The organism is Adhaeribacter arboris (assembly GCF_003023845.1).
In the GTDB taxonomy this organism is placed as follows: domain Bacteria; phylum Bacteroidota; class Bacteroidia; order Cytophagales; family Hymenobacteraceae; genus Adhaeribacter; species Adhaeribacter arboris.
In genome coordinates, this window is record NZ_PYFT01000001.1 from 6,738,258 (window position 1) to 6,795,928 (window position 57,671).

Annotated in this window: 41 protein-coding genes and 1 pseudogene (1 of these 42 only partly in view); 21 read left to right on the forward strand and 21 right to left on the reverse strand. The window is 42.5% G+C overall.

Going from position 1 to position 57,671, the window contains the following annotated elements:
- The 4 genes from trpB to AHMF7605_RS27325 all read left to right on the forward strand — a co-directional run.
- Positions 1-958: the 3' portion of a tryptophan synthase subunit beta gene (gene trpB, locus AHMF7605_RS27310; RefSeq protein WP_106933100.1), read on the forward strand. Its footprint begins 236 nt before the window's first position; the window shows 958 of its 1,194 coding nt (coding positions 237-1,194); its start codon lies off the left edge, out of view; its stop codon occupies positions 956-958.
- Complete coding sequence (trpA, locus tag AHMF7605_RS27315; protein WP_317046570.1) at positions 945-1,742, forward strand: tryptophan synthase subunit alpha; 798 nt, start codon at positions 945-947, stop codon at positions 1,740-1,742. Before trpB ends, trpA begins: the two co-directional genes overlap by 14 nt.
- 143 nt (positions 1,743-1,885) lie before the next feature.
- Positions 1,886-2,179 carry a GIY-YIG nuclease family protein gene (locus AHMF7605_RS27320; protein WP_106933102.1) on the forward strand — a complete coding sequence of 98 codons (294 nt, stop codon included), beginning with the start codon at positions 1,886-1,888 and terminating at the stop codon, positions 2,177-2,179.
- Between the two features lie 192 nt (positions 2,180-2,371).
- On the forward strand, positions 2,372-3,385 hold the full coding sequence (locus tag AHMF7605_RS27325; RefSeq protein WP_106933103.1) for a bifunctional 3-deoxy-7-phosphoheptulonate synthase/chorismate mutase: 1,014 nt from the start codon (positions 2,372-2,374) through the stop codon (positions 3,383-3,385).
- A 235-nt stretch (positions 3,386-3,620) separates the two neighbouring features.
- Here AHMF7605_RS27325 and AHMF7605_RS27330 read toward each other — a convergent pair whose 3' ends face one another.
- The gene (locus AHMF7605_RS27330) at positions 3,621-4,148 is read right to left on the reverse strand and encodes a DUF4136 domain-containing protein (protein ID WP_106933104.1); all 528 of its coding nucleotides are present in this window, start codon (positions 4,146-4,148) and stop codon (positions 3,621-3,623) included.
- A 324-nt stretch (positions 4,149-4,472) separates the two neighbouring features.
- Positions 4,473-7,397: an aminomethyl-transferring glycine dehydrogenase gene (gcvP, locus tag AHMF7605_RS27335; protein ID WP_106933105.1), complete on the reverse strand. Its 2,925-nt coding sequence runs from the start codon at positions 7,395-7,397 to the stop codon at positions 4,473-4,475.
- A gap of 209 nt (positions 7,398-7,606) precedes the next feature.
- On the opposite strand from gcvP, the gene AHMF7605_RS27340 reads away from it, so the two are divergent.
- Positions 7,607-8,851 carry an NAD(P)-dependent oxidoreductase gene (locus tag AHMF7605_RS27340; protein WP_106933106.1) on the forward strand — a complete coding sequence of 415 codons (1,245 nt, stop codon included), beginning with the start codon at positions 7,607-7,609 and terminating at the stop codon, positions 8,849-8,851.
- Between the two features lie 229 nt (positions 8,852-9,080).
- On the opposite strand, the gene AHMF7605_RS27345 is transcribed toward AHMF7605_RS27340, so the two are convergent.
- The 4 genes from AHMF7605_RS27345 to AHMF7605_RS27360 form a co-directional block, all read right to left on the reverse strand.
- Entirely contained in the window at positions 9,081-9,431 is a 351-nt protein-coding gene (locus tag AHMF7605_RS27345; protein ID WP_106933107.1) for a chaperone modulator CbpM, read from the reverse strand.
- A 127-nt stretch (positions 9,432-9,558) separates the two neighbouring features.
- Positions 9,559-10,479 (reverse strand): DnaJ C-terminal domain-containing protein, encoded by a 921-nt coding sequence (locus tag AHMF7605_RS27350; protein WP_106933108.1) that lies wholly within the window; start codon positions 10,477-10,479, stop codon positions 9,559-9,561.
- Between the two features lie 228 nt (positions 10,480-10,707).
- Positions 10,708-11,826, reverse strand: a complete 1,119-nt coding sequence (locus AHMF7605_RS27355) for an AI-2E family transporter (RefSeq protein WP_106933109.1) — start codon at positions 11,824-11,826, stop codon at positions 10,708-10,710.
- A 332-nt stretch (positions 11,827-12,158) separates the two neighbouring features.
- Positions 12,159-13,223: a DUF3500 domain-containing protein gene (locus AHMF7605_RS27360; protein WP_233219274.1), complete on the reverse strand. Its 1,065-nt coding sequence runs from the start codon at positions 13,221-13,223 to the stop codon at positions 12,159-12,161.
- Positions 13,224-13,368: 145 nt separating this feature from the next.
- On the opposite strand from AHMF7605_RS27360, the gene AHMF7605_RS27365 reads away from it, so the two are divergent.
- From AHMF7605_RS27365 to AHMF7605_RS27400, 9 genes are all read left to right on the forward strand, one after another.
- A complete protein-coding gene (locus tag AHMF7605_RS27365) occupies positions 13,369-13,665 on the forward strand; it encodes a hypothetical protein (protein WP_146153687.1) in 297 nt (98 codons plus the stop codon).
- Positions 13,666-13,878: 213 nt separating this feature from the next.
- Positions 13,879-14,079: a PAS domain-containing protein gene (locus AHMF7605_RS27370; RefSeq protein WP_158267633.1), complete on the forward strand. Its 201-nt coding sequence runs from the start codon at positions 13,879-13,881 to the stop codon at positions 14,077-14,079.
- On the forward strand, positions 14,070-16,001 hold the full coding sequence (locus AHMF7605_RS27375; RefSeq protein WP_106933112.1) for a PAS domain-containing sensor histidine kinase: 1,932 nt from the start codon (positions 14,070-14,072) through the stop codon (positions 15,999-16,001). The genes AHMF7605_RS27370 and AHMF7605_RS27375 overlap by 10 nt, the downstream gene beginning before the upstream one ends.
- Before the next feature lie 259 nt (positions 16,002-16,260).
- Positions 16,261-16,566 carry a hypothetical protein gene (locus AHMF7605_RS27380; RefSeq protein WP_106933113.1) on the forward strand — a complete coding sequence of 102 codons (306 nt, stop codon included), beginning with the start codon at positions 16,261-16,263 and terminating at the stop codon, positions 16,564-16,566.
- Positions 16,567-16,575: 9 nt separating this feature from the next.
- Positions 16,576-16,731: a hypothetical protein gene (locus AHMF7605_RS30005; protein WP_158267634.1), complete on the forward strand. Its 156-nt coding sequence runs from the start codon at positions 16,576-16,578 to the stop codon at positions 16,729-16,731.
- 478 nt (positions 16,732-17,209) lie between these two features.
- Positions 17,210-17,746 (forward strand): nuclear transport factor 2 family protein, encoded by a 537-nt coding sequence (locus AHMF7605_RS27385; protein WP_106933114.1) that lies wholly within the window; start codon positions 17,210-17,212, stop codon positions 17,744-17,746.
- Positions 17,747-17,757: 11 nt separating this feature from the next.
- Entirely contained in the window at positions 17,758-17,970 is a 213-nt protein-coding gene (locus tag AHMF7605_RS27390; RefSeq protein ID WP_106933115.1) for a hypothetical protein, read from the forward strand.
- A gap of 420 nt (positions 17,971-18,390) precedes the next feature.
- Positions 18,391-18,939: a nuclear transport factor 2 family protein gene (locus AHMF7605_RS27395; protein ID WP_106933116.1), complete on the forward strand. Its 549-nt coding sequence runs from the start codon at positions 18,391-18,393 to the stop codon at positions 18,937-18,939.
- 221 nt (positions 18,940-19,160) lie between these two features.
- On the forward strand, positions 19,161-20,006 hold the full coding sequence (locus AHMF7605_RS27400) for a TonB-dependent siderophore receptor (protein WP_106933117.1): 846 nt from the start codon (positions 19,161-19,163) through the stop codon (positions 20,004-20,006).
- 446 nt (positions 20,007-20,452) lie between these two features.
- Here AHMF7605_RS27400 and AHMF7605_RS27405 read toward each other — a convergent pair whose 3' ends face one another.
- A complete protein-coding gene (locus AHMF7605_RS27405; protein WP_106933118.1) occupies positions 20,453-22,633 on the reverse strand; it encodes a TonB-dependent receptor family protein in 2,181 nt (726 codons plus the stop codon).
- Between the two features lie 386 nt (positions 22,634-23,019).
- On the opposite strand from AHMF7605_RS27405, the gene AHMF7605_RS27410 reads away from it, so the two are divergent.
- Positions 23,020-24,399 carry an alkaline phosphatase family protein gene (locus AHMF7605_RS27410; RefSeq protein ID WP_233219275.1) on the forward strand — a complete coding sequence of 460 codons (1,380 nt, stop codon included), beginning with the start codon at positions 23,020-23,022 and terminating at the stop codon, positions 24,397-24,399.
- A gap of 212 nt (positions 24,400-24,611) precedes the next feature.
- Here AHMF7605_RS27410 and AHMF7605_RS27415 read toward each other — a convergent pair whose 3' ends face one another.
- Entirely contained in the window at positions 24,612-25,211 is a 600-nt protein-coding gene (locus AHMF7605_RS27415) for a c-type cytochrome (protein WP_106933119.1), read from the reverse strand.
- Between the two features lie 892 nt (positions 25,212-26,103).
- On the opposite strand from AHMF7605_RS27415, the gene AHMF7605_RS27420 reads away from it, so the two are divergent.
- A complete protein-coding gene (locus AHMF7605_RS27420) occupies positions 26,104-28,335 on the forward strand; it encodes a tetratricopeptide repeat protein (RefSeq protein ID WP_106933120.1) in 2,232 nt (743 codons plus the stop codon).
- Between the two features lie 512 nt (positions 28,336-28,847).
- Here AHMF7605_RS27420 and AHMF7605_RS27425 read toward each other — a convergent pair.
- From AHMF7605_RS27425 to AHMF7605_RS27435, 3 genes are all read right to left on the reverse strand, one after another.
- Complete coding sequence (locus AHMF7605_RS27425; RefSeq protein WP_106933121.1) at positions 28,848-29,399, reverse strand: pyridoxamine 5'-phosphate oxidase family protein; 552 nt, start codon at positions 29,397-29,399, stop codon at positions 28,848-28,850.
- A 316-nt stretch (positions 29,400-29,715) separates the two neighbouring features.
- Entirely contained in the window at positions 29,716-30,603 is an 888-nt protein-coding gene (locus tag AHMF7605_RS27430) for a hypothetical protein (protein WP_106933122.1), read from the reverse strand.
- Positions 30,604-30,645: 42 nt separating this feature from the next.
- Positions 30,646-31,197 (reverse strand): hypothetical protein, encoded by a 552-nt coding sequence (locus AHMF7605_RS27435; protein WP_106933123.1) that lies wholly within the window; start codon positions 31,195-31,197, stop codon positions 30,646-30,648.
- A 199-nt stretch (positions 31,198-31,396) separates the two neighbouring features.
- On the opposite strand from AHMF7605_RS27435, the gene AHMF7605_RS27440 reads away from it, so the two are divergent.
- The 3 genes from AHMF7605_RS27440 (at position 31,397) to AHMF7605_RS27450 (ending at position 33,361) form a co-directional block, all read left to right on the forward strand.
- Positions 31,397-32,401 carry a helix-turn-helix transcriptional regulator gene (locus tag AHMF7605_RS27440; RefSeq protein ID WP_106933124.1) on the forward strand — a complete coding sequence of 335 codons (1,005 nt, stop codon included), beginning with the start codon at positions 31,397-31,399 and terminating at the stop codon, positions 32,399-32,401.
- A gap of 301 nt (positions 32,402-32,702) precedes the next feature.
- A complete protein-coding gene (locus AHMF7605_RS27445) occupies positions 32,703-33,164 on the forward strand; it encodes a hypothetical protein (RefSeq protein WP_233219276.1) in 462 nt (153 codons plus the stop codon).
- Positions 33,161-33,361 carry a helix-turn-helix transcriptional regulator gene (locus AHMF7605_RS27450; RefSeq protein WP_106933125.1) on the forward strand — a complete coding sequence of 67 codons (201 nt, stop codon included), beginning with the start codon at positions 33,161-33,163 and terminating at the stop codon, positions 33,359-33,361. The genes AHMF7605_RS27445 and AHMF7605_RS27450 overlap by 4 nt, the downstream gene beginning before the upstream one ends.
- A 392-nt stretch (positions 33,362-33,753) precedes the next feature.
- Here AHMF7605_RS27450 and AHMF7605_RS27455 read toward each other — a convergent pair whose 3' ends face one another.
- The 3 genes from AHMF7605_RS27455 to AHMF7605_RS27465 form a co-directional block, all read right to left on the reverse strand.
- Entirely contained in the window at positions 33,754-34,734 is a 981-nt protein-coding gene (locus AHMF7605_RS27455; protein WP_106933126.1) for a glycerophosphodiester phosphodiesterase family protein, read from the reverse strand.
- A gap of 468 nt (positions 34,735-35,202) precedes the next feature.
- Positions 35,203-35,403, reverse strand: a complete 201-nt coding sequence (locus tag AHMF7605_RS27460; RefSeq protein WP_106933127.1) for a hypothetical protein — start codon at positions 35,401-35,403, stop codon at positions 35,203-35,205.
- A gap of 152 nt (positions 35,404-35,555) precedes the next feature.
- Positions 35,556-37,628: a T9SS type A sorting domain-containing protein gene (locus AHMF7605_RS27465; protein WP_106933128.1), complete on the reverse strand. Its 2,073-nt coding sequence runs from the start codon at positions 37,626-37,628 to the stop codon at positions 35,556-35,558.
- Positions 37,629-38,332: 704 nt separating this feature from the next.
- On the opposite strand from AHMF7605_RS27465, the gene AHMF7605_RS27470 reads away from it, so the two are divergent.
- The gene (locus AHMF7605_RS27470) at positions 38,333-43,765 is read left to right on the forward strand and encodes an alpha-2-macroglobulin family protein (RefSeq protein ID WP_106933129.1); all 5,433 of its coding nucleotides are present in this window, start codon (positions 38,333-38,335) and stop codon (positions 43,763-43,765) included.
- Between the two features lie 35 nt (positions 43,766-43,800).
- Here AHMF7605_RS27470 and AHMF7605_RS27475 read toward each other — a convergent pair whose 3' ends face one another.
- The 6 genes and pseudogenes from AHMF7605_RS27475 to AHMF7605_RS27500 form a co-directional block, all read right to left on the reverse strand.
- On the reverse strand, positions 43,801-44,043 hold the full coding sequence (locus AHMF7605_RS27475; RefSeq protein ID WP_106933130.1) for a DUF3820 family protein: 243 nt from the start codon (positions 44,041-44,043) through the stop codon (positions 43,801-43,803).
- Positions 44,044-44,150: 107 nt separating this feature from the next.
- The gene (locus tag AHMF7605_RS27480) at positions 44,151-44,612 is read right to left on the reverse strand and encodes a GNAT family N-acetyltransferase (RefSeq protein WP_106933131.1); all 462 of its coding nucleotides are present in this window, start codon (positions 44,610-44,612) and stop codon (positions 44,151-44,153) included.
- Positions 44,613-44,687: 75 nt separating this feature from the next.
- Positions 44,688-45,087: pseudogene (yiaA, locus tag AHMF7605_RS27485) on the reverse strand (inner membrane protein YiaA).
- A gap of 782 nt (positions 45,088-45,869) precedes the next feature.
- Positions 45,870-46,868, reverse strand: coding sequence for a PorP/SprF family type IX secretion system membrane protein (locus AHMF7605_RS27490; RefSeq protein ID WP_106933132.1), 999 nt, complete (start codon positions 46,866-46,868; stop codon positions 45,870-45,872).
- A 7-nt stretch (positions 46,869-46,875) separates the two neighbouring features.
- The gene (locus AHMF7605_RS27495; protein ID WP_158267635.1) at positions 46,876-53,286 is read right to left on the reverse strand and encodes a gliding motility-associated C-terminal domain-containing protein; all 6,411 of its coding nucleotides are present in this window, start codon (positions 53,284-53,286) and stop codon (positions 46,876-46,878) included.
- 670 nt (positions 53,287-53,956) lie between these two features.
- Positions 53,957-55,246: an aspartyl protease family protein gene (locus AHMF7605_RS27500; protein WP_106933134.1), complete on the reverse strand. Its 1,290-nt coding sequence runs from the start codon at positions 55,244-55,246 to the stop codon at positions 53,957-53,959.
- Between the two features lie 324 nt (positions 55,247-55,570).
- Between AHMF7605_RS27500 and AHMF7605_RS27505 the strand changes: the two genes are divergently transcribed.
- Complete coding sequence (locus AHMF7605_RS27505; protein ID WP_106933135.1) at positions 55,571-56,782, forward strand: RtcB family protein; 1,212 nt, start codon at positions 55,571-55,573, stop codon at positions 56,780-56,782.
- A 173-nt stretch (positions 56,783-56,955) separates the two neighbouring features.
- Here AHMF7605_RS27505 and AHMF7605_RS27510 read toward each other — a convergent pair whose 3' ends face one another.
- Positions 56,956-57,561, reverse strand: a complete 606-nt coding sequence (locus AHMF7605_RS27510) for a DUF4136 domain-containing protein (protein ID WP_106933136.1) — start codon at positions 57,559-57,561, stop codon at positions 56,956-56,958.
- Positions 57,562-57,671 lie beyond the last annotated feature (110 nt).

Below are 57,671 nucleotides of genomic sequence, written 5' to 3' on the forward strand. Positions count from 1 at the left end.
CGAAGACTTAGCCCATACCGGCGCGCACAAAATAAACAATACTGTTGGACAAATTTTACTGGCCAAACGGCTGGGCAAAAAACGTATTATTGCTGAAACTGGAGCCGGTCAGCACGGCGTTGCTACGGCTACGGTTTGCGCGTTGGCTGGTCTGGAGTGTATTGTATACATGGGGCAGATTGATACCGAACGCCAAAAGCCCAACGTAGCCCGCATGAAATTGCTCGGCGCCAAGGTAATACCGGTAACTTCCGGTAGTCAAACCTTAAAAGATGCCACCAACGAGGCTATCCGCGACTGGATCAGCAACCCCGAAGACACGCATTACATTATAGGTTCCGTTGTAGGTCCACACCCGTACCCCGACATGGTAGCCCGTTTTCAGGCGGTAATCAGTGCCGAAGTACGGCAACAGTTGTTGTATAAAGAAGGTACCGAGTTTCCGAATTACGTAGTGGCCTGCGTGGGCGGCGGTAGCAATGCGGCGGGCGCTTTTTACCATTATTTAAACGAACCAGCCGTAAACTTAGTGGCAGTGGAAGCCGCAGGTCACGGTGTAAATTCTGGTTTATCTGCCGCAACTTCCGTTTTAGGTTCTTTGGGTATTATTCACGGGAGCAAAACCTTACTCATGCAAACCGAAGACGGCCAGATTGTAGAACCACATTCTATTTCGGCGGGTCTGGATTACCCGGGTATCGGGCCCATGCACGCGCACTTGTACGACAGCGGCCGGGCTAAATTCTACGCCATCACCGACGAAGAAGCCATGCAGGGCGTGGTATTGTGCAGCCGGATGGAAGGGATTATTCCGGCCATTGAATCGGCGCACGCCATTGCCGCTTTACATTACATGCAGTTAAAACCCGATGATGTAGTGGTATTAAACCTATCGGGACGCGGCGATAAAGATTTGCAAACCATTATTAATTACCTCGACGAGCATGATGTACAATAAAATAGCCCAACTTTTTAAAAATCAACCCGGTCGCAGCCTGAACGTGTACTTTACCGCGGGCTTTCCGGAGTTAGAATCCACTACCACTATTTTGCAAACCCTGCAGGAGGCCGGTGCCGATTTAGTAGAAATTGGCATGCCGTACTCCGATCCTTTAGCCGATGGCCCAACCATTCAGCAGAGTAACACGGTGGCTCTGAATAATGGTATGTCTATTAAAAAGTTGTTTGAGCAACTGAATAACGTGCGGGATACCGTAACGCTTCCCATTATTCTGATGGGTTATTTAAATCCGGTGCTGCAATTTGGTTTTGAGAATTTTTGCCGCGAAGCTGCCCGGGTAGGGGTAGATGGTCTGATTATTCCGGATATGCCTTTGGTAGAGTACGAAGAAGAATACCAGGCCATTTTCGAAAAATATAACCTGAGCGCCATTTTCCTGATTACGCCGCAAACCTCCGAAGACCGCATCCGCAAAATTGATGACCTCACCAATGCCTTTATTTACATGGTTTCCACGGCCAGCACCACCGGTAACACCGTAGCCGGCACTGATAACCAGTTGGCTTATTTTGAGCGGATCAAACAGATGAATTTAAAAAATCCGAAGCTGATCGGCTTTGGGATTTCCGATAAAAAATCTTTCGACTTGGCTTGCCGCTACGCTGAAGGTGCCATTATTGGTAGTGCCTTTATTAAAGTTATTCAGCAACCCACCGGCTTACAAGAAAACATCCGCGACTTTATTTATCTGATTAAATCGGGCGAGGAGATATTTAGTTAGTCTGTAGTCACTATTTGTTGGTCCACGGTCGACGGTCCACGGAAAAAGTGACTAAGGCTTTAGAACAATGTAACAAGTATATTACCTCAACCAGTCATTCAGGAGGAAACTAATTAGCTACGCAGCAATAAGGGTCCAGGCAGATGCAAGGGAATTACTTTGTGTATAATACTACTAATCCCCGGAAAACGGTGCTTTATACAGGCGTAACTAACAACTTAACCGTGCGCTTACAACAGCATTACCAAAACCGAGGAAAATCGGAAACTTTTGCTGGTAAATATTACTGCTATAAATTGGTGTATTACGAACGATATTCTAATGCTACTATGGCCATTGAAAGAGAAAAAGAAATCAAGGATTTAAGCCGCGAGGCAAAAGAAGTGCTCATCCGGAAATCTAATCCGGATTGGGCTTTTCTGATAGTAACGGATTAGCTGCGTAGCCAAATAGGTTCCTCCTGAATGACAACTCTAAGTTTTTAGAGAAAATATAACGTGTTCCATCTTTAATTTTTACTCCTCATCTTTCTTCAAAAATATAAAAATTTAAAAAATACTTCAGATTACATTTTTTAATTAACCCTGCATAGCTTACCATCGGTCGACTATAAAATACCAACTAAACCCATGATCATCCAATTACAAAACCAAGTTGCTGAAGCGGATAGAAAAGCCATTATCGAAAAAATAAAAAGCTTTCGCTACAAAGTTACACCCGTAACCACCCAGCGCGGCGATTACCTGATTGGCATCGGAAAGGCCGAATTTGATATCCGGAGCCTGGGGCACATGCCCGGCATTAAAGACTTGCACATTGTATCGGATGATTATAAGCTGGTGTCGCGAAAGTGGAAAGTAAACCCTTCGGTGGTAGATTTAGGCGATGGCGTAGAGATAAAACAAGGTAATTTTACTCTAATGGCCGGCCCGTGTTCCATCGAAACCGAAGAACAAGTGGAAAAAACCATTGCGCATCTGGTAGCCAATAACGTGCGGATAATGCGGGGCGGTGTGTTTAAACCGCGCAGTTCGCCGTATTCGTTCCGGGGTTTGGGCATTGATGGATTAAAAATGTTCTACGCCAAATGCCAGGAACACGGCATCAAAATTATTACGGAGGTAATGCAGGTTTCGCAAATCGCGCCCATGTACGATTATACCGATATTTACCAGGTGGGTGCCCGCAATACCCAAAATTTTAATTTACTCGATGAACTAGGCAAAGTAGATAAACCCGTAATGATTAAACGCGGTATTTCCGGCACCATTGATGAATTATTGTATTCGGCGGAGTACGTGTTCTCGGGAGGTAACGAAAAACTCATGCTCTGCGAACGCGGCATCCGGACGTACGAAACGGCCAGTCGCAATACTTTGGATTTAAACGCCGTACCCATTTTGAAAGATAAAACGCATTTACCCGTTATCGTAGATCCGTCGCACGGCATGGGCATCCGGGATTACATTGAGCCCATGGCTTTGGCCGCGGTGATGGCCGGCGCCGACGGCATTATTTACGAAACCCACGAAAAGCCGGAAGAAGCCGCTTCGGATGGCGCCCAAACCTTAAACTTCGCGGAGTCCGAGCAACTGGTGAAAAAGCTGCGAGCTACTTACGAACTGCGTCAGAAATTAGGGTAAAAATTAAAATTAGTGAGATTAATGGGCTTGCTGCGGCTTGTAAGAAAGATTATTCCTGCGGATAAGGAAAGCTTCTATTTACTATTGGCAATAAAAATAAACTGTTTTAGCTGAAAAGAAGAAACTCCTCTTCCTGGTACTTATTTATCTGTCAAGCAAACTCAAAAAATTCTAGTAAATAAAAAGCCCGGCCAATTTGGTCGGGCTTTCTTTCGTTAAAGAAACAGCGTACCCCTTAATTTTTGGGTGGAAACTTACTTAAAATACTATTTACTATTTCAATTACTTTGTCTTCCGGAATGTTACGGCTACGTACTTCCGATTCACCCACACCACGCCAGATTAATTGGTTATTCCGGGCATCAATTAAATCCACAATAATAGTACCCTCTTTATATTGGCTCGTGTTGTTAAAACGGCTGTAACCTCCATAGTAACCGTACGGATAAAATGGACCGGAATTAGCAGTTGTTTGGTTAGCAAAGCTAACATTATAGTTTACGTAGAATTCTGGTTTTTCGGAGAATTCTATTCCTCTTTGTGATAAGTTCGCTTTAAGGGCATTCTGCATCCGCTTATCAAAGAAAGTATCGTATTGTAAAGAATCATGCTTCACCCCAGCTTTATTACTGTACCAGTTAAAAGAACGGTATTGCTGAAAGTTAATCGAATGATCGTAATCGGTACTTACATTAACGTAGGGAGCACAAGCGGTAGCTAAACTTAATAAAACTACAAAACTTATATACTTTATTATTCTCATCTTTATTAATATAATTATTTCTTGTAAGTGGTAGAACTATGGCAATTTTAATACCAGTTTTAGCTGTATAATGTAACTTTTCGAAGTATTAATCTTGCTAAGCTTTTAACGGTTTTTACTTCTATATCTTATATATTTTATAAGAAATTATACTGTTTCGGCCGATTATACTAATTATTCAACAACTTCGTTGTGTTCTCTTATGATTTAAGTAAATGTACTAAAAAGAGGATTTGACAGTATGTCATAAGGCTGACAAAAAGAACTTGAATAAAACAAAAATCCCGCGAATCAAGCGCGGGATTTTTGTTTTGGATATTATGTTTAGTCTATGCCCGTTGCTGTTTGCGCAAGCTCAGGTTGGGAATAGGCCTCCAGCGGAGTACAGGAACAAATTAAGTTCCGATCTCCGTAGGCCGAGTCGATGCGGCTAACGGTTGGCCAAATTTTATGCGTGCGGGCGAATGGATACGGGAACACTGCTTTTTCCCGGCTATATGGTAAAGTCCAGTTATCGGATAATCCTACTGCCATGGTATGGGGAGCATTTTTAAGGACATTGTTTTTCTGGTCGGCGGTACCTTCTTCTACTTCCTGAATTTCGGCGCGAATAGAAATCATGGCCTCACAGAAACGATCAATTTCTTCTTTCGATTCGCTTTCGGTGGGTTCTATCATTAAAGTACCAGCCACCGGAAACGACACCGTCGGCGCATGGAAACAATAATCCATTAAACGTTTGGCAATATCTTCTACTTCAATGCTCACCTTTTTAAAAGCCCGGCAATCCAGAATCATTTCGTGCGCGCAACGCCCGTTAACACCCGTGTATAAAACCGGATAATAATCCTTTAGCCTGGCTTTAATATAATTAGCGTTTAAAATAGCCATTTTAGTAGCTTCGGTTAACCCTTCTCCGCCCATCATGGCAATGTAAGCGTAGGAAATGGGTAATATACTAGCCGATCCCCAAGGTGCCGCCGATACCGCGGAAATAGCTTGCTCTCCACCAGTTTTTACTAAAGCATGACCCGGTAAATAAGGTACTAAATCGGCTACCACGCCAATTGGACCTACCCCCGGCCCACCGCCGCCGTGCGGAATACAAAAAGTTTTATGCAGATTTAAATGGCATACATCCGCCCCAATGGTAGCCGGACTAGTCAGGCCTACCTGCGCGTTCATGTTGGCCCCATCCATGTACACCCGGCCGCCATTTTCATGAATAATCTGGCAAATCTGGATAATACTTTCCTCGTAAACCCCGTGAGTAGAAGGGTAGGTTACCATGAGGCAGGAAAGATCATTTTGATGCTGAATGGCTTTCGCCCGTAAATCTTCCACATCGATATTGCCGCGATCATCGCATTTTACAATAATAACTTTCATTCCGGCCATTACCGCCGAAGCCGGGTTAGTACCGTGCGCCGAAGAGGGTATTAACGCAATATTCCTATGTTGATGACCATTCGCTTCGTGGTAAGCACGAATAACCATTAAACCTGCATACTCTCCTTGCGCACCGGAATTAGGTTGTAAGGAAATGCCGGCAAACCCGGTTATTTCACAAAGCCAATTTTCAAGATCCGTAAATATTTGTTTATAACCTTCGGTCTGATCTGCCGGCACAAACGGGTGCAAACTGCCAATTTCCGGCCAGGTAACGGGTAACATTTCCGCCGTAGAATTTAATTTCATGGTACACGAACCCAACGGAATCATACCATGAACCAACGAAATATCTTTATTTTCGAGGTATTTCATGTACCGCAATATTTCGAGTTCCGAGTGGTGCTGGTTAAATGCTTCGTGCTGCAGGTACTCGCTGGTACGTAAAAGATTCTCCGGCCAGGTAATATCTGTTTCGTGCGGCAATTCCGTTAACTCATTTACCGAAGTTTGCTGATTCATCACTTTGGTAAATACTGCTAAAATTGCTTTTACATCATATAAGTCCGTATTTTCGTGCAGAGAAATGCCAATGAAATTATCCGCAAAGTACCGGAAGTTGATTGCAGAAGCTTCGGCTTCGCGCCGAATAGCATTTTTAAGCTCCGCGCTTTCTACTTTAATTTTTAAGGTATCGAAATAATTTTCGTTTACTTGTTCCAGGCCTAATTCTGTAATTCCCTGTTCTAATAACTGGGTAAGCAAATGAATATTCAAGGCAATATATTTCAGGCGGCGCGGCCCGTGGTAAACGGCGTACATGCCAGCCATAACGGCTAACAGAACTTGCGCAGTACAAATGTTAGAAGTTGCTTTTTCCCGCCGAATGTGCTGCTCACGGGTTTGCAAAGCCATTCGGTAGGCTTTATTGCCGTGCATATCTACGGATTGGCCAATAATCCGCCCTGGTAACGAACGTTTATAGGCATCGCGGGTAGCCAGAAAACCGGCGTGCGGACCGCCATAACCCATGGGTACCCCAAAACGCTGGCTGTTGCCCACTACTGCATCGGCTCCCATTTCCCCGGGAGGAGTGAGCAGGGTTAAGCTAAGTAAATCGGCGGCGACGGCAACTAAAATGTCTTGCTGGTGGGCCGTGGTAATAAAATCAGTATAATTAAATAACTCACCATCGGTAGCCGGGTATTGTACCAAAGCGCCAAATAAAGTAGTATCCGTTAAATCGGCGGTGCGATGATCGCCAATTACCAGCTCCCAACCCAGTGGAGTAGCCCGGGTTTTTAATACATCAATCGTTTGCGGTAATACCTGCTCCGACACAAAGAATCGGGTTGCATTTTTCCGGGTATTTTTCCGCAGACCATAAAACATGTTCATGGCTTCGGCGGCAGCGGTAGCTTCATCCAGTAACGAGGCATTAGCGATTTCCATGGCAGTTAGGTCCATTACCATGGTCTGGTAATTAATAAGAGCTTCTAAACGGCCTTGGGCTATTTCGGCTTGGTAAGGGGTATATGCGGTGTACCAGCCCGGATTCTCTAGAATGTTGCGCTGAATTACGGGTGGCGTAACCGTATCGTGGTAGCCTAAACCAATGTAGGATTTAAATACTTTATTTTTCTTAGCAATAGCGCTGAATTTTTTTAAAAAATCGCGTTCGGTTAAAGCGGCTGGTATAGCTAAAGGTTTCTTCAGGCGAATAGCCGCCGGAACGGTTTCTTCCATCAATTGATCCAGCGAATCTACCCCAATGGTTTTTAACATATCCTGCATGGATTGCTTTACCGGACCATTATGGCGTTCCTTAAAAATATCGGCGGGCTTGGTTTTTATCAACATAGTTGCTTTTTAGGAGTAATCAGATGCTTCTATTTAAACGATGAAGCTGGCTTAAAAAGTTCGGTTTAGATTGTGCCGCAAAGGTATTCTTATTCTGCCAACTAAGCTATAGTCCATTATCTTATTTCGCCTTACGAGCAGACCAAATAGTGATAGATTTGTTATCGAAAATAAATTACTATTTTAGATACCTAACCGGTTTCGCCTAAATGAAAAAACTAATTGTAGGAATACTTCGTGAAGGGAAAGTCCCCCCTGATAAACGCGTACCTTTAACCCCGCTAAAATGTCAGGAAGCTGTTACCGTTTATCCGGAGTTGGAAATAATTGTGCAGCCTAGCGCTATCCGGAGCTACTCCGACCAGGAATACCGTGATTTACATATTCGGGTACAGGAAGATTTATCGGAATGCGATGTGTTGATGGGAGTAAAAGAAGTGCCTATTAAGGATTTGTTACCCGATAAAACCTACTTTTTTTTCTCGCATACCATTAAAAAGCAACCTCATAACCAACCGCTGCTGCGGGCAATACTGCAAAAGAATATTACGCTAATTGATTACGAAACCCTCACCAATACGAAAGGGGAACGGACCGTAGCTTTTGGGCGCTACGCCGGAATAGTGGGCGCTTACAATGGGATAATGACGTACGGCAAAAAATGGAAGTTATTCGACCTGCACCCGGCCCACCAATGTTTGGATATTGAAGATATGGAGGAAGAATATTTCAAAGTTAAAGCCTTACCTCCCATTAAAATTGCGGTAACGGGGGGAGGCAGAGTAGCGCACGGGATTATGGAAGTTCTCGACAAAATGGGCATCCGGAAAGTTAGTGTTTATGATTATTTGTATCTAACCTTTACCGAACCGGTATACGCGCAACTGCATTCTTCCGATTATAACCGGCGCCGCGATGGCCGGGTTTGGGACAACGTAGATTTTTACCGGAACCCCCACGAATACGAATCTACCTTCGATAAATTTATACCGGTTACGGATGTGCTAATGGCGGGTGCTTACTGGAATCCGGCGGCCCCAAAGTTATTTACCATAGAAGATATGCAGCGACCAGATTTTAAAATCAATACCATTGCCGATGTTACCTGCGATGTAGATGGTTCCATACCTTGTACCAAACGAGCCAGTAGTATTCCGGAGCCCGTTTACGATTATAACTCGTTTACGCAAGAACTGGAACCGCCTTTTAGCCAACCAACGAATATTACAGTTATGGCGGTGGACAATCTGCCTTGCGAATTGCCCCGGAGTGCTTCCCGGGATTTTGGCCGCCAACTGATTGATGAAGTATTTCCGCACCTCTTAAACAATGACCCGGAAGGAATTCTGGCCCGCGCTACTATTACGAAAAATGGCAGACTCACGCACCGGTACGCGTATTTACAAGAATACGCCGCAGGATTTTTGGAAGAGAGTAAAAGTAGTTTGATATAGAATCAGATTAGCTTATGCAATCTTGCTATTTGTTCATTTGCTACTTAATTAAAAGAATTAACAAAAAGTTGAATAGTTTATTCAAGAGTAGTAAAAACCTGCTGGTCGAGTAGTAGAAATCTCTTTTTTTGATAAACTAATACTCAAACCAAAAAGCCAGCTAAAACATATTCAAGCTGGCTTTTTGGTTTAAGTTTTTAAAATTATAAGTGAAGTAAAATGCGTATCCTTATTCTCCTACATCCACAATAAATCCACGGCTTTGCGGGCCTTCCAATAAATTCCAGTGGCGTTCTTGTTCCAGGCGGCGGAGGCGGTTTTGCAGTCGTTGCGTTTTCCGGCGCAGTCGCTGCATTTCCTGCCGCATATTTAAAATGACATCAATGCCTTCCGGGTTAAGATCTAAATCCAGCGCTAAGCGGAGCATCCGTTCTAACTGCTTTACCTCCGAAGCAGGAATTACCTGGCGGTCTTGGTTCGTATGTAAGCGCACTAAACCGAAGTTGGCAAATTCCTGAATAAGACGTACCTCTACGCCGTAATGCTGACAAAATTCTTCGATGGCGATGTAGTTCATCATAAATTATTATTTACCAATTAGCAAGTACTAACGAAGTCTTTGTTTGTTCTGTTTTAAAATTTAGATTAAGGAGAAGTAATTCCCCCTTTTAAGGTAAAACGTAATGTCTATTTCTAAAATTAGATTGTTAGTCGTTCCGGAGTTGAGCGAGTTGTTTAAATAATTCTTTTTCTTTTTCACTGAGCCCTTCCGGTAATTGCAGCACAACTTTCACGAATAAGTCGCCAAATTGCCCCGGTTGATTGTATACCGGAAAACCTTTTCCTTTAAGCCGCAGCAAGGTGCCATTTTTAGTTTCGGGTTTTATTTTAAGCTTTAGCTGACCGCCTAAAGTATCCACTAAGATATCTCCGCCTAAAGCTGCGCGGTAAACGGGTACCTGTACTTCCAGATGAATGTCATTTCCCTGGCGCGTAAATCGCGGATCGGGTGGTACTCGTAAGGTAATGTATAAATCGCCGGGCTCACTGCCGTTACGTCCCGGTCCGCCATTGCCTTTTAAACGAATTACCTGGCCATCTTCTACGCCGGGTTTAACGTTAATGCGCAGATTTTTATCGTTTATAGTAAACGTTTTTTTCACCCCGTGGTAAGCTTCCTCCATAAATACCGTTAACTCGGCCGAGAAATCCTGACCTTTGGCACGCATGCTGCTTCGGCGGTTGCCGCTTCTCCTTTCACCGAAAATAGAACTGAAAAAATCAGAAAAATCGCCTCCTTCGCCTTCCTCCTGGAAAGAATAAAAACCACCGCCCGCATTACCGCCTTGCTGAGCATACTGCGACCAGTCGAAACCGCCCGTTCTACCTCCCGTTTGCTGGTAGCGCTGCCAATCTGCCCCTAAAGTGTCGTATTTTTGCCGTTTTTCATCGTCGGAGAGAACTTCGTGGGCTTCGTTGATAGCTTTAAATTTTTCTTCTGCTTCTTTGTTGCCCGGATTAACGTCCGGGTGGTATTTGCGCGCGAGTTTTTTGTATTGTTTTTTTATTTGTTCCTTCGAGGCTTTTTTATCTACCTCTAAAATCTTGTAATAATCTTTGTAGTCCACGGTTGTGCAGCGTTTTTTCTAGTACCACTTTCTGGAGAATACATACGTAATTAGTAGCCCAAAGTAAATTTAGTGAGTACTACTAATTACTACATTAAAATTAATGAGTTATTTTTAAACAGGAAATGTCTGCTCTTTACGCTGTTTTGAATTACTTATTACTTCAAAAACACCAATTTACCAGAAGTTAGAAGAAGTAAGTACGGTAACAAATTTCTGGAACGAGAATTAGTAAGATTTTTGCTCCTCTACATTTTGCGGCGTTTTTACCTGTCTTTGCTGCGTTTTTTCCTGCATTTTGCCATAATAATCCGGAATTTGGTCGCCGAGTAATTTACCCCAAGGCTGCAATGAATCGATGCGGTCGAAAATAATTTTTAGTACGGCTACAAACGGAATAGATAAAAACATACCGGCAAATCCCCACAAGGCTCCGCCTAATAAAACCGCCAGAATAGAAGCCAAAGCGTTAATTTTTACTTTGGAAGACACTATCCGGGGCACTAAAATATTGTTATCAATAAACTGAATAAGACCATAAGCGCCGATAATGAGGAGCTGAGTAGTGTAACCTTCTTTCGTTAAAGTGGCCATTAAAACCGGTAAAATAATAGCTATAATACCGCCAATGTACGGGATTAAATTCAGGATAGCTCCGATAACTCCCAGCAAAATACCGTATTTAACGCCCAAAATTGTAAGCGCAATGGAGTTTAGAGTCGCCACGATGGAAGCTTCAATTAATAAACCTACAATATAGCTTTGAATAGCCGACTTGGTTTCCTGCAAAATATCGGCGATAGGACCCGAGTTTTCTCTGGAAAAAGCTTCGAAAATAAAATTTAAAATTAAAGGCTTGTAAAACAGCAGCAAGAATATATAAACCGGAATTAAGAATAGGATGCCGAATATACCTAAAACTCCCGAAACCGTACGACCCGCCAGGGCTTTGCCACTGTTGGCAGTTTCTCGTAAAAGCTGTAATTGTTTTTGCAGGGTGATGCCAAACGTGCTTTCTACCCAGGTTTGTAAATTAGTAGAAATCTGGTTGAACTTTTGGGTCAGCAAAGGCGCCATATCCCCGAACTGAATAATCTGGGAAGATAAAAAATACAATAAACCGGCTAGTACAATAATCGCGATGAATAGAGTTAAAATAATGGCCAGCACTTTCGGAACGCGCCATTTAATAATGCGGGTATACAAAGGATTAAGCAAAATAGCTAAAAGCAGCGAAAATGCTATGGGCACTAAAATGTCGGAGAGCATGTACAGTACGTACACGAAAAGAATTATCCCGAGTAAAATAAGGGTACTTTTCTTATAAAAGGGTTCAGTTTGATCCATGATTTGAAATATAAGGAGGTCATTTACCGGCTGCTGTTACTCCGGACCGTTCTGACATACGTCGGATACCGAGATTAGTATGCTTTATGACTGAAAAACTTTCTTTTACTAAGTAATTCGGTAAGCGGAAATTTAAGTTCTGTATGAGAAAGTTTAAACGTAGGGATAATCAGGATTGGATTTTGGAAGGTAAATGGAGGTTTTATATTTTAATCGAAAAATAAAATGCTGTTATTGGATAGCATGGTTAGAAATAGGAAAATAGGATAAAAAGGAAAGCCCGGTTAAATAGCTTATTTAACCGGGCTTTCTGTAAATGAAATTATAAAACTTTATTCGTGGGGATGCTTCTGGTAATGCGCTTGCAGCGCATCTTCGCCAAAATCATTGGTTAAGTCGCGAACAACCGTATGTACGTGATTGGCATTATTTTGAGAATTATCATATTCGATTAGTAATACCGGGTTATGAATCCGGTAATAATGGGCTTTCCCAACTTCTGGGGTCTGGCTGCCCGCCCAGGCGAAATACGTTTTTGATAATCCCGCTTTTTCCACTTTAGCCCGTAAGTCGGTAGCTAGTTCGGAGTTGTACTTATTTAAGTAAACATTCAGCAAATCTTTTAAAAGCTGTTGTTGCTTCAACGTCATTTCCGAAAACAAAATTCCTTCGGGTTTCTCCAGCAGGGCTTTCCGACTATTGCTGGTTACTATTTCGTTAGGCGCCACTTCGTTTATCAAGGCTTTTTTCATTTGCTCCGGATTAAACGATTGTACCAGATTAAAACCCAGGGTAGCTTCTTCTTTTAAAATTTGTTTGCCTTTCTCGGGACCATCGGGAACAATAGCCGGGTTAGAACCCATAAAAGCCGGTGTTTCCGCTACTAAACTGCCGGTAGCCGACGAAAAGTTAAGTGATAAATGGTGCCCTTCTATGCGACAACCCCAAGGTTCTTGCTCCGAAGGCTGGCCAAAAACCGAAAAATAGTATTTTCCCGGATCCCGGTAAGTGTTTTCGGGTGGGTGTTTCTCTATGGCTTTTAGAATTACTTCCATTTCCATAATTGATTTTGCTTTCTGGTAACCTTGGTTGCTGAGAGCAGTTTGCAGAATAGCCATTGCCATTTTCTGTTGCGCGGGCGTCATTTCTTTTAGCGGTACCCCCTTGCGGTCGCGCGGCACAAAATGCCAGTTAAACCGTTCTTCATCGCCGAACGGGAAAGTTGCTTTTTTACGTTGTTCTTCGGTTAAAGAACTTAAAAAAGTAGTAACCACGCGCAGCATGGCTTTATTTTTGGGGGCCGAAAGGGTAGTTTTTTTGGTGCCAGCAGTGGTTTGACCGTAACTTAAAAAAGAGGCGGTACACAGCAAACAAACAATAAGATAAGTTCTAATCATAAAAGGAAGGTTTTTATTTACTAATAAATCCTTAAAACAATTAAGATCAGCTCCAAAACAGAAGCCTTGGAAGTAAACAGGTTTAAATATAGGTAATTAAAACGGAAGTAGTTGCAAGAATATCCCGGCCGGTCAAAATAGTTTCGTGTCTGTATTTATGTATTTTTATTCGGTATTTATTTTATCGAATGGCTTCGCTGTCTGTCGTAATTTTATTTATAAACATGTACTGTGGTTAGTTGGCAAGGATATTCTGGAAATTGTAAAGAGAGCAGCAATGGTAAAACGCCGGTTGCGGGTTCGCTTTTTTTCATTTCTTTATTCAACCGCCTTCTTTCGTTTGTATCTGCTCAATGGTAACAATGCGCCAATGGCGGTATTAACGGCTCCAAGGGGAGAACTCCCTCTCGGACGTATTCAGCCAGGAGCCATGCTGGGGTGAAGTGAAAGCATAAGTGAAAGCAAATTAGGCCGGCCAGGCTGATAAATTATGTCATAATCCGTTAACGGCGCCGTAAATTCAAATCATATTAATTCGCGTAACAGAGAAATAGATACTTGTTATTTCAAATAGTTTTCTTTATTATTTGCTTTCGTGTTGTAAAGTTCTGATTGTTGATTGCGTTCCGGAAATATCCCTTATATGATAAACCACATGGCCCATATGTACTACCTAGCAGTGGAAAGCACATCCGAGGCAATTACTTGGTGGGATAAAAACCTGAAATTACTTTTTGCTAACCCTGCTTTTGTCACTCAAGCGGGGGTTCCTTTGTCCCAATTAGTAGGTAAAACCATCCGGGAAATGGGCCATCCCGAACTCCTGGCTCCCCCGTGGATAAAAAAATGCAATTAGTATTTCGCGACGGGCAACCGCTGGAGTATCAGCACTCCCTAGTAACTCCAACCGGAACAGAATTTTATCAGTCTCAGTTTGTACCCGAATTGCAACCAGACGGGGCCGTGGAAAGAGTGCTGGTGATTACCCGCAATATTACTCCCTTACAGCAAGCCGAACAGAAACTGCAAGCCGTTACTAGCTCTTCGCTGATGGGTATGGCTATCGTTAAAAGTTTGCGGGATGCTACCGGACAAATCAGCGACTTTGAATACCAATGGCTGAACCCTTTGGCGCAGTCTTTTGCCGGCCCCCAGGTAGTAGGACGACGTATGTTAGAAACCTATCCGCATGTAAAAGAAACCGGGCTTTTCGAAGCTTATGTCCAGGCAGTAGAAAACCGGCAACCCGTCGATTTTGAAGAATATTATCCTCCCAACAATCATTGGTTTCGCTGGCAAGCCGTTAAAATGGAAGATGGTCTGTTTGTTACCTTTGAAGACATAAGTGAGCGCAAAAAAGCGGAACTGGAAATAAAACAAAGCAAGGATTTCCTGCAATCTGTCTTTGACACGACATTGCTGAGCCTTTCTATTCTCCAGGCAGTACGGGATGAAAGCGGGGCCATACTAGATTTTAAGATTATGCTGGTTAATAAAGAACTGGCCCGAGAAACGGGTCGAAACGACCTGATCGGCCGGTTATACTCGCTAGAATATCCGGGTATAAAAGAAGCCGGTTTATTCGATCTCATGCTCCAGGTAATGGAAACGGGGGAGCCGGGTCAGGTAGAATATTACTACCCGTACGAAGGGTTTAACAAGTGGTATGCGGCTACGTTTGTGAAAATGGAAGATGGTCTGATCGCCAGCAACCTGGATATTACCGAACGTAAATTAGCCGAAACCAAGCTGGTAAAAAGTTTTACTATTCTTAAACAAGCCGAAGAAGTAGCAGGGTTAGGCAGTTGGGAATACGATTATACCACCGGTGACTTTCATTGGTCGGAAGGCATGTATCATTTGTTTGGCTTACCCATAGGCAGTGCCAAAAGTCCGGAAACGTACTTGGAGTATGTTATAGACGAAGACCGACCGCTAGCTGAAAAACTGGTGCAAACCATTCGAAATAATCCGCAGCCAATAGAAGAAACCCTGCGGATCCAGGTGAGAGACAAGGTAATTACCTTAAAAATCAAAGGTGCGGTCTTGCGCGATGATTTAAACCAGCCTTATAAAATATTGTGCGTTGATTTGGATGTTTCGGAGTTAAAACGACTGGAACAGGAAAACTTAAAGATGCGCTTAGAGCAACAAAAAGCATTGCTGTTGGCTATTCTGGAAGCGCAGGAAGAAGAACGTCGGCGTATATCGGAAAGCTTGCACAACGGAGTAGGGCAGTTATTGTACGCCACCAAACTGAATCTGGACCAGGTAGCCCACCAAGTACCCCGGGAAGTGATGGCTCCCACCACTCAACTCTTAAGCGAAGCTATCCAGGAAACCCGGCGCGTGTCGCACGAACTGGTGCCCATGGTCTTGCAGGATTTTGGCCTTACCCGGGCCATTCAAGACTTATGTCAAAAATATCAACCAAGTGCGATACAGGTAAACTGTGAGGTTGATCTAGAAGGTTCTTTAGAATCTTATGTAGAGGTAGCTCTTTACCGCATCAGTCAGGAGTTACTGGCGAACGTGGTGAAGCACGCGCAAGCCACGGAAGTAGATTTGTTATTATCTCAGGAAGACGGAGAAATTACGTTAAAGGTACGGGATAATGGCCGAGGTATAAACCACCCTACCGGTAAATCGGGAGGAATGGGACTTCGGTCCATTCGGGATCGGGTAAAACTGTTGAATGGCACGTATGCACTCCTCACGTCTCCTGGCAGTAAAGGTACTCTGGTGATTATTCAAATTCCGGTTCCAAGTGAAGGCTGATAGTCCTAGATGGAACATTGTTTGAAGAATATCTGCCGCAACCCGTTTTCTTAAGAAAGCACGACAGTCAATTTACCTAACAGGTCTTCTAAGACTTGACTGACCGAGGAGGAGAAAAAAGATTTTATCGCTCGGTGCAGACGGAATATTTAACATCTTTAATTACTTAATTACCAGCTTGCTAAAGTTTATTTCAGGAATATATCGTACCTTCCTATTCTAAAAGTAAACCTATGAACATTCTGAACCTCGTTTTTTTGTGGAGCCGGTTTTTCTGGAACCTACCAGGCAGGACAATACCGGTCGCGGTAGGGCGTCCTGCTTGTCAGATATTACGCCATTATACGTGGGGTTGGTTACCTCCCGCATTAATTTATATTCCGGTGAAAACCAGATCATTAAAGGGTTTATGGCGTTTTTTAAGCCGGCAGGTTTTTCGGTCCTTCTCCGGCGCGACATGGCGGAACTAACCGGCCAGATACCAGATTTCTCCTGGCTGACTGGAGCAACGGAGGCAACTCTTTATGCCGAACAATTGCTAATGGCTCCTGATTATGCGGCGTAGATTAAAATAATGAACGCTTTTTTCCTGAAAAGAATTTCTGGTCACCAACTACAGGCGGCCCAAATAACGGAAGCCTGCCGGCGCTTAAATCTTTTCTACGGTTTGGAGCGCATGACCGATCTGGCGTATCATACCAACATGTCTTTGCGAAACTTAGAACGGTAATTCACGGAGCAGCTGGGTATAACGCCCAAAACGTTTGCCCGTTTTAAACGGTTGCACCGGGCGCTTTCCTTCCTGAGTCATCCCCCAACCTCCTTCTTGGGCAAACATTGCCCAAGAAGGAGGTTACTACGACCAAGCGCATTTCATTAAAGAATGTAAAGCCCTTACTCACCACCCCCGTCCGTTTTTTCACCGGCCGAATACGTGCTGCACAACCAATATAATTTGTTTCCCCAGTTTCCTACCTGCTAAAAATGGCGATTTTTTACAATACATTCTGAGTAGCAGACCTTAATTTTACTCAGAGTCAGAAGCATTTCTGCGCTTTAAGGGCTAGATTTTCCTTTAACGAAAAACTTATTAGCAGCGGAAATCAAGAGTTTTATTGCTCTAAACCAGTTAGCTCCCCAACCTGCTTTTTGACAGTAACAATTACCCTTGTCTAAGCATTATTTTACCTTTTACTAATTCTAAAACCATGAAAAAACTTTCTGACGTAATTACCGCCCCACTATTGTTAGCAGTATTTGGTTATGCTACCGCACAAACCAGCAGTACCGTATCAGTTAAAACAAAACAAACCACAACTACTAATTCTTCCACTCCGGCCAGTAGCAAAACACAAGAGGAGTTGATGAAAATTACCCAAGAATTAACCAATGCCGATTCACGTGATATTAAAAAAGTATTCGAAAAATATTTAGCCGATAATTATTTTCATACCGGTCCTGGAGGAAAAATAGTTAAGAAAGCCGAGGTCCTAAAAAGTATTGAAGAACCGGAAACGGCCACATACCTAGGTACCGATTTCGAGGACATTCAGGTACAGGATTACGGTAATACTGCCGGCCTGAGTTTAAAAGGTAATTACCACTCGGAAAGGAACGGGGAGAAAATTACCGAGTCCTATCGAGCCACTGATGTATTTATTAAACAGAAGGGGGAGGGGAAGATTCTTTCCGTCATCTCTCCACTAGACCCGTTGAGGGTGCGGAAAAAGAACTGCACCGGTTAGGCTATAAATTATTGGCCGAAAAGAAAATAAAGGAAGCCATTGAGGTATTTAAGCTAAACGTAAAATTTTATTCGGAATCGGCCAATACTTACAATAGTCTCGCAGAGGCGTATGCTGCTGCCGGCAATAATACCCTAGCCATCGAAAATTATGGGCACTCCTTAAAGCTTAGCCCGCAAAACGAAAACGGTAAAACGGAACGGGCCAAGTTAAAAGCAAAATAATTAAAAGCAGTTCATCAAGTAAAAACAGCTTTCAACTTTCCATTTAGATTGGCGCGGTAAAGGAAACGGAAATCTAAAGATACAAAAGCCCTCAAAATTCATATGTCAGGAAGAAAACTAATACCCAATCGCTTCAAGTAGCTGCCATAACGAAGGATATTAAACCCGCCGGGTTTGGGCAATTATTTTAATCAACCTTATGGAAGGCAACTAATACTATTGGGTATAAGCAGTGGAAAATGCCGGCCAAAAGCGTGGAGGTGATGGAAGCAATTAATAAATAGTTGATAGACCTTTTATTTTCACGCGGTGATTAGGAAGGGTAATTTAATCACGAAAGCTCAAATTGATCAATCGCTGCTAGCGTTAAAAGAACGGGCAGCCCCGTAGAAAAATGAAGATATTTCTAAAGTATCCAATATGGCACATTCTTCTAAAATAATGATGCTGGTGATCTTAAGTGTTAGGAGCCTGCTCCAAATTAGCAGTGCCCAAGCGTCTATCCGGAATGATTCTTTAGCGCAAATACTAACCGTTAAAGAAAAACAGATGTTCGATGCCATCACCCAGGGAAATAGAAAAAAAGCTCAACTTCTCATGGGCCAGGACTATTTTACCATTAATGCTGATGGAACAACCCAAGGAAAGGATGAAGTGTTAAAAAATATAGAAAAATTTAAAGGAGCGACGTATCAGCTATCGAACCAAAAAATAAGAATATATGGTACTACCGCTATTATCAACGGCAAAGCCAAGTTCTACTTAAAGTATATCTTAGTGGCCGAAATATTTTACACCCAAATATGGGCTTTTCGCCATAACAAATGGCAGTATGTGGGTTGGCAAGGAACAATGACCGGATGGCCTACTTATTATGCGAGTATTCTCACGGCTATAGCCCTTGTAACAATAATTTCCCTTATTCTACTATTCACCGGATACTTAAAGAAACAGGTTAAACGCATTTAGAAATGCTAGGGCAACTTTGCTAATACCGAACTGGATTGACTAGTTTACCTAGCGGGGTATGAAAGGAGAAGCAAACCCACTGGGTTTAGAAAATTATTGTCCGAAACCTAAGCTCTGGCTACGCCCATCAAACTTACTCTCTTCTCTTCCGTCCTCCTGCTGGAAGGATCTAAGCGGCAGAAACGAAGAATTCAAGCGAAGTAGTACCGGGCCAGCAAGCCGTGCTTGACTTTTTCCTGAAAGAAAATCCAGACCAACTGGAAGAAATAGTTATTTCGGGAAGCCGCAATAATTACAAAATCGATGCCCTTTCTTCCAGTTTAAGAATTAACACTCCTTTGCTGGAAACACCCCAGATTATTCAGGTAGTTATCAATGATGTTCTTCGCGATCAGCAGGTAATCAGCAGGAGGGATGGGGTTATCCGGAATGTAAGCGGAGCCTATCGCTTGGAACACTGGGCCGACCTGTATACCAATATTGTAGCCAGAGGTTTGCAGATGCAGGCTTTCCGGAATGGTTTTAATGCCGTTAATTCTTACTGGGGACCGTTCACCGAAGATATAAGTTTTGTGGATCACATTGAATTTGTGAAAGGTCCAGCCGGGTTTATGCTCTCCAATGGCGATCCCAGTAGCCTCTACAACGTTGTAACGAAGAAACCTACCGGCCGTTCGACGGGAGAAGTAGCTTTTACGGTTGGCAGCTTTGACCTGTATCGTACCTCGCTGGATCTGGATAACCGCTTATCGAAGGATGGAAGAATTTTGTACCGGCTTAATTTAGCCGCTCAAAATCGGAAATCGCACCGGCCACATGAGTACAACGACCGGTACGTAATTGCCCCCGTTATTTCGTACCAACTCGACGATAAAACGAAGTTAACGGCCGAGTATACGTACCAGCGGGCTAACATGAGTAACGTAGGTTCTTTCTACGTTTTCGATACTAAAGGTTTTGCCACTTTACCGGTAGATTTTACCATGATGCCAGTTGGGCTTCCCGGATCAATCATAAACGATCACAGTGCCTTAGTTACCCTAATCTTACGGCGGTTTGCCGCTTAATAGTATATGGGCCATTTTTGATCTGGTAACGATCATGGTGCTTATCTCCGGCCTCTATCTTTGGTTTGCCCGCCGGAAAGCAAAAGCCCAGCAAATAGCCCAATTAATTAATGTAAAATACGGAATCACTCACCCTCGCCACCGCTCAGGTAAATGGTATTAAGATATTAGCGTTTTATGAAATTGTGAGAAATGCCGACTGTATTAGGCTTCATCACAATGGTAGGATTGGTACTAGCTATAGTTGGAGTTAGTATCTGGCACTTTTTATCGTGGATTGTGTTAAGCGTACCAATCTATATAATACTAAAATACGGAAGACGGTTCTTTAAATAGATTTTCCGGAATACTCCGTTTAATGGGGTAGTAACTCGTTTTATTTTATAGTATTAGCAACGCAAGCGAAAAGCCGGGAAATTTCCCGGCTTTTCGCTTGCGTAATTTGCTTAAATATTAATCCCGAGGGAAGCGTTAAAACCGCGACCATCCGATGACCAGATACCCGGACCCGGGTAAAACGTGGGTCGTTTGGTAAAATAGTGCTTATCTAAAAGATTATTAACATTTACTCTCAAACGCACCTGCGGCGAAATCCGCCACGAGGCATTCACATCCACAATCCCGTAATCGGGTACTAAGCCCACGGCGCCCGTAGCCGAAGGGATACGGGTATTTAACGCATCCGCGTAGCTTTGGGCCGTATAGCTGTACAAGCCCGAAATACTCCAGTACTTATAGCTGTAAGTAACCCCATTGCGGCTAATCCAAGGCGGCGTGCTTTCGACGTGGTTGTTTTTGACGGAGATATTTTCGTTGCCTTGTCTTACTTGTGCTTCTAGGTAACGGGCATTCATGTAAGCGGTAGAAGTAAAAATAGATAACTGGCTATTAGCCGAAAAAGGGTACGTATATTCCACGAAAAGTTCGGCTCCGTTGGTTAAAGAATTACCAATATTGGTGCGGTATAGGTAGAAGTTACCGACTTCATCGGTTTGGTTTAAACTGCCTAACCGATTATTATAGCGCAACTGAAACCAGCTCACATCCCATTTCAAACCTGCCTTTTCTCCCCGGAAGCCGATTTCGGCATTGTAGCCACTGGCATCTTCCAGGTCTTTATCAATCCGTTCGTAGGTCGTAGCCGGAATGACATCCTTAAAGATGACCGGCCGGTACGCTTGGGAAAAACCCGCGTAAAAGTTTTGCTGAGTTCCTAACGGATAATCAGCATTAATACCTAATAAAGGAAAACGATGCTTAATAACGGTGGGTAACTGTTCGTCCTGGTAGTAGGTAATGTTACCACCCATGTCGGATTGGCCACTTTCTACCCGGATGCCCGGGCTAATCGAAAAAGAAGTTCCTATCTGGAACCGGTTTTCGGCAAAGAAGGCTAAGTTACGGGTTTTAAAGTGCATATCCCGGCCCCACTGCGGATTAGTTAAAGTTAAATCAAAATCGCTGCCCGTGGTACCTTTGCCTAATTGTTGCCGGTGCAAGTCATTACGCATGATTTGCAGACCCGTTACCAAAGTAGATAAAACGGAACCTACCTGGTAACTATGCGACACCCGGAGTTCGGAAGTATAACTGTTAAAATGATCAATATCTACTTGGCGCGGGGCGTAAGTCAGCGTAGCCAAATCAATGACGTCCTTCACGTTAGCGGGCTTATCAAACTGGACACTATTACGAGCTCCTAGTACGGCGGAAGTAACCCATTTGATGGTTGTGCGATTGGATAAACTGTAATCTATTGTAAAGGATGGCACGTAGATTTCGGGATTGAAGTAATTGCGACTACGGGTAGATTGGCGGGGATTAGCCTGAAACATACTATCGGTCAGCGGTCCCGGAATTTGGTAAACGTAATTGGAGCGACCTAATTCGGCCGTTAAGCGAAGGAGTTTGCTGGGTTGGTAGCGGAGTAAAAATCCTTGCGCATCGTAATCCGTGCGGCTGTGGTCGCGGTATCCATCCGACACGCGTTTATTGTAGTAAGCGTAATAACTAAACTTTCCTTTAGTACCGCTAATAGCATTATAAGTACTCACTAAACCGAAGGAACCAGCGGCATTAATGCTTTCTAAGCCAATGGTACGGGTAGAATCGGGTTGTTTGGTGACGTAATTGAGTAAGCCGCCAAACTGGGCACCGTATTGCAAAGCGCCGGTACCCCGGACCATTTCAATCCGCTCTACGGCTTCCATAGGAAGGCTATAATGCGAGGCGGGGTAGCCGTACATGTCGGAATTAGTGATAATGCCGTTCTTGCGAATGTTAAATTCCCAGCCCCGGTGCGGATCTAAGCCGCGCGTAGAAATATTCACCTGATTACCCGAACCATCCATGTCGTATACGAATACGCCGGGGACCTTAGCAAAAAGCTGGCGGGGTGTTTTCTCGGTGATATTGGCGTTTAAACCACTCAGATTTACTACCTCCGTTTTCTTGCCGGCAAAGAGAAAAGTTTCTTTTAAGCGGGGTAGCCGCTCGATGTTGGACTTACGGCCGGTAACGGTAATGGCTCGCAAGCGTTTGGTTTTGCTACTATCGGCCACTGATTGAGCCTGAAGCGAAAAAGTGAAGAAAAAAATAAAAACAAACAGGATAGATAAGTGCTTCATAATAGGCTGACTCTAAACCCGCAAGGTACTAAAATTGGGCGGGAAAAGCAGCCACTAACCACCGGAATTATTCTTTAAGTAACACGGAAGTTTGTTTGTGAAACGGCCATTTCTCTGGGTTTAAATTAGCCTTATGAAACATGAACTGCGCTTACAATCAAGGTTTTTAGATTATTATTTTAGTATAATCAGCGCAGTGCTCCCTCCACATCTTTTTAGAATGGGCCTTCCGAAGAGATAGTCTTGAGTTTAAACATTTTCCAGAGTAATTATTTGCAAGAATGAGTCAATTTTCCCCACTGGCAGTAGTTTGTTAATCTTCCCTTCACCTGGGCTTAATAATAGCTTAACATGGCTATTATAGCTTTGCGCCAAAAGCAAGATCCATGAAACAAACTTTATTATCTAAGAATTTTTGCGGGCGGATGAAATATTTTTTGCCCTTGATAATTTTTACTTTGTTTATTTCCCGGCATACTTTCGGCCAATCTGCCAAGCATGTTATTATTATCAGCATCGATGGTTTCCGGCCGGAGTTTTACCAGGATAACTCCTGGGCCGCTCCTAACCTGCAGCAGATGGCCGCCAATGGAGTACAGGCAAACGGGGTTAGAGGTGTTTTCCCGAGTGTAACCTACCCTTCGCATACCACTATTCTGACCGGCGTGATGCCCCTGCAGCACGGTATTTACTACAATGCGCCCTTTGAACCGAACGGGGCAACCGGACGCTGGTACTGGGAAGAAAACTTAATTAAAACCGAAACCTTATGGGATGCCGTCCGCAAAGCCGGTTTAAAATCGGCTTCTGTCTTCTGGCCGGTATCGGTGGGTGCTCCCGTGGACTATAACCTGCCGGAAGTGTGGTCGCTGGATAAGAATATGGACCGGGTAACTCCCATCCGGCAAGCAGCCCACCCCAAAGGACTTTTAGAAGAAATTGAACAAAATGCTACCGGCAAACTGCAGGAAAAAGATTTAAATAGTGATTACCTGATCGCCGACGAGAACGGCAGTCGGATGGCGGCCTATCTTCTGGAAACCTATAAGCCCAATTTACTAACCTTCCATGTTTTCGCGGTAGACCACGCGGCTCATCAGGAAGGCAGAGACGGCGAACACGTGCGAAAAGCAGTAGCTGCTGCCGATCGGGCAGTCGGTAATATCCTGGAAGCTATTGAAAAGGCGGGGATTAAAGAAAGTACCGCCGTTATTGTAACCGGCGATCATGGTTTTGTGGATATAAAACAAAGTTTTTCCCCTAATATTATTCTCGCGCAAAACGGCTTGATCGGAAAGGAAAAAGATAATTGGAAAGCTAAATTTCATACTTCCGGAGCCGCCGCTTTTTTACACCTTCAAAAGAAAGGGGACCAGCAAACGGTAAGTCAAGTTAAAAAGCTGCTAGCCGGTTTACCCGATTCCCAGAAGAAGTTGTTCCGAATAGTAGAGCGTCCGGAACTCGACAAAATAGGGGCAGATCAGAATGCTGTTCTGGCTTTAACGCCCATCCCCGGAGTAACCATGAGTGCAACTACCGAAGGCGATCTATTGAAAGCTGCCCAAGGGGGAACCCATGGTTTTTTCCCGGATTTCAAAGAAATTCAAACGGGCTTTGTGGGTTATGGCGCCGGATTTAAACCGAAAACGACTTTGCCTCTTTTGGGCTTGGAAGATATTGCCCCGTTGGTTTCCCGGCTCTTAGGAATTACGTCTCCGTCCGCTAAAGCGGCTAAACCTGACGTGTTAGAAGCAGCGGTGAAATAAAGGCTTCGTTACAGAAAAGGTTTAAACGATCTTATTCAGTAGAATAGGATCGTTTTTTTGTTTGTCAGGGACGATTGCGAATAATTAGCGCAAAAGAAGATTGTTTTTCTGCCCATGAGCTGGCCTTAGGTTACAAAGCATTATTTCCAAGGTATTTGGTTAGCCGAAGCGAATCTATTACTTGATAATTTACTTCATCCATAAGTTGGTATTTAGAATTTTTCGGGGGAAATCGGCGCCGGAACTTTGTTTTTAACCGGTTTAATGCTTTGCAGATAAGCAAAAATACTCCCTATATCCTGATTCGATAAGGCAGTGTAGTTGGTCCAAGGCATGGGTGGCAATAGAGGCCGGGTTCCTTCCAATCCTTTAAATTTGCCTTGCGTAATCGCCTTCCGGAATTGTTCTTCCGTCCAATTACCAATGCCGGTAGCATCGGGCGTTAAATTAGCGGCAAACGAAACGCCCCAAGGACCGGCGGCGGCCGTTAGATCGGGATAAAACATCGTAAATCCGGCAGGTATCAACTTGCTATCAAATTTTACCAGCGGCCGCTCCGCCGGAAAGCCAGATAAGAGGAGTTCCGGAATGATTTCCGGCCCATTGGCGCTCATTTTTTTGGGGGAATGGCAATCGTTGCAGCCCATTGCTTTGACCAAGTATGATCCCCGTTTTATTTTATCTTCAATAACGGTTGCCCCTTCGATTGTATTCCTACTAGTGGTTTCTTTTGGAGCATCCGAGCAGGAAAACATAATTCCTCCCAGGCTCATTGTTATCCAAGTTAGAACGAAATAAAGTTGATTTTTCATTTTCAGAAGGTTAAACTTTTTAGAACAAATGCAAGGTAATGGAACTAGTAATTACTTTTAACGGCCAAACCTATAGCCACAAGTTTGATTCTATAGACTTCCTTCTTATGAACGGCACGTCCAAAGAAACTTCATCGGCCTCTACAATCTACCTTACTGGGTGCTGGGATAAATTGCTCCCGAAGGAGAAAGCCCGTTAATATTTACTTTAAATTCTTACAGAAATTGCAAGTAGTAATGGCACTAACATACTGAATTTCAATAAATTATTTATAAAATGAAGCAGCAGATTAGTAAACCTTCGCAAAGGTATAAGTTGCGTTTGCTCCCGCTGCCCAGCCAGAAATAAGAGCGTAAGAGAGGATGGTTAATAGCGGCAGGTAGGAGGTATTGTTGCCGTATAAAAGTAGGGTTAAGCAATGTTTAGACAATGTAGTTTTTCTACCAATACCTTCGAGAACTCTTTTTACCTTCTGCTTCCAAGAAAGTTTAATCACTTCAAACTAAATCGAATTGTTTTTACTATATTAAAAGCTTGAAAATAAGTGGTTTGCTTTAGTATAAATTTGTAGAAATTTATCTTGTTTACAACTTCTTAGACCTTATGGCGACTAGTAGAGGATAGCCATTTTCTTGATAGAATATTTTGTGGTTTAGCTATGGAACAAGCATCCGGCAAATCAAAAGCTCCTACTTTACATTACCCTAGTAATTTAATTTACCCGTAAGTTCGATAAGTGCCTACAAAGGGGAAGCGCAAAGTTTTTAAACATTAAGTATAAATACGTTAAGTTTAAGTAGTAACCCTCTTTACAAGTATTTTCTGTCCGGCAAAAGCTACTTTCTAATTTAATTTTTTATTCGTGAATCTTCATTCCCTATAATTCTACTTATGAAAGGTTGTCTACTTGCCCTACTTTTATTCTTTCGGGTGACAATAGTTCCGGCTCAAGGTACCCAGACGGAAAGTTTAGATTTGTTAATCGGGAAAGCTAAAGCGGATACTGCCAAAATTAATCTTACAAATAAAAAAATTCGGCTTTTAATTCGCGAGAATCTGGATTCGGCTGAAAAGTTGAGTTTGAAAACTCTCGATAAAGCTAAAAAAATAGGTTATTCTTTCGGCGAAGCAAATGCCCGGATTAATTTAGCTAGCAGCTTTAGTATGAAGGGTAATTTTCCTCCGGCGGCCCAAAATTTAAAGATTGCCCAAAGTATTTTTCAAGAATTAAAAGACTCTTTAAGTTTAAGCAGTACATACTCCACCTACGGGCTCTATTATGGTATCCAAAGTAAATACGATTCTTCTATTTTTTATTTAGAAAAAGCTATTTCTATTGCCGAGCGTAACCATTACCGGGAGCGATTAGCTACCTATTACAGCAATATTGCCATTGGCTATCAGATGCGATCTAATTTTAAAAAAGCTTTGGAATACCAACAAAAATCGCTGGACTTGGCCCTAGCCGATAAAGATTTTGCCAATCAGGCCTTTACACGATTAAATATGGGGCTTGTCTACGCCCAAATGAATGATACGCTAAGGGGACGACGAGCCTTGTTTGAAGCTATTCGGCTCGCGAAGAAAGAAGGAATAAAAAGCGTGGAATTATACGCTTATTCGAACCTCGCCAATGCTTATAATTTAAAAAAGGAGGCCCAGAAATGCTACGAGTACGCTGTGAAGGCTGCGCTCCTTGGGGGTGAAATGGCCGATTATAGCATTCAGGCCGCCAGCTTAGCAAAAGCGGCCGGAGCGGCGGCGGCACAAAAAAAATTTTCGCGGGCAAATACTTTGGCCCAACAAGCCATGCAAATAGCGGATACGGCTGGTCAGAACTATATTATTTTTCAGACCTATGCTACTATGGGTTCTATTTTAAAGCAACAAAGCCAATTTAGTGAAGCCATTCCTTATTTGGAAAAAAGTGTGGCTACTTTAGAAAAAACCGACCTTTATAACGAAGAAGCAGGCTCCACTTTTAAAAATTTATCTCAATGTTACGAGCAAACCGGTAATTTTCGCAAAGCTTTGGCTTATTATAAAACTTCGGCTCAAATTGCTGATTCTGTACTTAACCGGGGTAATATTCGGGAAGTAACCGAGCTGAGCATGAATTATGAATTTACCAAAAAACAAGAAGCACAACGAATTGAACAAAAGAATAAAGATGCGATAGTCCAAGCGCGCTTAATTGCCTTGCTTATTGGGTTAGGTTTAACTTTAATTTTGGCGGTGGTATCTCTAAGAGCTTACCGCAATAAGCAAAAAGCTAATTCTTTGTTGCAGCAGCAGAAAAAAGAAATTGAAAATACCTTAACCCGCCTGAAGAACACACAAGCCCAACTTATTCAATCGGAAAAAATGGCTTCCTTGGGAGAGCTTACGGCCGGTATTGCCCACGAAATTCAGAACCCTTTAAATTTTGTTAATAATTTCTCGGAGGTAAGCGCCGAATTGCTCGACGAACTAACCGAAGAACTGCAAAAAGGCGATACGGAAGAAGCTATCGTCCTGGCCGGTGATGTAAAGGAAAACTTAAAGAAGATCCGGCATCATGGCAAAAGAGCTGATCTGATTGTAAAAGGAATGCTAGAACACTCGCGCATCAGTACGGGCGAAAAACAACTTACTAATATTAACTTTCTCACGCAGGAATATGTACGCTTGGCTTACCGGGGTTTATTGGTGAAGGATAGACATGTTAATGTTAATCTGGTTACTGATTTTGATAACAACCTGGAGAAGCTGGAAGTGATACCTCAGGAACTGGGACGAGTATTAATAAATTTATTGAACAATGCTTTCTATGCTACTCAACAGAAGAAAGCCCAGCTAAACGGCCAATATAAACCGGAGATAATGGTAAGTACAACCCAACATAACGGGAAAGTTGAAATTACAGTAAGGGATAATGGCATTGGTTTACCCGAAGAATTAAAAAGCAAAATTTTTCAGCCTTTCTTCACCACCAAACCTACCGGCCAAGGCACCGGCTTAGGCTTGTCGCTGAGTTATGATATAATTACCAAAGGGCACGGCGGAGAACTTAAAGTAGAAACGAAGGAAGGTGAATTTACCGAGTTTAAAATTACATTGTTCAGGGATGTCGTGCGGGGATAAACAGTTTCAGGTAACAACCGTGGCTGTTGCACAACTAACAGAATTAAATTTTAAAGGCTAGGCTTTATGTAGAAGAACTCTTACAACCACTAAAGCTTTCAAATCAACCCGGAATTTGGTAAATTTTTACCTTTTTAGTTAAATACGTTCAACAGGTTATATTAAGTTTATAGCATATTTAGTTGCGCCACAGCCACGACGAAAAAAGATAAAGAAATAAGCTGGCTAATCCCATTTTCTTTGGTGGACAAAGTATCTCCAATCAGATAAAACAATGACCTTAATGGCGGCGGGTTTGCTTTTCCTTTAGAACACCTCTAGGAAAAACCAGTCAATACAATTGGGTTTTATCGCAAAGCTCCATTTCACAAATTAAAACTGCTTCTTTGTTTTTGAGACGGCTACTGTTACCGGTAGCTAGCTACCGGTAACAGTAATTAGATTTTCTAATAAACATGGATTTTTTGTTTTTAACCACCTCCTACTTGGCGGGAGCAATCTGATACTAATTTTTATTTAATAATTAAGTTAGAAACAGGATAAAAAGAGCACAAAGCATTGTCCGGAACCAGATGCTCCTTGCCAAACCAATCTTCCACTGTAATTCGGGCTATATTTATCGGATTTGTTTGTAACAGCGTAAATGCTTCGTATTCTGTTTGGGGTATATGCTTGAAAAACTTATCAAAGAAAAGCTGCATGGCAAGCATCTTTTCTTCTTTATTTTTTAAAATTCTTATTTGGCCATATAGAATGATACTTTGGTATTCACAGCCAAAATCAACGGCCTGGCGAGCCGTGTATAGCTTACCGTATTTATAAACGGAAACACATACTTTTTTACCTTTTGTAATTTCTTGTCCGCCAAAGCCATATTTAGAAAAGTGAAAAATTATTTCGTTGTTCGGCTCATCATAGGCATAAAAGGCAACCTGAATAAGGGGATACCCTTCCTTTTCGATAGCGATGGAACAAGAAACAGAGTTGTTTAAGAGGGCATGGTAAAAGTCCATCCCCGTAGCTTGACGGTCTTTACGTCTTACCTTTTTTGAATAATCTTCCATGCTATTTTATTCTCTATATAAGTGTCTGATTCATTTACCGGCTAAAGAGCTTTGCCTTGTCAGGAAATATCTTGAGCGGCTATTTAATACCCAATCGCTTCAAGTAGCGGCCATAACGCAGGAAATAAAACCCGGCGGGTTTTCAAAATCCGCCGGGTTGGCGCAATTTTTTACATCAACCTGATGGAAGGTAACGCATACTATTGGGTATAACTCCTTTATTGTTATAGGAATAGGGAACTATCAATGAAGTATTCGGCGGCTTAAAGTTTGGGTAGGAATCAGCAACGCAAGCATTTTTCCCCAATAGATGGCCTTATTTGGTTTCTGTATACAAAAACTCTCCCTCGTACGTAAACGTACGGTCCTGACCTACCTCTGCTTTCGTAATTCTTTTATTTGGCAAACCATTTTCGTGGTAAACATAAGTGTACGATTCCTCTGCACTAAATGCTCCGGTAGTCACATTTTCTACTTTTTTAGAACCCGGATTGTTCTTCCAGAAAGGAATGTGGGGTAAATAAGGACTATTCAAATAGGGTATAACGTTTACCTTATCATCAAAGTCACTGAAATGAAAAACCGAGGTAAGCTTAAATTGCTGCGTAACCGGATCTTTATAATAAAGTCCTACCTCGTTCAGATTGCCTCTTTCATCATAACGGTAGGTTGATTTTTCTTGCTCTCTTTTTTGATCATCTGTTTCAAAGAAGAATTTAACCTGCGTTATTAACTGCTGCTGATTGTTAAAGGTAAAAACGTATTCTACAAGTGGTTTCCCGATCAGGTTATATTCCGTGGCTTTTTCTAAAACCGGGCCGTTGTAAGAGTAATACGTAATCAGTCCATCGCCAATGGCGATCTTTTTTACTAACCGGTTTTGCGCATCGTAGTCAAACTGCTGAATAAATTTAGTAACCTGATCCGTACCTTGCACCGAGTTGTATTGACTCGTATACCGGATGAGCTGTCCCGCCGGGTTATATTCCAATTTTTGAAAATCCAATGCCGACCATTTTAGCTGAACTGTTTTTCCCTTCCAGAGTTGGCCGCTATTCTCATTCGGATTTGAGTTGCCCGGATTATCTGAGCGGGTTGCGGGAGCAATAACTTCGTCGCGGCAAGCCGTAATGAGGGTAGTACATGCAATGGCGAATACAATAGCTGCTTTAGGTAATAAAGAAAATTTAACAGGTTTTTTCATGAGTTTTATGGCAGTAAATAAAAGAGTTTGGATGAAATAGAATTATTTTTTGGTAAAGGTTAAATCGGGGCCGGGCTGGAAGAATATTTTCCCTTGCGCATTAATACCGTACGGGACATTATTCCAGACAAAATCTCCGTTAGGGTATATCTTAGAAGGATCCAAATCATGTAAAAAATGACCGTCTTCGTAATTCTTACCCCGGATAAAATGGATCGTCATATTCATCCGATCTGCGCTTATTTTCTCTATTTCATAAGCAACATCCGAATCAATGTGCACACTCTTGGCGCCCCCGTTGGCGTAATGAATATCATACCGGAAAACGTAGGTTCCGGTGCCGTTCTGATTTAAATGCATTTGAGCACCTAGCGCCAAACCCGAATAATAGCCGCCGTAAGCATCATTATACCCGCCACTACTCACTTGTGACCAGGCAAAATCACCGGTAAATGGTTCGGGAACTGTCTTATGCGGCACATCGCCGACTATTACTTCTTCCATTTCCTCCTTCGTACATCCTAAGGCCGTTACTAAAAGAAAGCAAATACTAAAAAGGAAGCGATTACTTTTAAATTTAATTAGATTTTTCATTGATTAAATTGGTTTAATGTTGTTTCTTTCGGTTAAAAACTTATCCTCTCCGAAAACAGGACAAAAGTCGGATTTGTAAATTTGTACCACCTCTTCAATCCGGATTATTATCTCTGCAAATTGGATGGTAGAAAAAGAACAGATGGGTATTCATCTCTTATTGCGGGAGTAAAACAAACTGGCTGTAGTTAGAACTTGCATGGAAAAGCTGTACACCGACTGGACGCTGAAAAACATTATCGGCCATCATGGCCTGAGCGAAATGAAAATGGCTCCGCTGAATGCTAGGTACCAAGAATACTGTTTTCTGTTTAACGAGCCAGGAGTAGTGCAAGGCTGTTTTAAAACCTTTTCCTCGCCCAATGTGGAAGTTTCCCTAATGGAAATGCATTTGGAAAAAAGTTTAGTATTTCTGGCCCAGGACGGAGTGGAACGCTTGAGCTCTACGCTTTTGCTGCGGGGTTCCATTGGTTCGGATAGTTTTTATGATAGTCAGCACCGGGCAATAGAGCATTCTCCGCATATGTTTGTTTATTCCTGGAACTACCAGAATAAATTCACCTTGCATCCCGGGAAGCTGTCGTTGATTAACATTAACCTGAAGCCGGAATTCTTTTTTAAGGTAACAGAAAACGAAGCGGATTTAACCCGATTGCTGAAAGGAAAGCAACCGGAAGATTTCTGCCTAGCGTTTCCTTTAAGTTTTTCCCGGCATAGTGAGTACCAAAAAATTAGTCATGCCATTTCGGCTAATAGTTTCAAAGGAATTACGCAGCACCTGTTTATCGAAGCCAAGGCTTATGAATTATTTTCTTTAGAATTAGAAGAGCTATTACAAGTCAGAAAAATTCCCGCCCGTTCGGGGGAAATCAACTCGATAGACAAGGAAAAGCTATTAGCGGCTCATGATTTCATTCTGCACCATTTTGCCGAACCCTTATCCTTAGACCAGATTGCTACTCAGTTTCAGATCAATGCGTTTAAATTAAAAAAGGGATATAAGATATTGTTTAACCATACCGTGTTTGGTCATATTCAGGCGCTTCGCATGAACCAGGCCAAAGAGCTTTTAATAACCCAACAATATAACGTGGCCGAAGCCGCCTACCAGGTGGGCTATAGCAGCCCAAATAACTTCTCGACAGCCTTTAGTAAGATGTTTGGGTATCCGCCCAGCAAAATCACGGAAAAGAAATCCTGGTAGTTTTAATTTAGGTTGACATAATTAGCTCTTACCAAATGACTCGAAGGTTTCTCTAGTTCAAGTAAATTACTAAACTGAGTTCTCAGGAAGAGCGCACAAGAAATCGGGATATTCTACTGAACAGCTTCGCCTTCCTCTCAAAAAAGTCAAGCATTTTAGATAACGCATTTCTCTAATTCCGACAAGCTAAAGGAAAACTCTTGTTTTAAAATGTAAAGTATTTAAAACTTTTTGTAAAAAATACTTGACAAAAGTAAAATATTCTTTACATTTGCCTCGTCATCTATAAAACACTAAAATTATGAAAACACGTTATCTTTTTCCCCATCGATTTAAGCTGCTCGGCTGGTTACTCCTCCTTCCTTCCTCTCTGGTTGGTCTATTAATGTCATTTGACTACCAGATATTTTCCGTAGATGCTACTGTTTTTGCTCTTTATAACGATGGAATTGAACCGGCGAAAGTCTTTACCTTTATTGAGAATTCAATAGTAGACGAAATTATTGCTGTACTCGTTATTGTCGGGGGAATCCTGGCTGCATTCTCCCAAGAAAAACAGGAAGATGAGTATATTGCTAAAATTCGTTTAGAGTCCTTACTCTGGGCCACTTATATTAATTATGGCTTGCTTTTATTTTCAATACTTTTTGTCTATGGATTGGGCTTTTATCAGATTATGATCTTCCACATGTTTACCGTGTTGTTTATTTTTCTAATCCGGTTTAATTTTATATTGTACCGTACTTCAAAGGCTATGGCATGAAGAACAGTATAAGAGTGGAGCGGGCAATTCATAATTTAACCCAAGAAGAACTTGCCAAGAAAATAGGGGTGAGCCGTCAGACGATCAATGCCATGGAAGCCAACAAGTATGTGCCTTCCACCATTCTGGCCCTAAAGATTGCGCGCGTATTTGAAAAAAACGTAGAAGCTATTTTCTTGTTGGAAGAAGAAGATTAACAGCAAAGAAGTAGTCGAAAGAAATTCTTTATTCCAATCTTCGTTTTTCTTATTCCTCTTTCTAAGAAAAAGGAGGTAATATGTTTAATTAAAATTAGCGACAAGGTTATTCTACCAGTATGGCTGTTTTACCAGTTTCTCCAGCATCTGCCACCTTCTTTTTTAGGGTGCAAGACAAGTGATTTTTCATGCATTGTTATGGCCTCTGGCATTTGATTGTTTTCACTGGTACCTTCCCGTAACTATCGTAGGCATTTTAGCTTTTCGGCTAAAGATGAACCTAAAGTTGGAATATCTTCTGAGCCACCTATTACTGTTACCTTTATCTTAATTTTATTACCTCTGAGACTTAAAAGTTTGAGCCTCCGCTTTGGTGCGAGCGGAATACTTTCTTAAAAAGCTTTCTTTTTATTTAAGCCGATTTTGCCGAAGTATTTTGCTTTAGCACTAGTAGGTTTCAAGAGCGGCTGAACAGCTGCAGCAGCCTCAATGGGCAAGTCGGATTCAATCACATCAGCCCCCAATTGGATGATGGCCTGGTAAGCCTTTTTTCGTTCTGCTGGGTCGGGCAATTTATCATAACTGGGAGCAGCGGAAATCATGCACATCACTCCCCGGGCGTGCAATAAATCGTACATTTCTTTATTTTCGGGTTTATTTGCAGGCCCAACATAAGCCATGAGGTGGGTCCAGGGAATACCCGCTTTTTCGTAATCCGCCAACTCTGTTTTGTTTCGAATAAAGGCAGAAAACATCCGGTTTTTGTTATCCTTGAGATAAAACTTGGCTTGTTCGGCACTATGTACCGTTAGCATAACGGTAGCTTCGGCTTGGTGTTCCCGTAGCTTTCTGGCAGTCATCGCTAAGGGTACATCTTTTCTGTCCAGGTTGATAATGGTTTTGCCCTTGCTCCATTCGATTACTTCATCCAGAGTGGGAATACCATAAGGGGTAACCTTCCCTTCAGCATCTTTGAGCTTCAATTTTTTCAATTCCGCCCAGGTATAATCCGCTACTTTCCCAGATCCGGTGGTGGTTCGGTCCAGGGTAGCATCGTGCATCAACACAATAACACTATCTTTGGTTAGACGAGGATCAATTTCAAAGAAAGCAGGGGTATAACGAAGAGTATTTTCGAAGGTAGCAATGCAGTTCTCGGGAAAACCCTTCGTGGTACCACCCCGGTGCCCGCTAATTAAGGGAATATCCTGGCCCGTGTATTTAAAAAACGCGTGTAAGTCCTGGCTGCTGCGGACATTGAAAATATGGAGAGCATTAGTCTGGGCATGTAGCGGCGTTAAAGTAAAACTCAACAGCAGAGCGATCATCCAGCAACTATTGCGAACTAACTTTCTGGCGAGAAGAATCATCATCAATGTTATTTCTGAGAGCTAAACCGGGCACAAGATAAGATTTAATTTTACAGAGAAAGGCGGTACTCTATTTTCTTAACTTTATCTTAATATTGCTGGTAATAATTTAATAAAAATTAGAAGCTGCCATTTTTGATGGAAGAACTTCCCTTTAACTAATGGATAATGGAGATGCCTCAATCCCTCTAACTTTCTTTAAATAGGCTAGCAATAAAAAAGAGCCATTTGGAATGGCTCTTTAGTAAATAGAAAAGGAAATTATTTATTGTTGTACCTTCAAGTAAGAATAGCCGGAGTTAGTGCCTTGCTTGTAAGCCACCTAGAATAGAAGCAGCCACTTTTTTATTTCTAGTGGAAATCTTTTCCGCTGGCGTTAAAGTATTGAAGGCACTTCCTTTCCCCTTTATTTTCTTAGACAATGAGGGTAGAAGCTAGCAGGCTTTTTCAGCTTTCCTCTCGTTTTTTAAGTTACTTATTTTGGTGGGAGTTTTGATTTATCTGCGGTATATTTCTATGAACCTTTTCTACTACTTCCACGAAGGTTTCATCCTCCCACACCCACATTCCAATTACGCTAAGGGGTATCTGGACGAATAAGACGAACAGGCACATGGCCAAGGAAATAAGTGCCATATAGGAGAAGACAGCCAGGATTCTGAGTTTGGTCATGACTTAAGTTCCCGTTTAATTTTAATTTACCATTGTAGAAAAGAGTAATCAAAACGTTGGCTAGCCACATTCTGATTACTCTTAATCTAAGGTATCACAAAAAGAGCCGCTTGACGGGGCTCTTTTTGTTGGTAAAAAGAATAGGCGGTTATTTATTGCTGGACACTCAAACGGGAATAACTGGTTTCGTTACCTATTTTGCAAACGACAATGTACAATCCCTTTTTCATGCCTAAGCTTTGGGTATAGAGCACGAGCGAACGCGTTCCTTGAACAAAAGACTTCGTGCAAACCGGGCGGCCGGTTAAGTAATCCAAAATCTGGATCTGACCACTGGCTTTTCCATCGAGTTTGATCTCACAATACCCTTTGGTAATCGGGTTAGGAGCAATTACGCAAGCTTCTTCGGGGGACGGCGTCGTATCCGGGCTCCAATCGGTATCGTGGTCTTTTTTGCAATACTTGCCGTGGGATTTATCCCGGGTTTTATCGCAATAGCTGCCGTGGTTTTTATCGCAGTAACGGTCGTGGTTTTTGTCGCGGCCCTTCCCACAATCTTTGTTGTGGTCTTCGTCCACATCGGCGCACTTGATGGGTTCCACCGTCAGGGTTTTAATCACCACGCCGCAAGAGTTGCGGGCGGTAGCAGACACGACACCTTTTTTCTTGCCTACTTTCACCAAGATAGAGCTAGCATTTTTATCCGAAAGAATCGTCCAGTCGGAAGGAACTGACCAAGTATAGGTTAAGTCATTGCCTTTTTTGGCGTTAATGGTAAAGGTTACCGGCACGTTATCGGAAAGACTTACGATAGTTGGACCGGTCAGTTCGATCTCCGGCTTCACGCAAGTGGGTGTTTCTTCGTTATTGCAGCCTTGCGCCTCAAACGAAACGGTTCCTACTGTCGTTCCCGCTTTAGCCTGCACACGGATGGTAGTCATTTTGTCAAAATCCGCTTTGTTCATCAGGTACTTGAATTCTTCCGTTACCCCATTTTTGTAGCCGTTGATGCCAATTCCTTCGTATTTCAAGGCTCGGAAAGGCAAGCTGGTAATATCGGTTTTATAGATAAATAAACCTTTGTAGAAACCAAATAGACCGCCACTGGCTAAGGCGCCGGCGGGTAACTCAAACGCGACATTGCTTAAGTCTTTATCGCAGTTGGTTTTCACTTTAAAAGTTAAGGTTACGGTTTTACCGTCTTTATTAACTACGTAGCCTTTGTAGCTGAAATCAAAACACTGATCCGTTTTGTCGCACAACACGGGTACCGGTGGGGGAACTACATCAATACAGGAGACACTACCGCCGTTTTTATTGGAGATCAATCTTTTTTGCAGGCCGTAAAAATTATTGGAGCTGGCCGGCCCTAATTGTTTAATCAGGCAACCTTTGATAAGATCGACCTGAAAATAGCAGTTAGGTATATCTACCTCCAGGCAAACTTCTTCTCCCCCTTTGGTATCGATCATTTCCGAATCAAACAGTTCTTGTTGCGCCGCCGTCTGGTTGCTGTAAACGGCCGAAGGAGCCTTATAACTCACCAAGGAATAGGTGTAAGTAGTCGGACTAGCCGGCACGGTAAAGCATACTTTAAGCTTTTTACCGGGTTGTACCTCCTGGATGGATGCCACGGGTACGCCATCCACGGTATATTTAATTTGTTTTAACACGGGAGTCGGATACAAAGCGGCTTCTTCGGGAGTAACTGAGCAAACGGGCGGGGGAGGAGTTATTACTTGGTAATTACAAGCTTTGGCGACAAACACCACTTTGGCGGTATAACTATCGGCAACGGCTTTGACCCGGATAGTAGTGAGCTTATCAAAGTCCAGCGCACTAAGCGTATAGACGAAAACGTCCGCTTGACCGTTTTTAAAGGTATTATTGGCATTATCAGGAATAAACTTGATGGCTTCGAACGGGTAATTGGTGCCATTATGAACCTGATAGGAGTACGTGCTGGCGTATTTCAGAGCTGGGGTAATCACCGAGGAACCATCGGGTAATTCAAAAGCTGCGTAGGAAAAACTCTTGTTGCTGTAATTGCGAATTTCAAACGAGAGGGTCATGGTATTATCCACGTTGCGGACTGCACTCCCGTAGTTGATCTTAAAGTAAGAGTCGCTTTTTTCGCAGGGGTTGGAAAAGTCAGTTGCCTTGCTGGTAATTACCGAGCAAAGTGCCACCAGCAAGGTAATGAAGGTAAGTAAGCATTTTTTCATGAAAGTAGGGGTTGATTAAAGGTTTAAAGGGTTAGAAAAAGGTTGGAAGGTTAAACAATAAACAAAAAAGAAAGCTCTTTGAGGAAAGGGAAAGTCACGTCAGTATGAATATATAGTATAATAAAAACAAAAAGTTTAATTTTATCTGCAATTTATATATAAAATGAAATATATAAAAAGTTATATGTAAAAATTTTAATTTTATTTTAAATTATTAAAGGAAATAAAAAGGATAAAGTAAAAATTAAGACAGTACTAGGTAGAAGAAATAAACGAGAAAGAAACGGCAGAAACATAAATAAGCTCGTTTTTTGATGGCTAGTGGAATGGTACTTTTATCTTTGCCGTCCTCTCTTTAACTTTAGTAAAATGCTTTTTCTTTCTTAAAACATCCAGAACAATTACTGTTGTTGAGTAAGACCTATCTTTTTCAAAAAAAATACTTCTAAAGTGATAGGATAGTCTTTAAAAGGAATGTTCTTCTATTTTTTAGGTGGTTTGGTTCTGCTTTATCAGAACAAGTACTTTTTTAATTTTTATACCTAAACTTTGGCTAGAGAAAAAGTAGAAGTTAAAAAAGTAAATAACCAGGCGTGAGGAGTATTTAATATTACTTAAATAAAATATGCAGATTTTGCGTTAGAGAATGGACAATTGTGTAAGTTTCCGCTGTCATTTACCCACTACATTTTCTTCGCCGGTCTATGAAATTTTCGCTCTTATTACGTTTTACTCAGAGCTTGCCCGTTTGGAGCCTGATTGTATTTTGTTTCCTGTTCAGTTGCCAAAATAAAAGCAACGAACTCCAGTTAGAAAGTAAAAACTTTGAAGAGCAAATTGAGTCGGCGCAAAACCTGGTATTTACTTTTAATAAAGAATTAGCTACTGCAACGCAGTTGCAAAAATGGGATACCGTAGCTTACATTACCTTTACCCCGGCCGTAAAAGGCCGCTTTAAATGGACTACCCCGAACGAATTGGTATTTTCGCCGCTCCAACCTTTTGCTCCCAGCACCGATTTTCAGGCGGAGTTTACTCAAAAATTAGTACAGCATAGTCCCGAAAAGCATTCCTTGCCCGCTGGACAAAGTATTCGGTTTCATACCCCTTATTTAGATTTAGAGAATGCCCGGGCTTTTTGGACCCAAAACGAAACGAACCCCGCCGAGTTAGAAGCCCGTTTGGATTTAAATTTTAACTATCCGGTAGTCCGCGCCTTATTAAAAAACCGGATTCGCGTGTATAATGGTGCGGTAGAATTACCGGCCGAGATTATATTGGGAAAAACCGGCAAAGAAGTAGGCGTTCGTTTAAAGAAAAATTCGGCCCTCCGGGAGGATGCCCTACCGGTGCGGGTGAGTATTGCTCCTGGTTTAGCTACGGCCGGTAGCAGTTATCGAACTAAAACGACTATCGAAAAAGAAGTTATTTTACCTAGTCGGCAAAATTTGCAAATTTCTGAAGTAACTACGGGGGTGGAAAACGGGGAAGAACGCATTTACGTGGCTACTACTCAGCCGGTGCAAACTGAAAACTTAGCAACCTTAATTAAAATAGAACCGCGGGTAACTTTTACAGTGGAAGAAATGGAAGGTGGTTTTGTGCTGAAAGGCAATATGCCCCAGGAAAATACTTACGAACTAACTATTTCTAAAAACCTGACGGGCTTGGAGGGTACCAAAATGGGCCAGGATTACACCCACACTGTATCGTTTGCGGCGGTGCGGCCTGGCATTGGATTTGTGAACGCCCGCAGCGTTTACCTCAGCAGCCAGGGAGCCCGTAATATAGCCCTGAACGTAAATAAAGTGCCCCGCATTAAAGTAAGCATCGGTAAAATTTACGAAAATAATATATTGCGCGCCTTGCAGGAAGGCAAAATGTACGATGGCGAGTACGACGAAGAAGCCGAAAAATACCACGAAAGCTACTCGTATCCGGTAAACGAAAACAACGGGAATATAATTTTTGAGCGCGAATACGATACCAAAAATCTGCGTAAACAAGGCAACGCCTTTCTGCTCAATCTAAACCTCGACGATCTGGACTTTGACAGTGAGTTTAAAGGTCTGTACGTGCTCACGGTAACCAGCACCGAGCAAAAGTGGCTGCGCGATTCCAAGATTATTTCGGTATCGGATATTGGGTTAATTGCTAAACAAGGCAAGAACGATGTGGTGGTATTTGTGAATTCCATCCGGGAAGCTAAAGTATTATCGGGCGTAGAAATCCGGTTTATCAGCACAAATAACCAGGTTGTTTACAAAGGTAACACCGACCAGGAAGGAGCCGTCCATTTTGCCAACATTGATAAACAGGCGCCTGACTTTAAAGTAGGTCTAATAACCGCCCGCCTGGGTTCCGATTTTACGTATCTGCCTTACAGCCAGACGCAGGTTAATACTTCCCGGTTCGAAGTGGGTGGCAAGCGCCTGAACGATATTCCGTACGATGCTTTTATTTACGGCGACCGCGATTTATACCGCCCCGGCGATATTATTCACCTGAATACCGTAGTTCGTACTCCTGACTGGAAAACCGTAGCCGGATTACCCATAAAATTAAAATTACTGCTGCCTAACGGCAAAGAATACAAAAGCGTTAAAGCCAAACTCAACCAACAAGGAGCCGCCGAATCCAGTTTTACCTTACCTAATACTGCGGTAACCGGGTCGTATAATCTGGAAGTATATTCGGGCAACGATGTGCTGCTGAACTCTCGGAAAATTGGCGTAGAAGAATTTATTCCGGATCGCTTAAAAGTAACCGCTACCTTGAACAAACCCAGCTTTAGTACCGGCGAAAGTGTAGTTACTAAGCTTACTGCTCTAAACTTATTCGGGCCACCGGCGGCTAACCGCAATTACGAAGTACAGCTTAGTTTAAAGAAGAAAGTCTTTAAAGCTAAAAAGTTTTCCGAGTATCTTTTTGATATTGTAACTTCTGAGGCGGTCGATATCCAGAACAGCGTTCGGCAAGGCCAGACCAACGGGCAGGGCGAAGGGCAGGAAAGCTTTACCTTAGCTGATTATCAAGATATTGGTTTACTCGACGGTTCGGTGTATACTACGGTGTTCGACGAAACCGGCCGGCCGGTGAACCGCCTTTCTAAATTTGAAGTAAGCACGCAACCCATCTTTTACGGCATCCGCGATTTTGATGAATACGTGAGTACCCGGCAACCCTTACGTATTCCGTTGTTAGCCGTGAATAAAACCGGTCAGCCGGTAGCTGCTCCGGCGCGCGTGCAACTGGTACGGTTTACTTACGAATCAGTAATTGAACATTCTCCGGACGCGGCATATAATTATAAATCGCAGCGCAAAGAAACGGTAGTGAGCAGTCGTACCCTTAACATTCCTGTCGGTGGCGCTCCGTTCACTTTTACCCCAATGGCTTCCGGCGATTACGAAATCCGGGTGCTGCGGCCGGGAGCCACTAATTATGTGGCCCAAAGTTTTTACGCGTACGGTTTTGGCGATACCGAAAGTACCTCTTTTGAAGTAAACAACGAAGGTGAAGTAGATATTACCCTGGATAAACCGGCATACGAAGTAGGAGAGGAAGCGAAAATTTTGTTTAAAGCACCGTTTGCCGGTAAAATTCTGGTAACTGTAGAGCGCGACAAAGTGCTAAGCTACCATTACCTGGAAACCGATAAAAAAGCGGCTTCTCTAACTTTACCCATTCAAGAAGATTATTTGCCGACCCTTTACATTACGGCAACCGCTTTGCGCCCGGTAAAAGATAACAGTTTACCCCTTACCGTAGCCCGCGGGTTTATGCCGGTAACAATTACCAAAAAAAGCACTCAGCTCGGGGTAACCATTACCGCCGCCGAAACCTCCCGCTCGCAATGTGCCCAGCAAATAAAAGTAAATACCGCACCTAATGCCGAAGTTACCTTGGCTGTGGTAGATGAAGGTATTCTACAACTAAAAGATTACCAAACTCCCGACCCGTACCACTTTTTTTACCAGAAGCGAGCCCTCGAAGTAAATGCTTATGATTTGTATCCGTTCTTGTTTCCGGAATTAACGGGTAAGCGTTCCAGCTTTGGTGGCGACGGCTACGATTTAGAAAAACGCATTAATCCGCTTACTTCAAAACGGGTAAAATTAGTAGCACAATGGAGCGGTATTTTAAAAGCAAATAACGACGGCGAAGCCACGGTAAAAGTAAATATTCCGCAGTTTTCGGGTTCGTTGCGGGTGATGGCCGTAGCCTACAAAGATAATGCCTTTGGTTCCGCCGAAAAAATGATGCGTGTGGCCGACCCACTAGTTATCAGTACAGCGCTGCCGCGGTTTATGAGTCCGATGGATACCATTTTAGTGCCCGTTACCCTTAGCAACACTACCGTTAAAAGTGCCGCAGCGAGTAGTGCTTTAGCCGTAACTGGTCCTTTAAGGGTAATAGGAGCAACAGTACAACCCGCCACTATTGCCGGCAACAGCGAAGCCCGAATATTGTACAAAGTAGTAGCGGCTTCCACTATTGGTCAAGCCTCCGTAACGGTAAACGTAAAAGCTTTGGGCGAACTATTCCGCAACCGGACCGATATTACCGTACGGCCTCCCGCTTCGCTCTCCAAAATATCCGGTTCAGGTTCATTAAAAGACGCAGCTACCGCCGATATTAAATCTACCCACGATTTTCTGCCGGCTTCGGTGGCCTCCCGCTTGGTCATTAGTAAATCACCACTTACCCAATTTACCGATGATATTACGTATTTGTTGCAATACCCGTATGGTTGCCTGGAGCAAACTATTTCAACGGCTTTCCCGCTGTTGTATTACGCCGATTTAGCCAAAGCACTAAACCAAGACCGGCAAACCCGCACGTTTAACCCAAATTATCTGGTGCAGGAAGCTATTACCAAAATAGAAGCCATGCAACAGTACGACGGTGGCTTTACCTATTGGCCCGGCCAAACCGATACCCACTGGTGGACGAGTACCTACGCAACCCATTTCCTACTCGAAGCTCGCAAGGCTGGTTACCCGGTAAATGCCACCGTGCTTAGCAAGGTTTTAACTTACCTGCAACGCAAAGTAAAAGGCCGCGCCATGGAAGAATACCGGTTCTACGATGTTAAACGGCAGGTGCAAAGTAAATTCATCGCCGCTCACGAAATTACCTATTCATTATACGTGCTCAGCGTGGCCGGTAAAACCGATTGGGCTACCATGAATTACTACAAAGCCCGTCCAGATTTATTGGCTATGGATGAAAAATACGTGTTGGCAAGTACCTATGCACTGAGCGGCAACCGGGAAAGTTTCAATCAGCTTTTACCCCCTGCTTTTACCGGGCCGGCAGCCGTGCGGGCATTGGATGGTAGTTTTTACTCTGCTATGCGCGACCGCGCGCTTTCCTTGAATAGTTTGTTGGAAGCCGACCCGGATAATCCGCAAGTAGGTATTTTGGCCCGGCACTTATCGGATGAGCTACGTTCGAACCGTTGGTTTAATACCCAGGAGCGGGCCTTTGCTTTGCTGGCTTTAGGTAAACTATCGCGCCGCAGTCAGGGAAATGTAACCGCTAAAGTATATCAGGACGGAAAGGTCATAGGTTCTTTTACCGGCAAGCCGCTCACGCTCACTAATAAACTAAATCAAGGTAATATATCGGTCCGGACGAACGGCCAAGGTACGCTGTATTATTTCTGGAACGTGGAAGGGATCAGTCAGAGTGGTAGCTACCAAGAAGAAGACAGTTTTCTGCAAGTCCGCAAAGCCTTCTACGACCGCAACGGTAACAAAATTACGGGCAATACTTTCCGGCAGAACGATTTGGTTGTCGTGCGCATCGCGCTGCAAACCCAGGATGGCCGCAGCATTCCAAACGTAGCCATCACCGATTTGCTGCCCGCCGGCTTCGAAATCGAAAACCCCCGCTTATCCTCAGAGCGCGAAATTGCTTGGGCCAAAGACTTGTCTGTTCCCGATCACACCGATATCCGTGACGACCGCATTAACATCTACACCACGGCTACTGCTAAACCCACGTACTTTTACTACCAGGTTCGCGCCGTGTCGCCGGGTACTTTCCAAATGGGTCCCGTTGGCGCCGATGCAATGTATAATGCCGAATACCATTCGTACAGTGGTGGGGGAGTAGTGCGGGTGAGGTAATAATGTTTTTCTTAGTTAATTATTTATAAACTTAATCAGCGCTGATTCAACTGCTTTTTAATAGGCTCCAGCAAATAGGTTAAGCCGTTAATCTTTATCTCGTAAATCGTGCTTAATTGCATGCCTAGTTTTCCGGGCGGGAAACCTTCTTTATGAAACCACTCCAGGTAAGATATGGGTAAATCGCAGAGAGTTGTGTTTTTGTATTTGCCAAAAGGCATTTTCTGGCGTACCAGATCCAGTAATATGTCAGAGTTAGGTTGAGGAAGGTCCGGCATGATTTCGATAGAAAAGAAAGTAAAATTTATAACTGAATTTTAAGGATGAAAGGCGGCAATTATATAATTTAGTAATTACTAGAAGGCACAGCTGGCATTTACTTACGTTAACTATTTTGATTTTCAGCCTTAGTCATGTGAATATGGTCAATGCCGTCTTCGTCATATAGTTCGCTGGTTTGAACAAACCCAAATCTTTCGTAAAAAGCTTTCGCGTACAACTGCGCGCCAATTTTTATCGGGCCAACTCCAAATAGAATAAAACAAGCTTCAATTGCAGTGGCAACTAATTCTTTTCCTAAGCCAGTACCGCGGGCAGCCGGACTCGTTACAATCCGGCCAATAGACATCTGGTCGTAGTAGGAACCGGGGGCCAGCAAACGGGCGCAAGCGGCTAATTGGTTACTTTGGTAAATCATCAGGTGATGACAAGTCTGATCTTTATTATCCATATCCAAGAATACACAATTTTGCTCCACTACAAATACTTCGCTTCTTAATCGTAGTATATTATATAGTTCAAATGGTGTTAAGTCGGGAAAAGATTTACAAACTTTAGTAAGCAGCATGTATTTGTTAACTTTAAATTCAGGAGGTAAATTAGAATAAATTTAACTGCTGGGCAGATGAAAACCGCTAATTAATTATTCTCTCGTAGTGGAGCTTCTGCTGTCGCGGGTATTTTTCTGTACCGCAATAGCGGCAAATAAACTTAGAATAAACGACATACCGTAGAAACCTTTTTCACTTAAGGTTAAAGAAGCATTCCATAAGCCAACTACTAATAATAGAAGCGCTAGCAACGTAGAAAACCAACTGAGGCCGTAATAAATACCCGTAACCGGAATACCTTCCAGCTGATCTCGTACGATTTTTTTGTAAAGAAATAGCTGCGAACAAGCCGTACATTAAGACCACAAAATAATATCCTTTTTCATTTGATAACATCGAAGCGTTCCATAGGCCAATGGTGTAGACACTAATTCCGATACATAAGGCTCCCCAGGAAGCGGCAATAAAAGCGTTGGTAGGTTTCTGATTCATTTTTGGTTGTTTTTAATTGTTTAGTTTTTAATTGCTTAGTTTTTAATAGCATAAGATTAGTTATTTGATTTGTACTGTTCTTAATTATGAACCAAAGATACAGCATGAAAATATAGTAGAAAAAGCATTTTTAGTTAGTTTATTACTTTTAAAAGTAAGATTATTAATTATATATAATTGATAATCATTTAGGTAATTAATAAAAATAGACTTTATAATTATTGCTTGGACGTTTGTATTTTAAAGTTTTAAGTTGATTATTTATGTATAAACCCAAATTTTATGGTTCTGCTGCGGATAACTTCTTTGTTATAATATTCTTTTAGCTGGTTTCTCGCTTTATAAAGTTGCTTAGAAGAGTCATGGCATCTTTTTAGAAAACTACCGGGTAGATAAATCGCTCTTTTTTCAAAGAGCAATTAGCCCCTGAATGCAAAAAGCTAATAGCCTCCCTTAACCCTCTTACTTCTTGTTAAAAACTAAATAGATGCGGCAGAATTCTATTAACCAACAACTACTTAATTGCTAAAACATAAAGGTACTATTGAAATAAGTTAAATGTGGGAATGCAAAAATGAGCTAATCGCTGCCTTTGGGTAGAATAAGTAATTGGCAAAGATTTATCCAAATATATTATAATCGGAATACGCAGAAATTAAAAAAGAAGGTAGGTTATAGGCGCTAAATAGAAGCGGCCTAGTAGCTTAAGGAGTGTCTGTTTTCAACTTCAAAAACTGGTACTAAAATATAAGGCTAGTAAGAAATGAACACAGATCCTTATTCTACCACATCCAAATAGGACAAATTACTTTTCCGCGGTTGCGCAACTTAAAGCCAACTACAATTTCGTGACTACCGGCATTGCTGGCGCTCAACTCCGAAGTAGTAACATCGTACGAATAACCCACATCTAAAACAGAGCTTATGTTAACCCCGGCTAAAGCCGCAAAAGCATCGCCGTGACGATAAGAGCTCCCGACCCAGAAGCGATCGCTGTAAATAGCCTTTAAATTAATATCATAAGACGGTGGACTTGGTAAAGCTATATTTACTTGTACCGAAGGCACCAGGCTAATAGCCGGCGTTAAATCAAATCGTACGCCACTGGTAAATACATAATGCTTTTGCAGGGAGCCCGAACCGGTATAATGGCTGGTACTTTCAAAATCTTTGTTATTGCGCAGTAACTGGTTACCCGCTAATCCCACGTAGAACCGTTGCGAGTATAGCCATAACCCCACGCTTAAATTAAATTTAAGCCGACTAATATCGTTATCGTACAAGGTTGGGTCATTTTGATTAGCTAGGAAAACTTCATCGGTATTCAAACGATACTTTAACATGCCGCCCGCAATACCTGCCGAAAGCTTTATTTTATTTGTAAACGGAATATGATAGGCGTAGCTCGCATCAAAGGAGGTACTTTTTAAAGGCCCGGTTTTATCTACCTGCGCGATAAAGCCTATGCCGTGGTGCGGACGAGCTTTTTGATGTAAACCTATTCTTTTAATCCGTCGGTCTTTATTCCGGATGGCCGAAACCGTAATATCTGTTTTGTTAAGCGGAGTGTGCGCACTAGTATAATAAGTAAGGGGCGCGCCTTCTAAACCCATCCATTGCCGGCGAAATCCTGATTTTACGTCTGTATAATCTTCGATGCCCGAAATTGCCGGATTTAAAATATAATTATTAAACATATACTGGCTGAAATGGGGGCGTTGCTGGGCTTGTAAGCTGCCTGTTAATAAAGCCATTAATGCGAAAGTATATAAAATTTTCATAAACGACTTATTTAATGATTGTTACACTACCCGATACTGGCTTTTCGCCCGGTTTTAAAATGATGGTGTAATAATAAGTAGCTACTGGTAAATTTTGCTGGTTATAAGTGCCGTCCCAGGGCTGTTTGTAGCCCGCCGAAGAGTAAAGAATAGTGCCCCACCGATTAAAGATTTTAACCTGACAATCGGGATATTTCTCAATATTGGCAATTTCCCAGGTATCGTTCATGCCATCATTGTTGGGAGTAAAACCATTCGGAATAGAAATACCGGGTAAAAGAGAAATAATTACCTCATCGGTGGCAGTACAACCTTCGGCGGTGGTAACAGTTAGTGTATAGCGGGTGGTTTGTTTAGGAAAAGCTACCGGGTTGGCGATGTTGGGGTTACTTAGTCCTTCGGCCGGAGCCCATTGGTAAGAAACTCCTCCTTTACCTGCCAGTTCAACGGATTTACCGGCTTCAATGGTTATATCGGAGCCAGCATCTGCCACTGGTGCTTCTACTAATATTTTAACCGGAACTCGCTCGCCGGCACAGCCTTGGTTAACCGCCTGTACATAGTAGGTGCGTTCACTGGTTAAAACCGGAGTCGAAAAGTTAGCGCCTTTATAAATCGGGGTATTGCTGGTAGCTGTTTCAAACCATTCAATTTGATAATTGTTGCTGGGTGCCACTAAAGTAGCGCTCGTGCCCGGACAAATCTTTATTGGATTAATTGGAGCTAGTACGGGTAATGGAATTACAGTAATCTGTACAATATTGCTGGCCAGATTGGTACAACCACCCGAACTTACGTTTCGGCGGTACCAAGTATCGCGGGTTAAGGTATTGGGTGTGTAATTAGGTTGGTTGCTGATACCAGGAGCCGTCAGGAAGTGAATACCATCGGTACTACTTTCCCAGAGGTAATCGGGTGAAGTACTTCCGCCCGAAACCATAGATCCCGTTAAAACTGCAGGTATGTTGCCGTAACAAATAGTTTGGTTACCATTTATCATATTGGCCGATATTGGTTCGGCAACAGTAATTTTAATACTGTTAGAAATATGCGTATTACCTGCCGAACTAACTTTGCGCCGGAACCAGGTTGTTCCTTTTAATCTGCCGGGTTGATAATTCACCTCTTGACCAGTGTTTGGCACCGTTAAAAAATCAGCGGCTAATCCGGTAGTACTATACTCCCAGGTATAGGTAAAATCACCATCGCCCCCGCTCGGCACCGAGCCCGTTAAAATAGTTGGCTCGGCGTTGTAGCAAATAGTTTGGCTAGCCGAAATAATGTTATTGGCAATGGCTTGGGTTACCGAAATTTCTACCAGGTTACTAACTAATTCGCAACCACCAGAAAAAGCTACCCGCCGGAACCAGGTAGTTTTAATTAAGGTCGCCGGAGCATACGTTTGTTGCACAGCATTACCAGAAGCAATAGTAAAAGTTTGGCCGTCTATACTGCTTTCCCAGCGGTAAGTAAAGTTACTATTTCCGCCTTTGGGCTTGGGGCCAGTTAGTGCGGTCGGCTTGTCGCCGGACCGTATTGTTTGATTAGCCGTAATAAAATTTCCTGATATCTGATCGTTCACGGTTATTTTCACCACCGGGCTAACCACGGCATTGCAAGGACCGGCCGTAACCCAGCGACGGAAATACCAAATTCCTTTTGTCAGAGCGCCTGGAGCATAATCTTTAGCGGTAGAATTGGTAGTGGTGGTAGCCGCAGCAGTAAAATTGAGGTTATCCCGACTACTTTCCCAATGGTAAACGTATTGCCCATCCCCTTTTTCCGGAACAGAGCCGATTAAGATTGCCGCATCGTTTCCTAAGCAAATTTCCTGGTTTTGGTTAGTAATATTATTATTGGTTACCGGCTGATATACCTCCACCTTTACTACGGCACTTGTATCCGGCAAACAGGCAATGCCGGTCACAATCCGTCGGAACCAAGTAGTCTGGGTTAAGGCATCCGGTGCATAATCTTTTGAAGAATTAGGTTGGGGAGCAGTAATAAAAGTAATTCCATTAGTACTTGTTTGCCAAACGAACGCAGGAGTACCATTACCACCATTGGGTACAGAACCCTGAATTTGGCTGGGTTTAGTATTGATACAGATAGCAGTAGTACCAGTTGTATTAACAGTATTGTTTGAAATCGAATTATTTACTTTAATTAGTATAGCCGTGCTGTAACTGGTACAGGCGCCGGAAATAACTTTTCGCCGGAACCAGGTGTTTCCCCGCGAAAGCATAGCTGGTTGAAAATCAACTTGCGAATTGGTGTTTCCAGAACTGGCTAAAGCTGCCGAATAAAGATTATTATCCCGGCTGCTTTCCCATAAATATGTATAGGTAATTCCATCGCCTCCGGTTGCGGGCAAACCAGTAATTTTGCTTGGACGTACATTTTCGCAGATTTCCTGGTTAGTAGCATTTAACGTATTTACTATCTGTTCATTTACTTTTACTTCTACCACATTACTGTATTCGGAACAAGCCCCGGAAGTTATTTTCCGGCGAAAATAAGTTGTTTTAGTTATGGCCGGAGGTTGATAATTCGGGTTGCTACTGGAAGTAGTAACAGCTTTAAATTCCTGCTCATCACCAGCTTTACTCTCCCAAATGTACGTATAAGTGTTATTGCCACCGGCCGGATTGCCCACATTGGTTATTTCGGCCGGGCGTTCGCCGGAACATACCGGATTTGGTTGGGAAATGTTAAAATTCTGTAAGGGGGCGAGTACGTGTACCGCTACCAGAGTTCGGGAACTGGTGCAAGTAAAGTTATTTTGGGCAATTACGTAATAAGTATACGTTTTTGATTGGGTAAGGGCAGGAGTAGTAAATTGATTGTTATTCGATGAATTCGCCGGAAGAGTGTTTCCAACTTCGTCGAACACGGAAAATAAAATCCCGTTTACCGGATCAACGGTAATAGTAGCAGAACTACCTACGCAAATAGGATCCACTAGCGCAATTTTTGGAGCAGCGGGCAATGGTTTTACCTTAATTTCAATGCTATTACTAATACTTACCAAGCAAGGACCAGACATAACTTTACGCCGGAACCAGGTGGTTTGCGTTATATTTTGGAGTAGATACTCCGCGAAAGGCAAACCCTGCCCTTGCGCAATTATAGCTGTATTAGCACGAAATGCATCGGTGCTGCTTTCCCAGACATACGTATATTGACCCGTGCCGCCGCTTATTGTTCCGGAGCCAATTAACTTCGTGCTTACTTCTCCTTCACAAAATTCTACTCCGTCAGCCGAAATAATGGTATTTCCGGTAATAGAAGGCAACACTTCTACCTTCATCTCACCCGAAATATTTTCGCAGATACCGGAGCGTACTATTCTCCGGAACCAGGTGGTTTCCTTTAAATTGCCGGGAGAATAATCTTTTTTATCTTTCGAGAAAGTTAAATCATTATTAATTGGAGCAAAAGAAGTGAATTCGGTGCGGCTTTCCCAGCGGTAAATGTAGGTGCCTGAACCGGCACCACCTAGAGGTTCGGAACCTAGGAGTGGATTAGGCGTGCCATCGGCACAAGCAGCTGGCACCGGAGAAATAATGTTTTCTGTAATAACCGGGTTAACGATAACTTCTACCGGCGTGCGGGGACTTACACAATTAGTAGTACGGTTTTGTACGTAATAAGTAGTAGTAGCCAACAAAGTGGGGGTAGAGAAAACCGGTCCCGTAAAGATAATGTCGTTGCTGGTAGCCGAAGCAAACCACTCGTAAGTGCCACCACCGGAAATAACCTGTAATTGAACGGATTCTCCGCTGCAAATAGGACTAACATTGGCAACTTCGGGAGCTAACGTGGAGGGAATAACCTCAATTACAATTTCGTTGCTGTAATTGGGTGCGGCACAAGAACTAGACATAATTAACCGCCGGAAGGTAGTGGTGCGAGTAATGGCTGTTGGCTGATAATTTTCTTTATTATTGGCATAAGCTGGATTGTTGCCCGTAGCAGCAGTCTTCCACTCTGTGTCCCGATCTGTTTTACTTTGCCATAAATACGTGAAATTACCGTATCCATCTCCTCCCTCAGGTGGTAGAGCGCTGTTAATTAAACCGGGTGTTTCGCCGGCGCAAATGGCTGGTTGGTCAGTAGTAATCCGGTTGTTGGTAATGGGGGGCAGCACTTGTACCGTTACTTTAGTTCGGGTACTATTGGTACAATTGTTAGTGCTGGTACTCGTTACATAATAAACAAAAGTTCCTTCGCGGGTTAATGGAGCGGTAGTATACGTGTTACTAGTGGCAGAGCTGTTTGGCAAAATGGTACCATTTTCATCGTACCAGGTAAAAGTAACTCCACTTACCACATTGGCTGTAAGGGTAACCGTATTGCCCAAACAAACCGGTAAAACTGTTTGCACTACGGGAGGCGCTGGTAGTGGATTAACGTTGATAAAAACAGCATTACTGGTTGCTGTAGCGCAAGGCGCAGCCATTGCCTTCCGGCGAAACCAAGTAGGCGCAGTTAGTATGCCGGGCTGAAAATTTAGTTGATTATTCGGACTATTGTCTTTCCCAATGGCAGCCGTGAAGCCGGTAGTTGCACCAGCAGTGCTGCTTTCCCATAAATACGTAATGGTACCGCCCCCACCCGTAGCTGCTGGACCCGATAATAGGTTAGGAACGCTGCCTTCGCATATAGCCGAGGCTCCGGATATTATTTTAGGGTCAATCGCGGGATTAACAATAATGGAAACAGGTTCGCGGGAACTAATGCAGCCGTTGGTGGTGGTTTGTACGTAAACAGTATAGGTGCCGGCAGTACTGTAAACGGGAGTGGTATACGTACTGCCCGATTTTAGTTTAGTACCCCCCGTGGAAGCAGACCACCATTCAATGGTTCCGGCAGCGCTAGTGGTAAGAGTAGCCGCCGAGTTAATACAAATAGAAGCATTTTCAACCTCTGGGGCATCAGGTACGGCATTAATAGTAATGGTTTGGCTAGCTTGGGTGGAAGTACCGCATTCGTTAATTACTTTAGCAGAAACCGTATATGATCCGGGCTGGATAAATTGAATACTAGGGTTTGCTAGAGTAGCCCCGTTGCCAGTTGTAAAATTAGCGCCGTTAGTTGGTCCGGTTACCGTCCACTCATAAGATATGGGAGTAGTATTATTAAAATTATAGATTGGTTTATGAGCCGCATTGGCAGAGCTAAAAGCAATAGTTTGCGGGCCGCAATAGGTTTTAGCGGTTGGTAAGGTAACCGTTGGAATGTTTTTGATGGTAACCGTTTTAGGTGTAGCAGTGGAGGCGCCACAAATATTAGTTAACCTAAGATTAATTGTATAATTACCCGCATGGGCAAATTGTAAAATAGGTTCCTTAGACGTGAAGGTAGTTCCATCAATGGTACTAACACCAGCCGATGGTGTTACGGTCCATTGATACGAAACCGCTTCTCCCGTAGAAGTATTACTGGTATTAACTATAGCCGCGCAGCCCGACAAAGGAGTAAGGGTAGTATTAAAGGCCGCAACTGGGCTCGATATAATGGCTAATGTTTTGGTAACTGCTCCGCCTTTGCATTTAGGGTCGGTACCTTCTAGAGGAACTAAATTAATGGATATAGCATAATTACCTTTTTGCGTAAAGTTTACAATGGGCTTTTCCGATTTTTCATTATAACCGGAAGCATAAGACCAGCCTTCGGCCGGTTCAATGGTCCATTGCCGCTCAAATTGTTTAGAACCCGGATCGGTAGCATTATAGCCGTAATCAGAAATATCCGTGAGGGTAACCGGACTATTTACACACGTTACAGGGCCCGGTTCTAATTTAAAGTCGGGAGTAGGCCCGTTTGATACATATATTCCACTACCTGTTCGGTTAGTTGTTTTACAGGCATTCGAAGCAGTAACGGTTACCGTATAACCCAGGGCCTGTCCCTTAGATGGAGCATTATACGTATGGTAAAATCTTTTAGGATCATCCTGATCAAAGGATATGACGGTGCCATCGCCGAAATCTAAGGTATATCGGGTGGAGGGTTCATTTAGTTCGGTTTGCGTAATATCAAACACAAAATTAGCCGGAGCACATTCATCGGTATCTTTATAACTCAAGCCTACATTAGGTACACTGCCATGAAAAACAGTATAAACTTTCTCCTCGGTACAAGTAGCATTACCAACCGTAAATTTTAAGTTATACGTGCCCCGTTGCAGATACGTGTGGGATTTTCTAGTACTAAAATCGCCCAAGTTTTCAACGGGGGAGCCATCTCCCCAATTAATTAGATAGGTAGTATTGGTGCCCTTAGTCTGCGAAGTATTTTCTACCTGTAAGGTGTAGCCCGCAGTAGAAGAATTCGTGCAATTTACAAATGGCTGACCAGTCGTTTTAACATCTTTTAAAGTAGCATCCGGCTTAACAGCACAATCTTGCGCCATTAAGTTTTCACTAAAAAGACAGGTAAATAAAACTAAAAAGAAAATAAGAAATAACTGCTTATTCCAACAACGCATATTTTGATAGTACAAAGTTTGCTCAAGCACCTAGTTTAAACAGATAGCCACCTTAAATGGAATTTTTCTTTTGGTTAAAACTACAGAAGTAGATAAAGACAAAGATATAATGCAAAAATAAGGAGTGAGGCTTCCTTTCATAAACTTGATTATTTTAAATGTGATACAACTAAATAAACAATGTGAATAATAGTACAAATACTTATTTTAATATTTGCTTAAAAAGTAATCTGAATACAAATATTGCGTATTATTTAGCTTTTAACCAATTTTTAGGACGGATAGTTTACGGTTGCAAGTAGTATTATAATTGTATTTAACCTATTTATTTAGCTTCTTTAAGCAGTATCGGTATGAAATTAAAGGAGATAATATTAAAGAAGTTATAATACAAATGTGTTCTGTTAAATACAGAAGTATTTGCTAATCGTTTTTTTAGAAAGAATATAATTTTTAGGGAGGAAGGTAATTTGATTTAAGTAGAATGAGTGCAAGATGGATATTAAATATATTATAATTTAAGAAAGAAGTTGGTGGTAAAACTTTGCTACAATACTTAAAAATCTCGCTGGTTTTTAAGTGAACGTAATACTAATTAAATCTTCCGTTTAAGAGTGATAACCGTATAAATGCGCTGTTCGCCCCGCTGAATACCTAGTAAAATATTATAACCCGGTTTAAAATGAAATAAACGATCCATCTTACTAATTGACATAGCCGAGGCAGGGGTCATGTTAATACTTACTACTTCATCACCGGGCAGAATGCCCGCGTCGGCCGCTGGTGAATCGGGTTCAACGAAGTTAACAATATAACGTTGGTAATCTTTGCCACTGGCTATAACATCTAATCCGCACATGTCATGTTCAAAAGGATCCCGGAAATAGCGGTTCGGCCGGATATACATGAGTTGTTGCCGGTAATTGAACACGATATCAAAGCGCTTTAACAACTCATTACCAATATTACCGTTGCGCGGCACTAAATAAACTTTGGCTCCTACGTCCTGATAATTAGGAAAGGAGGTGAGTACGTTATTTAAATTATAATTTTTGAGAGTAAAAGATCTAATTCGACCCAACTGACCGTTAATCGTACCACTCAAACCCTTACCTAATTGGGCAGTAATGGAGGGCGAAGGTACTTTAATGGCCGCATTAGACTCTTGTTCTAAAGATAATGCGTGTCCGGCTCCGGTATCAATAATAAGTTTAACCGGGATTTTACGGGGTTCTTCCAATTGCGCTACCGTAGTTAAATAAGGCTTTTGGCCTTCTATAGTTATCGGAATAGGAGTACCATAGCTCTTCCGATATTTAAAATCTTTAAAATTCTGGGCAACTACCCGCAACTCCGAATATTTAATTTGCACCGCAAAGCTGTTAAAAAACTGGTAGCCTAAAATGCCATAAATGGGTACCCCAACGTAGCTGGATAGATTAAATACATCTTCCGAAAGAACCGCCACTTGTAAAAAACTCGCCGATGCCTGCCCTAACTTCATATTTATGCCCGAAGCGATAAATGCTTTTAAGTCGGCATCCGATCCCATACCGGCAATGGAAATATTAACTCCGTTTTTAAGTTGTAAGCTGTCTTTTAACGAAGGTTCGGTAATAAGGGTAACACCTACCCCGGTATCTAAAATAAAGTTAAAAGGCCCTTTCTGATTGATATAAACCGGAACTATAATTAAGTTGCGGTGCATTTCGAACGAAACTATACTTCGCTTATAAGGTGCCTGAATAACAAAAGCGCCCTGACCAAAAGCCTTCGGTAAAAAGAGTAGAGAGAGAAGGGTAAAAAAAACAAGAAAAAGAGGAAGAGTGCGGCTGAAGTTCAGTTGCCGGAAGGTAAAACCTGCGTGCGAATAACTTAGCTGCATAAGCTCCGTCCCTTTTGAAAAGACTATTCGAAATGATTTTTAATTTACTAAATAATTCTGATTATTAAAATTTTACGTTTATTAACAGTTTTTGATTATTTTCAAATCCTGTTTGTACAGAAGGAAGGTGTCTTAAAATGAATTATTTAGGTAATTTGATTTAATTGTCTAGTATTTTACCTGCCAAAATTTATATTTATTTAAATCAGCTAACTTCCGAGTTCTTTTTCTGATCGAATTATCCTTTTACTTAACTAAGCACTTTACGTAGAAAGGAAACATTGCCCATTTTATGACTTCAAGGTAAACCAGAAAACGACTGCGATGGATAATTTGACCATATTTGGAGAGGAGATTATAGATGAAGGTGCTATTCGGCAAATTAAAAATTGTATTTCCCCGGATGACATTGGGGTATTAACAGCCGATGCCCACTACGGTTACGGTCATCCTATTGGGGGAGCCGTAGCTTATAAAGACAAAATTTCGTTATCCGGAGTAGGGTTCGATATTGCCTGCGGCAATAAAGCTGTAAAAACGAACATTCGGGCTAATCAAATTCCGGTAGCTCGTATTATGGATGAAATTGTTAAGAATATTGGGTTTGGCGTAGGCCGGCCTAACCCGAAACCCATTCACCATCCGGTTTTTGATAAAATAGCTAAGGCAGAGTTTAAACCCCAACGTAAATTTCTTTCATTAGCGAAAGAGCAATTGGGTACGGTAGGTGGCGGAAACCATTACATCGATTTATTTTCGGATGAAGAAGGGTGGCTATGGGTAGGAGTTCATTTTGGCTCCCGGGGTTTTGGACATAAAACTGCCACCGGATTTATCGCCCTTTCCCAGGGCCTTACTTTTGAAGACAAAGCCCGAGAAGGTCCCATGGATGCACCTCCCATTTTGTTTGATATTAGCTCGGAATTAGGACAGGATTATATTGCCGCCATGAGCCTGGCCGGGGACTATGCCTATGCCGGTCGGGACACGGTAGTAAATAAGGTGCTGGAGATACTGGGCGCTTCCGTAACTTTTGAGGTACATAATCATCATAACTTTGCTTGGTTCGAAGAGCACCAAGGTTCTAAATATTGGGTTGTTCGCAAGGGCTGCACGCCGGCTTTCCCCGGGCAGTTAGGCTTTATTGGTTCTAATATGGGCGATACTTCGGTAATAATTGAAGGGGTACAAACCGAGAAAGCGCAGCAAGGACTTTATTCTACGGTACACGGAGCTGGTCGGGTTATGTCGCGGCGGCAGGCAGCCGGTAAACGCCGCTGGGTAAAAGGCAAAGATGGCCGACGGTACCAGGAAACGGTTTCGCCGGGCTTAGTGGATTTTGAAAAAGTCCGGAAAAAACTAAAACAGCAAGGCGTGGAATTACGCGGCGGCGAAGCCGACGAAGCGCCGGAAGTATACAAAAAACTGGAGGAGGTTTTGGCTTATCACGAAGGAACTATCCGGGTATTGCACCGCTTAAAACCAATTGGCGTAGCAATGGCCGGAGGAAACGAGTACGATCCTTATAAAGATTGAAACGAATGCAGGTAACTTTTAACGCTGAAATACAAAATAGCTAAAACTTGTAAGTGGAGAGGTAACTTAAGCTGGTTTAAGTAGCGAGAATAACACAAGCTGCATTTAAAGAGTTACAAAAAAGGTCACGGGTAATTTATTTACCGTGACCTTTTGTATTTAGTCAATAAAAATTAATTCTGTTGTTGGCTCGCCTGCAAATAGCCTTCGGTAAATACTTTGTATCGGTCGAAAATAGAACGCACCGCGCTTTTCAGGTAAGCTTCATTTTTAACGGTATTTTCCAATACGCCGGAGGCGTAACCTTGCCATACAGCCCGATTTTTCTTTTTGTCGATTAAAACAATAAACAGAGTGCCTTTTTTAAGATTGTATTTAACCGGATCGTATTCTCTTTTCTCCACGTTCGGATCGAATTCTTCGTCTTCGTCGAAAATTCGGCCTGTTTCAATAAATTCGGTTATATCGGCCTGATTGTAGCCTTTCAGTAGTAGATCTTCGTAAAATAATTTATAAGAAACAAGTAAATCCGGACGGTTCTGATTGAATCGGTAGCCTTGAACTTCCATGCGGGATTTAATGGCATTTTCCACAAATGGGTTAAATTTGCTTGAATCATTTTCAGAACTTTTTACGCCGATAAAGTTGAAAGTTCGATATTTTTTGAAGTTACCGGAGTAACTGTAATCCGATTCCACTTTATGATCATAATAATTCATGCAGGAGGATAGATGGAGTAAAAGTAACCCTAAAATAAATCCGTAAATCTTTCTGTTCATACTTTTATTACTTATAAATTATCTAAAATAAATTTTATAGGTAATATACGAAAAGAATTGAAAATTGTATTTAGAGTCGCTTCATTTTCAGAACAATAAGTGTTTATATT

Coding starts and splice junctions, on each gene's coding strand:
- trpA (WP_317046570.1), top strand. CDS start 945: ATGATGTACAATAAAATAGCCCAACTTTTTAAAAATCAACCCGGTCGC.
- AHMF7605_RS27320 (WP_106933102.1), top strand. CDS start 1,886: ATGCAAGGGAATTACTTTGTGTATAATACTACTAATCCCCGGAAAACG.
- AHMF7605_RS27325 (WP_106933103.1), top strand. CDS start 2,372: ATGATCATCCAATTACAAAACCAAGTTGCTGAAGCGGATAGAAAAGCC.
- AHMF7605_RS27330 (WP_106933104.1), bottom strand. CDS start 4,148: ATGAGAATAATAAAGTATATAAGTTTTGTAGTTTTATTAAGTTTAGCT.
- gcvP (WP_106933105.1), bottom strand. CDS start 7,397: ATGTTGATAAAAACCAAGCCCGCCGATATTTTTAAGGAACGCCATAAT.
- AHMF7605_RS27340 (WP_106933106.1), top strand. CDS start 7,607: ATGAAAAAACTAATTGTAGGAATACTTCGTGAAGGGAAAGTCCCCCCT.
- AHMF7605_RS27345 (WP_106933107.1), bottom strand. CDS start 9,431: ATGATGAACTACATCGCCATCGAAGAATTTTGTCAGCATTACGGCGTA.
- AHMF7605_RS27355 (WP_106933109.1), bottom strand. CDS start 11,826: ATGGATCAAACTGAACCCTTTTATAAGAAAAGTACCCTTATTTTACTC.
- AHMF7605_RS27360 (WP_233219274.1), bottom strand. CDS start 13,223: ATGATTAGAACTTATCTTATTGTTTGTTTGCTGTGTACCGCCTCTTTT.
- AHMF7605_RS27370 (WP_158267633.1), top strand. CDS start 13,879: ATGGCCCATATGTACTACCTAGCAGTGGAAAGCACATCCGAGGCAATT.
- AHMF7605_RS27375 (WP_106933112.1), top strand. CDS start 14,070: ATGCAATTAGTATTTCGCGACGGGCAACCGCTGGAGTATCAGCACTCC.
- AHMF7605_RS30005 (WP_158267634.1), top strand. CDS start 16,576: ATGAACGCTTTTTTCCTGAAAAGAATTTCTGGTCACCAACTACAGGCG.
- AHMF7605_RS27385 (WP_106933114.1), top strand. CDS start 17,210: ATGAAAAAACTTTCTGACGTAATTACCGCCCCACTATTGTTAGCAGTA.
- AHMF7605_RS27395 (WP_106933116.1), top strand. CDS start 18,391: ATGGCACATTCTTCTAAAATAATGATGCTGGTGATCTTAAGTGTTAGG.
- AHMF7605_RS27405 (WP_106933118.1), bottom strand. CDS start 22,633: ATGAAGCACTTATCTATCCTGTTTGTTTTTATTTTTTTCTTCACTTTT.
- AHMF7605_RS27410 (WP_233219275.1), top strand. CDS start 23,020: ATGAAACAAACTTTATTATCTAAGAATTTTTGCGGGCGGATGAAATAT.
- AHMF7605_RS27415 (WP_106933119.1), bottom strand. CDS start 25,211: ATGAAAAATCAACTTTATTTCGTTCTAACTTGGATAACAATGAGCCTG.
- AHMF7605_RS27420 (WP_106933120.1), top strand. CDS start 26,104: ATGAAAGGTTGTCTACTTGCCCTACTTTTATTCTTTCGGGTGACAATA.
- AHMF7605_RS27425 (WP_106933121.1), bottom strand. CDS start 29,399: ATGGAAGATTATTCAAAAAAGGTAAGACGTAAAGACCGTCAAGCTACG.
- AHMF7605_RS27430 (WP_106933122.1), bottom strand. CDS start 30,603: ATGAAAAAACCTGTTAAATTTTCTTTATTACCTAAAGCAGCTATTGTA.
- AHMF7605_RS27435 (WP_106933123.1), bottom strand. CDS start 31,197: ATGAAAAATCTAATTAAATTTAAAAGTAATCGCTTCCTTTTTAGTATT.
- AHMF7605_RS27440 (WP_106933124.1), top strand. CDS start 31,397: ATGGAAAAGCTGTACACCGACTGGACGCTGAAAAACATTATCGGCCAT.
- AHMF7605_RS27445 (WP_233219276.1), top strand. CDS start 32,703: ATGAAAACACGTTATCTTTTTCCCCATCGATTTAAGCTGCTCGGCTGG.
- AHMF7605_RS27450 (WP_106933125.1), top strand. CDS start 33,161: ATGAAGAACAGTATAAGAGTGGAGCGGGCAATTCATAATTTAACCCAA.
- AHMF7605_RS27455 (WP_106933126.1), bottom strand. CDS start 34,734: ATGATGATTCTTCTCGCCAGAAAGTTAGTTCGCAATAGTTGCTGGATG.
- AHMF7605_RS27460 (WP_106933127.1), bottom strand. CDS start 35,403: ATGACCAAACTCAGAATCCTGGCTGTCTTCTCCTATATGGCACTTATT.
- AHMF7605_RS27465 (WP_106933128.1), bottom strand. CDS start 37,628: ATGAAAAAATGCTTACTTACCTTCATTACCTTGCTGGTGGCACTTTGC.
- AHMF7605_RS27470 (WP_106933129.1), top strand. CDS start 38,333: ATGAAATTTTCGCTCTTATTACGTTTTACTCAGAGCTTGCCCGTTTGG.
- AHMF7605_RS27475 (WP_106933130.1), bottom strand. CDS start 44,043: ATGCCGGACCTTCCTCAACCTAACTCTGACATATTACTGGATCTGGTA.
- AHMF7605_RS27480 (WP_106933131.1), bottom strand. CDS start 44,612: ATGCTGCTTACTAAAGTTTGTAAATCTTTTCCCGACTTAACACCATTT.
- AHMF7605_RS27490 (WP_106933132.1), bottom strand. CDS start 46,868: ATGAAAATTTTATATACTTTCGCATTAATGGCTTTATTAACAGGCAGC.
- AHMF7605_RS27495 (WP_158267635.1), bottom strand. CDS start 53,286: ATGGCGCAAGATTGTGCTGTTAAGCCGGATGCTACTTTAAAAGATGTT.
- AHMF7605_RS27500 (WP_106933134.1), bottom strand. CDS start 55,246: ATGCAGCTAAGTTATTCGCACGCAGGTTTTACCTTCCGGCAACTGAAC.
- AHMF7605_RS27505 (WP_106933135.1), top strand. CDS start 55,571: ATGGATAATTTGACCATATTTGGAGAGGAGATTATAGATGAAGGTGCT.
- AHMF7605_RS27510 (WP_106933136.1), bottom strand. CDS start 57,561: ATGAACAGAAAGATTTACGGATTTATTTTAGGGTTACTTTTACTCCAT.